Genomic DNA, 57671 nt, shown 5'->3' with positions numbered 1-57671 from the left:
TGCCACCGTATAGGTATTGGTCTGGCTCCCGATTGCCCCCAGTTCCTCTGCCGACTTCCCACCTGCGGGCTCCTCCAGTTCCATATAGGTCAGGACGGCCTGCAGGGTAGCCGCATGGAGCGTGCTTCTCTTTTGCGGCTGGGTACAGTATTTGGATGCGATATTCTTAAACACGGCGTCATCCGTATAGTCCTTAAAAGGTTCTGGGAGCGTGCGCTGGAAGGTCCAGCTCTCCACTAATTTTCCACTTGCCATCGTTACTTTTCCTCCTTATGCCCAGGTGATCTCTACTGCGTTTTCCGTCTCTGCCGCTTCCAGTTCATCATCAGCAAACACCTGCAGGAGTGCAGGCCAGTAGGCTTTCGGCGGGAAATGCTCCAGCTTGCCTTTTACTTCCGGCTCCTTCCCATTGAGGATATAAACGTCCCCCTGTTCTCCGATGAACAGCTTCTGGTGTCCTTTTGCCTGTAAATTCCCGATCATTTCCACAAGGAATGGTTTCCCAATCAGGGAGTACCAGGACGCAGGATCAACCTTTGGCGTATCCGGGGATGCGGATTTGTCGCCTTTCCGTTTCAACGCAGAGACAGTCAGCATCTGAAGATGCAGGTTTCCGTACTCATCCATAGACACTTCCGCAAAGTTATGATTACCGGTGTTCCTGGTAGATAAGCGGATCGCATCGCCATCCAGCAGGTGGGAAAGACGCAGGGGTTCTGCAAACTCCCAGGTAGCTTCCGGAAAAGCAGACTGAAGTGTGTCTGTGATCTGGTAGCTGATCTGCCGGATCAGGATGGTTTCCAGATCCGAGTTCCCGTTTCCTGTATCCATTGCCCTCCCAGCCGGAATCCGCAATTTCCGGAGTCCGGAAGCAAGCGGAGGGATGATAAGGATTGCCAGGGAAACAAGGACTCCTGCAGCAGCGATGCCAGTCATCAGATAGGACTGGCTTCCCTTTGGGAGCAGAAATGCCGCCGCAAACAGGCACAATACGGTGATCTGTAACGTCTTTTTGATCGTTCTGGCTTTCTTTGCTTTCATGTAAATTCTTCCTTTCTTCTTAAAACTGCTGTGCCGCACCCAGGAGAGCCGATGATCGGCGCTCTCCTGGATCCTGTGCGGACACAAAAAAAAGAACTGCCTGTACGGAGTAGTCTCCGGGTGCAATTCTCTACATGGATCGTTCCTTATGAAATTTTTTGTGCGTCAGCATCAAGCGACAAAGGGAAGTGTCTCTGCCTGCTGTTCTGTAACCTGGGTAAATCCATCTCCCGGATAGCCGCCCTGTGTTCCCGGAGCTGCCCCGTTTCCAGGAGCATAGCCGCCGGAAGGCTGCTGGTTCGGATTGCCCTGTGCGTAATTCGGTGCGCTTCCAGGATTCGGAGCATAGCCGTTCTGGGGCTGTCTGTAACCGTTCTGCGGTACGTTCCCCTGTGGAGCATTTGTTCTTCCCTGTCCTCCCCGTGCATAGCCATTCTGGTTCTGTGGTGCGGCGCCTGTAGGTGCATAATTGCCGGCAGGAGCATCGGATGCCTGTGGATAGCCTCCCTGTGCGGGTGTCGGGTATCCGCCCTGCTGATTGGGAACAGGAGCTCCTCCGGGCTGTCCGTAGCCGTTCTGAGGAACGCCTCCGGGTACACCGGGATTAGCCCCATTTACATCGTCATAAGTCAAGGGCGCAAACTGCCAGTCTTTGACAACCACGCTGGGGCCGGAGTTCGGTTTTCCCTGGTTTTTCCCCTTCTGATGAACGAAGGGATGCAGCTCCAGATCTCCAATGATAATCAGTCCGGTGCCTTTTTTAACACCTGCTTTCATCAGGCGGTCTGCCAGAAATGAATTGAAATAGCAGGAATAGAATACAGTCTCTTTGTTTCCGTCTGCTCCCCTCTGGGGGCAGGAGATGTCCAGAGTCGTGTAGGTTGTGTTGCTGTTCTTTGCCTGCATGATCTGAGGATCCGTTGTTGGCCTCCCTGGTAAAAAGATGATTGCTGACATAGAAATTCTCCTTTCTGCCACTTTGGGCGTTAAAATAAATAATAGTGAAAATAAAAAAAGTGCCATTACAGTGCCGTAAAAAACGACATTATAATGACACGATTTTCCAACTTAAACAGCATGTGTCCTGGGTGAATGGCCCAGACTCCCATTTCGGGATGACACAAAAACTCAAATACAAGATTATAGTAGCACAAGATATAGTGGGTGTCAAATGCAATCAAACAATATATGCAATCAAACATCAAACAATATATGCACTCAAACAATATATTGCTGAATTGAAACGGATAGTATTTTTGCAGAAAATATCGGGAAGGGCTAAAGAAGTGATTGCTGGGACCTTGAAAAAAATAGTCAACGTATTAGAATGGAATTGACTGAAATAGTCAAAGGAGGTCTGAAAATTGTCTGCGGAGAAGTTTGAGGAATTACCGTCCGAAAAGAAAATGCGGATTATAAACGCAGGACTGGAATGTTTCGGGCAATACGGATATAAAAAGGCAAACACTGATTTGATTGTTGAAAAAGCAGGAATATCTAAAGGACTGTTATTTTACTACTTCAAAAATAAAGAAACGTTTTATCTTTACCTGTGCGATTTTTGCAGCAAAGTTTCTTTGGAAGCAGTAGATGTAGCGGAAATGAGTGCCATAACTGATTTTTTCGATATGTTGGACTTCGGGATAAGAACCAAATTGAAAATATGGTCTGACTATCCTTATATGTATGATTTTTCGCTGCGGATGGTTCTTTTTCAAGACGAAAAAGTTTCGGCTTCGGTTAATGATTATCTCGCTGAAAATTTTGATACCACATTCGATGAATACTTCAAGAACATTGACTTTTCGCGATTCAAAGAGGACATTGATCCGAAGTACATTTACAAAATGTTTTTGTGGTTATCCGAGGGGTATCTGTCCGAAAAGCATCGAACTAATCAACCGATTGTGTTTGAGGAAGCTATTGCGGAATTTGAAAAATGGAAAGCAATGATTAAACAGATTAGTTATAAAGAGGAATACTTATGAAGATGATTGAAGTACACAATTTGACAAAAGACTATGGAAACTATAGAGGAATTTTTGATTTAAGTTTTACTGTTGACCAAGGAGAGGTTGTTGGATTTCTGGGATCAAACGGTGCGGGCAAAACAACGACCATAAGACATTTGATGGGATTTATCCATCCCCAGCAGGGTATATCTAAAATTTTTGATATGGATACGTTCTCTGCGGCAAAGCAAATACAATCAAAAGTTGGTTATTTACCGGGAGAAATATCATTCTTGAATGACCGAATGACTGGCAATGAGTTCATCCGATTTATGATGGAAACAAAAGAGAATGTTTCCACAGAACAGGTTCGTCACCTCGTAGATTATTTTGAATTAGATACTCGTATCAAGATCAAAAAAATGTCAAAGGGGACAAAACAGAAATTAGGGTTAGTCGTTGCATTTATGCACAATCCGTCTGTGTTAATCTTAGATGAACCGACCAGCGGATTAGACCCTATTATGCAAAATAAGTTTGTCGAGCTTATAAAATCAGAAAAAGACAAAGGGAAAACGATATTTATGTCGTCCCACATTTTTGAAGAAGTCGAAAACACTTGTGATAGAGTGCTGATGGTTAAAGACGGACACTTGATTGCCGATAAAGGTATCCAGAGTATTCGAGGTACGAACAAAAAGCACTACACGATTACCTTTGCAACCCCTGAACTTGCAAAGGCATTTACACGGGTTCATGCTGACAGTACATTTGATGGAAATTATAAGGTATCTTTTCTACTGGATAGCTCTGTCAATGATCTTGTGCATGAATTAGTACATTACGATGTGCAAGATATAGCAGTAAGAAACCAAACAATCGAAGAAGTATTTATGCAGCATTATGGAGGAACTAAAGCATGATCCGCTCATTGATGAAACAAGAAGTAAAAGCGAACTATAAATTATATGTTATTTTTTTAAGTATCATTGCAATGTATGCTGTCACACTGGTGGCAATGTATGATCCATCACTAAAGGACAGTCTGGAATCATTAGAGGAAAGTATGCCGGTTGTTCTTGCTGCATTCGGTATGCAGGATATGGGGACGACCTTGCTGGATTTCATCATTACATACCTGTATAAATTTGTTTTGATTGTTACACCGTTCATTTACAGTATCGTAATGTGCTATCGCCTACTTGCAAAGTATGTGGAAAATGGATCACTTGCCTATCTGCTAAATTCAAAGCATGGCAGAACGAAAATTGTTATAACACAATGGGTCAATCTGTTTTTGGGGGTGGTTGTGATGATCGCATTCAATACAGGATTGATGATTGTATGCTGTTCCATGATGTTCAAAGGCGCATTGGATATACCCCGGTTTTTATTACTAAATTTAGGCTTGCTCGCCCTGCAATTATTCATTGCGGCGTTTTGCTTTATGTTTGCTTGTCTATTCAATGATGTTAAATATTCAATCGGCTGTGGGGCCGGGGGAATTTCGTTGTTCATCATTATGCAGATGTTTTTTTCTGTATATGATAATGCCAAAATTCTTCTTTACTGCAATCCATTGAGTTTGTTCAATCCAAGGCAGCTTGTCAATGGAAATATTGTTTCGGTTATTAGCCTTGTGGTTTTGTTGGGATTAACTGCTATTTTTCTGACAATTGGATTGTTGGGATTTAGACGAAAGGATTTGCCACTTTAAGAAAATATAGCTATTTCCTGTCGGGCGACGGCAAAAGAAAAACTGTCGTGTAGCAGTCCTTTTGGATTTTTTAGGTTTTCTGGTCTCTACTTTAAAAGGTATTTTGAGGTTTATATAGCAACAGGGGGAACAGATGCTTTGCGATTACTGGAACATCAAAAAGTCGATGCAATCTGTTCTGATTACAATATGCAGAATGGCACAGGACTGGATTTACTCGTAGAAATTCGTCAAAAAGGAATCCCTGTCCCTTTCCTGCTTATGTCTGGCGATGATGATTGCCTGTTTAAAAAACAGACAAAATTTTATGGTGGCGTTTTCTGTTGCAAAACCGATTATGATTTGATCGGAAAAATAAAAGCTTTGATTAACACTGAAACGAAATAATGTCTTTCGACTTTTAAACAGGTGATGCGTAATGGAACAGATCGAAATCATCCTTCGCTCCACGGATCCAGCTGGAAAGGTGACAGAACAGCTTCTGGCTAAATTCGATACAGAGAAACCAGCGACAGAGCATGATAAGGTGCTTCAGTATTCCGGTCTTTGCATTGATCCAGTCAAGCACCAGATTTCTTATCAGGGGAAGGTGCTTCCTCTTACGGAAACGTATGAATTTCAGACGTTTGTTTATCTTGCCAGTCAGCCGGGCAGAGTTTTTACGAAAGGGCAGATCTATCAGGCAGTCTGGAAGGAGGAACCTGTGGATGTGAGCAGTGCGGTGTTCTGTATCATCGGGAATATTCGCCAGAAGCTGCGGGAGGTAACAACAAAAGAATATATCCAGACTGTGTGGGGAGTCGGATACAAATTTGTAGATGTCCCAGGGGAGTAATCTCCAGGGATTTTTCCGTAGAAAATAGAAAACTATGAAAAGTTTAAAATCCGTATGAAAAATCGGGGAACTCCACCAAAACTCCATCTTTGTATGATACACTGTTGTCCAAATAGCGGAGGTGCTGTTATGGCAAAGACAATTTTGATTATAGAAGATGAAGCATCCATCCAGAACATTGTCCGGGCGTTCCTGGAGGGTGCAGGATATACAGTATATGCCGCCGGTGATGGTTTGGAAGGGATTGAGATATTCCGAAGATGCAATCCGGACCTGGTGCTGCTGGATCTGATGCTGCCGAAGATTGACGGGTTTGCAGTCTGCGAGATCCTGCGGAAAGAAAGCCTGACGCCGATCATCATGCTGACGGCACGGGACGATGACGCCAGCCAGATGAAGGGCTTTGATGTCCTGGCAGATGACTATATTATCAAGCCCTTTTCCATGCCTCTTGTCCTGCGCCGGATTGAAGCGGTGCTGCGACGGACGGAACAGGGAATTGAGGAGGACCCCTCTGTGATCCGGTATAAAGAGATTACATTGGACACGGAAAATTATGAGGTGCTGGTAGGAACGGATGAGGTATCTCTCACCAGCCGGGAGTTTGAGATCCTGAAGCTGCTTTTGGAAAATCCGGGAAAAGTGTTTTCCAGGGAGAGTCTTCTGGACAGCGTATGGGGATATGAGTATTATGGCGATCAGAAGATCGTGAATACGCATATCAAGAATATCCGTAAGAAACTGGGTGTGGATTATATCGAGACAATCAGAGGAGTGGGATATAGAATTGAAAAAGAAAATCAGTGAAAGTGTCCAGGCGAAGACCTTTCTGAGTATGCTGGCATTGCTGCTGGCCTGCTGTATCATCATATATGCTGTGGTAATGGTCTTCCTGCCGAAAAATTACCAGACGGAACTGGAAAGCCAGGCGACTTCCGACTTTTACAGGCTGATGGAGACACTGGAAAGAAGCGGATGGGAGGAAGGCTCAGAGGAAATACTGGCATTTTCCATGAAAAATAATGCTACGGTGCGGATCACCGACACGGATGGAAGCGATGTGTTCTCTGTAAATTATGCAGATCCGGAGAATTGGGAAGAGACAGACAGAACCATGAGCTGTTCTGCTACCTTTCAGGAAGGATGGCAGACGTACCAGGTTTCTGCGGATATTTCCCTGGTTGCGGTATCCCAGTCCTATGAAATCCTTTTAAAGCTCATCCCGCTGATTGCGGTGGTGATCCTGCTGATCTCTGTTCTTGCGGCGCTGGTCTGCTCCAGATATTTCTCCAGGCCGCTGATCCATATTTGCAGTGTGGCAAAGCGGATGACCAGCCTGGATATGACTTGGAAATGTGAGGTAAAGCAAAGGGATGAGATCGGCGTTCTTGCGGACAGCTTAAATGAGATGTCGGAGCGCCTGAACAATGCACTTGTCAGCCTTCAGGACGCAAACGAGCAGCTGCAGAAAGATATTGAACGGGAACGGGAACAGGAAAAACAGAGGATTGATTTCTTTACCGCTGTTTCCCATGAGCTGAAGACGCCCATAGCCATTATCAAGGGTGAACTGGAGGGAATGATCTACCAGGTTGGGGAATACAAAGACCGGGATGCCTATCTGCGTCACTGTATGAAAACCGTCAATGACATGGAGCGGATCGTTAAAGACATCCTATCCGCAGCCAGGATGGGCGGCAGCGATTTCAAGTTGGAACGCACGGACCTGGATATCAGCCGGATGCTGCAGAAAGCCTGTCGCAAAGTCATGGGACGGATAGAGGATAAGGAAATGGAGCTGCGCCAGGATATCCAGCCGGACTTTCATTATGAAGGCGACGGGCGGCTGATTGAAAAAGTCTTCTCCAATGTCATCAGCAATGCGGCGGCGTATTCCCCGGTAGGTGCTGTGATAACTGTGTCATTACAAAATGGCGTGTTTTCTGTGGAAAACTCAGGCGTCCACATAGCGGAGGAAGATTTAAAACAAATCTTTACTCCCTTTTATCGGGTAGATAAATCCCGCAATCGGAACAGTGGCGGCAGCGGTTTGGGACTGTATATCACAAAAACGATACTCGACCATCACGGTATCCCTCATAAAATGGAGAATACAGAAAATGGTGTGCGGTTTACTGCTATCTTCTCAGAGGCAGCAATACAAGAGCAGTCTTCTGATTGTATGCCATCTGGTGGTATGAAGATTTTAACCTCAGATTGATTGAAAAGTTTGACCGAAAATTGACTTTTTCATGTTATATAGGATGTATAATCTATCAAAAATGGAAGGATACAGAATGGAACAAAACTACAAACTTTTGATTGTAGATGATGAGCAATCTATATTAGATATGTTGAAGCTCCAACTTGAGTTTGAAAATTATACCGTTTATACTGCGGCTAATGCAAAAGACGCTTTAGAAAATCTTTCTCATTCCCCGGATATTATCTTACTTGATATTAACATGGCGGGAATGAATGGGCTTGACTTGTGTGCGTCTATCCGAGAATTTGTAACAGTCCCTATTATCTTTCTTACTGCGAGAGTTTCTGAACAAGACAAAGTAAATGGTCTTATGGTTGGCGGGGACGATTATATTACTAAGCCTTTTTCCATGAATGAGCTGTTAGCAAGACTATCTGCTCATTTGCGTAGAGAACAGAGAAGTCGTGTGCGGACAAAAACGAAATTCTCAGAAGAACTCGTAATTGATTATTCAGATAGAAGCCTTTTTATAAAGGGCAATCGGATAGAACTATCTAACAAAGAATTTGAGATTATTCAGTTATTATCAATGAACGCAGGACAAGTATTTGACCGTGAAAAGATATATGAAATAATTTGGGGCATTGATGGAGTTGGAGACAATGTGGTGATTAAAGAACATATACGGAGAATACGGTTAAAATTTGCTGAATACACAGAGAAATCCTACATTACAACTGTATGGGGAGTGGGATACAAATGGGAAAAATAAGAGAAGCATTTCAAAATATGACCTTAAAAAAAGCCTTGATAACATTGGCTGTCATGTGTCTTGGAGTTGTCTGTATATTAACAGTTATTACTATTTTAAAGTTTTCAGACATCAGACAAGAAATATTGGACAGCCGACCTATTTATGTTTCTGAATATACAGTCGAAGATTATGCCTCAGATAATAGTGTAACGCTGGTTAATCCGAAAGAATTTCGCTTTGAACCGTTATCAGGAGAAAATTTAGTTTACTATTGGATCATTACAGTTTTTATGGTTGCCTTACCTGTGATATATGTCATTGCCGGTTCTATTGTTATGGCTAAATTGTACTATAAGTTAAAAATACAGAAACCTCTGATGAGTTTAAATAATGGTGTTGAACATATCTCGGAGCAGGATTTGGACTTTAAAATAGAATATACTTCTAATGATGAACTGGGGAAATTATGTAATGCATTTGAATGTATGAAAAAGGAAATCTATACAAGCAACCGTAAAATGTGGAATATGCTGCAGGAAAGAAAGGCTCTTACTGCTTCCGTATCGCACGATTTGCGGACACCTATTACCGTAATCAATGGCTATCTTGATTATCTTGATAAGGTAAATCATAAACAAATAATCACAGAGGAAGCTCTGCGCTCTACGCTAAAACAAATGAAAGGGGCTGTGCAGCGTTTAGAAAGATATGTAGAGTGTGTGAAAGATATACAGAAAATCGAAGATGTAGAAATTAAAAAGGAATACTTTAACTTGAAAGAGTATATCACGAACACTGTAAATGACTTTTCTCTTTTGGCGAAAAAATATGGTCGAGTATTGGAGTATCAAAACCAGATAAAAACAGAAAGCATATGTAGCGATAAAGATATGTTATCAAAAATTCTTGAAAATATTTTTGATAATGCTTTGCGCTTTTCAGAGAAAGTAATTTACTTTTCTATAACAGAAAAGAATAATTGTATCTGCTTTACAGTTTATGATGACGGAAAAGGGTTTTCAAAGGATGAATTAAAATATGCCACTACATTTTTTTATAGTTCTCCGACAAATAAGGGCAACTTTGGTATTGGGCTGTCCATCTGCAAAATCCTTTGCGAAAGACTCGATTGTGTCTTATCATTGGAAAACATAGCCGATCATGGAGCCAGTATTACAGTTCAAGTAAAAAAATAATGAGTTTTTCTAAAAATTGACTTTTCTATGAAATAATCTCCTTACAGATAATGAAAGGAGATTTTTTTTATGGAAATTAAGATTGAACATTTAAACAAAAGTTATGGAAAACGAACAGTTCTTAATGATATTTGCCTTCATATTCCTGTTGGTATGTATGGGTTGTTAGGAGAAAACGGTGCAGGAAAAACGACTTTAATGCGTATTCTTTCAACAATGTTAGAACCAACAAGCGGGGATATAAAAATGAATGGCGTGGATATAAAAGATAAAAAGAATATACGAAAGATCATAGGTTATCTCCCGCAGGAGTTTTCTGTATATCCTAATATGAGCGTTTATTCTGCTTTGGATTATTTGGGGATTTTAGCAGAGCTTCCTAAAAAAATGCGCAAAGAACGCATCGATTACTTATTAAAACAAGTTAATTTGGAGCAGGAAAAAAATAAGCGTTTTAAAAATCTTTCCGGTGGTATGAAGCGACGCTTTGGAATAGCTCAAGCATTATTGAACAATCCTAAAGTTTTGATTATTGATGAACCGACGGTGGGTCTTGACCCAGAAGAAAGGTTACGCTTTTACAATCTTCTTTCTGAATTAGCGGTAAATAGAATTATTTTACTATCAACACATATTGCTGCGGATATTGAAGCAACTTGTTCAAATGTTGCTGTATTATGTGCAGGTAAAGTTGTTTTTGAGGGCGATACGGAAGCTTTATTAAAGATAGGCAATGGGAAAATATATACCGTTTCATTCCCGCAAGATGAACTTGAAGATTTTAAAAATCACTACAATATTATCAGTATTCATCAAAACGGTAAGGATATTTCATGTAGATTATTTTCTGATGAAAAACAAAACAAATCATGGAGTGTATGCGAAACAACGATTGAGGACAGTTACATGTATCTGCTTTCAGAACATAGAGCGGGGGAGGGAAAATAAATGCTGTTTATTAAGGAATTAAAAAAAATATGTTTTAGTATTGTATATATACTTTTCATTGGATTACTTCTGCTTAGCTGGCATGAAAATTTTTATGGAGTAACAAGTAAAGAAATACAAGCGTCCAATGGAGCCGAAGCGTCTATTACTTCACAGATAACGGGAGGATCTATTTTAGCCAAACCAGAACAAGGGGCAGATAATTATGGTTTGATAAAAAAAGAAGTACCAGATAAAATTATGTGCGGCGGAACAGATATGTTAATTATTGAGTATTTGAACAATTCTTATGCCACATATCCTTTTAATTATTATAAGGAAGTAATTTTAAGTACAGAAGAACAAAAAGAAATTTTATCCATTATTGAAGAAATCACAGGTTTATCCGAAGAACAGATAAAAAATCTTCCAGATGATTACTTTCCGTCCGTTAATGGAAATATTATCCATATGGGAGGAGATGCTGCACAAAATCAAGATGGTAGTTTTAGTTTTTCGACGGAGAATAGCGATACTTTACAAGAGGAAGAAGATTATACAAAGCATTTTGTAGCACAGGTTTCATATGAAAGATTTAAAGAACTTATGTCACAAGCAGAGGAAATAATCGGAGATGGTTCTTACTATTCTATGGATATGCTATTGGAATACTACGGACAAGCAGAAATGACCTATGATGAAGCTATCAATGAGTATAATAAAACGATTTATGATGATAAGGTTAGCATCGCTTTTGCAAGGCTGTTTTGTGATTACATGACAAGAGTTTTAGGGTTATATCCTATTTTTATCGTTGTTGTTTTCTGGTTAAAAGACAGAAGGAATAAAATGAATGAATTAATAAACAGCAAACAAATAGAAACGGTAAAACTCATTACTGTTCGAACTTTGGCTATTTTAACAGCGGTAATACTTCCAGTTATTATTTTGAGCTTTGAGTCGCTGATACCACTTATGGAATACTCTGCCGAAACAGGTATTGCAATAGACGCATTTGCATTTATTAAATACATTTTATGGTGGTTACTTCCTACTGTAATAGTTGTCACTGGTTTGGGAACATTTTTGACAATTTTAACAACTACGCCTATTGCGATATTGGTGCAGTTCATCTGGTGGTTTATTGACTCTGCTATCACGGGGCTTTCTGGGGATACCCGATTATACACTTTAATGATACGTCATAATTCGCTGAATGGAGCAGAACTTATCCAACGAGATTTTAACATCATTTGGCTTAATAGAGGGTTAATGATGTTTGTATCGATTGTTCTGATCTATTTGTCAATAGTAATTTATAACAAGAAACGAGGTGGAAAACTGGATTATGCTTATTTCATACAAAAGCATTTTGGAATTTTTAAAGAGAGACTTCGGACTCGTTTTCAGAAATAGTTTATTGCTGACTGCAATTTACTTTCTACTCATTCCTGCTATTAGAGGTATATCAAATTTAAATCACATACAATCGGCACAATGTTTTTCACAATCAGTTGCCTTGATGGGGATAATTATACTTGTTCCTATTACTCAATATGAATTAGATATGAGTATAAAAGAAATTGTTTGCACAAAAACATGGTCGTATTTAAAAAGTGTAATTATTCGTTTGTTCTGTGGATTTGCAATTATATCTGTCGCAATTATTGGGTTTGCATTGATTATGCAAAGTCGGAACTGTATGTTTCCATTTTGGACATATGTAATCTCCACGATACTTTATGCGGGATTTATGGGAACTGCAGGAATTTTGTTTTCACAAATAGGAAGCAATATAGGAGCCGGTTATCTAACAGCTTTAGGATATTGGTCACTCTGTCAGCTTCAAATTATATCAGAGAATAATGTGGTTTCTTTATTCCCCATTGTAGCTGGTAATTTTGAAATACAAAAACTGATTATTCTAATAGGGGTTCTTGTAATTATGATTTTGGGAACTGTTTTATCAATAATAAAAATTAATCATTAGTTAAGGCTTGCTGTTAGTAGATAATACGTGAGAAAGTTATTTTACAAAACCGAGAGGTTATCTATATGGAAGCCTCTCGGTTTTTGGCCCTTTTCTAACTCCACCAAAAGAACATCTCAACTCCACCTAAACTCCACCTTTCTTATGTATCCTTAGAATGTTCACTTACACATGGACAATAGAACAACATAAGAAATGAGGTGACAGAAAAATGAATTTGTGTAAACGGGCTTTCCTATATTCCACACGGAAGAAAGGAAAGACTCTTACGCTGCTTGCGTTCCTACTGGTCATGGCAACACTGATGCTGACCTGTTTTTCCATCCAGTCTGCCACAGAAACGGCTAATTCCAACATCAAAAAGGCTCTTCTGGGATACTTCACAATCAATGGAAAACAGCTGGAGGGCGGGATCACAGAGGAGGTACGGGAGCAGATCCTGGGGATTGACGGACTGAGCGGCAGGTACACGCTCCGCTCTTACTCCTACGCGGAATATTGTGATGCACAGGGGAACCCACTTGCGATCAACACGGAGGAGGCTGCCCAGATACCGGAAGGCTATGAACACGCTGGAAAGATTGTGGCAAATTCAAACTCCCAGGATGACAGCTACTTTACGGAAGGCGGGTTTGAACTGACACAGGGCGAACCGATTACCACGGAGGGCGGAAACCAGGTGTTGATCCATGAGAAATTTGCACAGAGAAACGGGCTGAGTGTAGGGGATACGATGCTGCTGAAGGATGTGGAGGGGAAGAATCGTACCATTCTAGTAACGGTGGCCGGGATCTTTACCAATACCAAAGAACAGGACTCTATCGGCATTGCACCGTCCTATGATCTCTACGACAATATTGTATTTACAGACCTGTCCACAGCCGCCAGCCTGCTCTATGGAACAGAAGACGGAGCAAGTGTACAGTATGGGGATTTTTATGTGGATAATCCGGATGAGCTTGAGCGCATCATGGATGAGGTAAAGGATATTCCGGGTGTAGCATGGGAGGACTGTACGCTCACACGCTATGACAACGACTACCAGAACGCAAAGGAGTCCTTGGAAGGCCTGCAGAATATCGTGTTTATTGCCATTGCGGTGGTATCTGTGATCTGCTTCCTGGTGCTGGCACTATTCCTGACGCTGCGGCTGAGGGGACGCATCCATGAAACCGGTATCTATCTGGCGATGGGAATCTCAAAAGGCTCGGTTTTGTTGCAGTATCTGCTGGAGGTGGTTCTTGTGGCGGCCATCGCCCTTGTAATCTCCTTTGGCACCAGCACCGTCATTTCCCATCAGATCGGGAGCAGCCTGCTCTCTCAGGTAACAAGCGAAACCTATGAAACGGTGGACTTGACAGGGGAAAACGAAGCTGCGGAAGAATCTACCAAGGATTTGAACCTTGCCGAGATTGAGGTGGCTGTTTCAGGGGAAGATTACGCTATGGTGTGGGCTTTTGGCATGTCGCTTTGTGTGGCCTCTACTGCACTGGCGGCCTATCCCATTATGAAGATGAAACCTAAGAGTATCTTGTCGCAGATGAGTTAAGGAGGTGCAGGCGATATGAATTTAGGACTACGGGCAATTTTATATACCGTGCGGAAATGGAAAAAGACCTTGCTGGTGTTCTTCCTGCTTCTGGCCATTACTACTCTGGTGCTGTCCGGGCTGGCGATTGCCGACGCCCAGAAGGAACAGGCCGAGAAGGTTCGAGGAACCACCGGAGCCAGCTTTACCGTGGAACGTAATTTATCTACGGGTGGTTGGTCAAATGGTAGCGGCGGTTCATATAGCACTCAGGAATTTATATCTGAGGATGTGATTAAGGAAATTGCGTCTGTGGATGGAATCGCTGGCTATGATGCTTCTCTTATTGTACATGAAGATTTCTTTAATGAAGATGGCGAGGCATTGAAAACAGAAAGATACGGTTTTTATTCTTATGGTTCTTATAATTCCGAGTACAACGCTATGTTCTTATCGGGAAGATTTGAACTGGTAGAGGGTTCTCATATAACCGAAGATATGAAAAACGGACTTATCATCAGCCGGGACCTTGCTGATTGGAATGGGTTAGAAATTGGAGATACCTTGACAGGGATTTATTATTCTGAAAGCAACACTCCGGCTGTGGATATGGAAATTGTGGGTATTTTTGATATTGTCGCTGACAAAGACGATGCGGTGAATCTGTATGATAATGCCTCCTATTTCGACTATTCAAACTACACCTTTTGCAGTATGGAAGCAGCGGAAGGGTTGCTTGAGGGTTGGGGCGACGAAAACGAAGGTATTTCCGAAGCCTATTTCTATGTCTCTGACGCTGCTCAGTTAGATAGCGTGATTGAAGAAGTGCAAAAGATTTCCTCTATCAACTGGAACAACTTTAACATCACTACCAATGATGAGGTATATCAGAATATTTCCAGCGCCCTCTCTGATACCGAAACCCTGATTACCACCCTCATTGTTGTTATTACCGCTGTGAGCATGGTGCTTATTACCCTGATTCTCTCCATGTCCATTCGCAGTCGGAAACGGGAAACAGGCATTTTGCTGGCGGTGGGTATCGCCAAGCCTGCGGTCATTCTCCAATATGTGCTGGAAACCCTACTGATCGCGGCGGTGGCCTTTCCGCTGGCCTACCTATCCAGCAAGCAGGTTGCCGGTGCCCTGGGTACGCTGTTCGGCAAGGCGGCGGAGAATGTCATCGTCACACCGGAGCATTTCATGCTGGTGGCTATCGTGGGCGGTATCCTGCTGGTGGCGGCGGTGCTGGTGTCCAGTATTTCAGCCTTGCGGTTAAAGCCCAGGCAGATTTTGGCGCAGATGGAGTAAAGGAGGGAGAAATGATATGAATTTAGGACTACGGGCAATTTTATATACGGTCCGTAAATGGAAAAAGACGCTGCTGGTATTCTGTCTTATTTTATCGATCAGCACCCTGGTACTGTCAGGGCTTGCTATTGCAGATGCACAGGAGGAGCAGACGGAGGAAGTCAGGGGAACCACTGGAGCCAGCTTCACCGTTCAGAGGGACATATCCACAGGCGGCTGGTCAAGCGGAAGCGGCGGTTCATACAGCACCCAGGAATTTATGACAGAGGATATGATCCGGGAGATTGCCTCGGTGGACGGCATCCAGGGGTATGACGCTTCCCTGATTACTCTTCCTAACATATTCGACGATCAGGGAAAAGAATTGACTCATGAAAATTATAGCTTTTATAACTATGGATCCTATAACTCCCAGTACCATGAGTTGTTTTTGTCTGGTCGGTTTGAGCTGGTGGAAGGAACCCATATCACTGACGATATGACTAACAGTATTATTATCAGCCGGGAACTTGCAGAGTGGAACCATTTGAAACTTGGAGATACACTAACTGGGATTTATTATCCAGAGAATAATACCCCAGCAGTGGATATGGAAATCGTAGGCATCTTTGATGTGGTGGCAGATAAAGAGGATCAACTCAATATGTATGATGACTCCTCTTATTACGATTATTCCAGCTTTGTATTTTGCAGTATGGACGCAGCGGAAGGATTGATAAAGGGCTGGGGAGAGGACGGTGATGGGATTTCCGAAGCCTATTTCTATGTTACGGATGCCGCCCAGTTAGATAATGTAATTAAAGAAGTGCAGGACATCTCATCAATTAACTGGAACAACTATAAGATTACTTCTAATGATGAGGTATACCAGAATATCTCCAGCGCACTTTCTGATACAGGCACCTTAATCACCACGCTGATCGTCGTGATTACAGTTGTAAGTATGGTATTGATCACGCTTATCCTTTTCATGTCTGTCAGAAGCCGTAAAAGAGAGACTGGAATTTTATTGGCAGTGGGAATTGCAAAGCCGGCAGTCGTTCTGCAGTACCTGCTGGAAACATTGCTGATTGCTGTACCAGCCTTCCCTCTGGCTTATGTATGCAGTCGGCAGGTTGCGGGTGCCCTGGGAACACTGTTTGGGAAAACAGCAGAAAACGTGATTGTCACGCCAGAGCATTTTATGTTGGTGACTATTGCAGGGTGTATCCTGCTGATCATGGCAGTGCTGCTGTCTGGGATTCCGGCGATGCGTTTGAAACCGAGACAGATCTTATCCCAGATGGAATAAAGGAGACGAAATATGAAGCACAAAACGAATTTAGGAATACGGGCATTTTTATATACAGCTCGGAAATGGAAGAAGTCACTACTTTTGTTCTGCTTACTGCTGTCCATTACGACACTTGTATTATCTGGGCTGGCGATTGCAGACGCGCAGGAAGAACAAACGGAAGAACTGCGGGGGGTGACAGGGGCCAGCTTCACCGTGGAACGAAATCTATCCACGGGTGGTTGGGCCAGCGGCAATGGTGGTTCTTATAGCACACAGGAATTTATCACGGACGAAATGCTTCAGGAAATTTCTTTTGTAGATGGGGTTGCAGGATATGATGCGGCGCTTGTCGCTATGCCGGGTTATTATAATGAAGCTGGCGAAGCACTTGTTAATGGAAATGTTATCAATAGTTATTATACCTATGGTTCAATAAATACTGAATACAATCAACTTTTTTCATCCGGAAGATTTGAGCTAGTAGAAGGTTCGCATATTACAGAAAATGTAAAAAACGGTCTTATCATTAGTAAAGAAAACGCTGAACGGAATGGTTTAAAAATAGGCGATAAAATTAGAGGAATCAATGATCCGAATAATAACGATCCAGAAGTTGACATGGAGATCGTAGGATTTTTTGATGTCGTTGCCGATAAAGAGGATGAGGCTGATATGTATGATGCTGCTACGCTATGGGATTATGCTGATTATGCTTTTTGCAGCTTTAATGCGATGAAAGAAATGGCCGTTAATTATGAAGATGGGAATAAACTTACAGAGGCGCATTTCTTCGTGGAAGACGCAGCACAGTTGGATAACGTGATAGCCGAGGTACAGAACATATCCTCGATTAACTGGGATCACTTTATCATTTCTGCCAATGACGAGGTGTACCAGAATATTTCCAGCGCACTCTCTGATACCAATACTTTGGTAACAACGCTTATTGTAGTCATTACGGTAGTGAGTATGGTACTGATCACGCTGATTCTCTCCATGTCCATCCACAGCCGAAAGAGAGAAACCGGCATCCTGCTGGCAGTAGGTATTGCTAAATCTGCGGTGATTCTCCAATATGTGCTGGAAACGCTTCTGATCGCAGTGGTTGCCTTTCCGCTGGCCTACCTCTCCAGCAAGCAGGTGGCTGGCACCCTGGGTACGCTGTTTGGCAAGGCATCAGAAAGTGTAATCGTTCTGCCAGAGCATATTTTGTTGGTGACTATTGCAGGGTGTATCCTGCTGATCATGGCAGTGCTGCTGTCTGGGATTCCGGCGATGCGGCTGAAGCCGAGACAGATCTTATCCCAGATGGAATAAAGGAGACGAGATATGAACCACAAAACAAATTTAGGAATACGAGCGGTTTTACATACCGCCAGAAAGTGGAAAAAGACGCTATTACTATTTTTCCTGCTTGTTTTTATCGTAACTTTGGTGTTGTCAGGGATGGCGATTGCAGATGCACAAGAAGAACAGTCGGAAGAACTGCGGGGCGTGACAGGTGCCAGTTTTACCGTCAATGCCAACAATGGCTATACCTTACAGCCTGTCACAGATGAGATGATTGAGGAGATTGCTGCGATTTACGGTGTGGAAGCCTATAACACTTCTCATTGGACAATCGTAAATCTCTATAATCAAGATACTTTGATGAAAGGGACAGATGAACGGGAATATGTAGCAGACCTCTTTTATGGAACAGGCTGCTTTGATTCGGAGTATTCTCCACTGTTTCTTAGTGGAGCCTTGCGTTTAACAGAAGGCCGCCATGTAACGGAGGGTAATAGTGGAATTATTTTGTACGAAGGCTTGGCTGAGAAATATGGACTGTCTATTGGTGATACCCTGGAAGTAAAAAATGGAAATCCGGATGATCCTCTGGTTGAGTGCCAGATTGCGGGCTTGTTTGAGGTCATTGCGGATGATAATGACGAACAGGCAACGATGGCAAGGCCCTCGACCTTTTATGATTATGAGGAATATGTCTTTGTAGATATGGATACCATGTCCGCTATCTCTGCACCCTATACGGCAAGCGAAGGGAATGGGATTACTTCCGTAGATTTCTTCGTTTCTGACGCGGCGAAGTTGGAGAGCATTGTTCAGGAAGTCCAGAACAACACCTCCATCGACTGGAACTCCTACTACATCACGGTAAACAACGAAGTATATGAGCGTATTTCCAGCTCTCTCTCGGATACCACCACTTTAGTTACAACACTGATTGTAATGATTACCGTGGTAAGCATGGTACTGATCATCCTGATCCTTTCCATGTCTATCCGAAGCCGGAAACGGGAAATCGGTATTCTGCTGGCAGTGGGAATTGAAAAGTACGCAGTCCTATTGCAGCAAATGCTGGAGATCTGCCTGGTGGCTATCGTGGCATTTCCTCTGGCATATCTGGCAAGCCGGGAAATGGCGGGGACTCTAGGCACACTGTTTGGAAAGGCGGCTGAGAACGTCATTGTTACGCCCCATCATTTTGTTCTGGTCACAGCTGCCGGAGCGGGCTTGCTTATCATAGCGGTACTGGTGTCGTGTATCCCGGTCATGCGGATGAAACCGAAGGCTATTTTGTCACAGATGGAGTAAAGAAATAGAAATGAAACGAGGTAAACAGTATGAGCATCATGGAAGTAAAAAACGTAGGTTATACCTATGACAACCGAAGAAAAGTATTGCGTGGTATAAATGTCCAGATGGAGCAGGGAAAGCTCTATGCAATCCTTGGCCCGTCCGGCTGTGGGAAGACTACGCTTTTGTCCCTAATCGGCGGCCTGGATAGCCCGACCAGCGGGCAGATCTTATTCGAGGACCAGGATATTGCGAAGACAGGGCTTTCCGACCACCGGAAGAATCATGTGTCTTTCATTTTCCAGGCATACAACCTGATCGACTATCTGAATCCAAAGGAAAATGTAGCCCTCACCTCCAAGCTGCCGCCGCTTCCCATCCTGGAGCGGCTGGGGCTGACAAAAGAAGAGGCAAAGCGCAACGTATTGAAACTCTCCGGCGGACAGCAGCAGCGTGTGGCTATCGCACGGGCTCTGGCCAGTGAGGCGCCGGTCATTCTTGCCGATGAGCCTACCGGAAATCTGGATGAGGATACTGCACGGGATATTACGGAGATCCTCAAAGAAAGCGCCCACAAGATGAATAAGTGTGTGGTCGTAGTTACACACTCGAATGAGCTGGCGAAGCAGGCAGATGTGATATGCAGGCTGAAACGGGGAGAACTCCAGGTTCTGGACCGGATATCGGACACACCGAAGGCACGGAATGGAAGGAGGGGAAGGTAATGAGACGGATTTCATCCCCTGGATCCATCCATAAGGGAAAAATGCTTTCTGCAGTGTTTTACATCCTCGCACTGATCCTGCTAGTTACAGCGGTAACGGCATTGGCCGCCTGCCACAAGAATATTTCCCTGCAGTTGGAGCAGGGCGTTCCCGTAGCCGGAAATGAACTGGCAATCGTGAATCTTTATTTATCCAGTTGTGTGCAGTATTTTGCGCTTTCAGCAATCCTGATCTTTTGCGGATATGTGCTTCCGAGAGTTGCTGCGCAAAAGCTGGATTTACAGCCGGAAGCATCGTCTCCCATGCTTAACGGGCCAATAGAGGCTGTGTCTGAAGAAGTAGACGGCTCCAGGCAGGAAACGGAAGATACTGATTTTGAGGAATGGGGATTTAAAGAAAGGGAGCCGGAATGATCCATGCAGGCAGGAGGAGGGGATAAACAATGAAGACTGAGAAAGATGACAGGAAAGTAGAGAAAAGTTATCTGATCGAAAACTGGCTTACATTAAATAAGACGCCTTTTTCCCAGTGGAAAACAGAGACGCAGCATAAGAATCTCCTGTTGATGTGCCTGGAGATCTTTGAGGAAATGGAAACGGAGCTTCGCAAAGAAAAGATTCCCGTAAAAATGGATTTTCGGGAAATCGCAGAGGATAAAGAGATTTTGTGTACCTGCCAGGTACAGGCAGCTGTCTGTGCGCTTTTCTATGTATTGGTATGCGAAATACATCCGGTACAGGTCCTTTTCTCAGGAAAAGACCAAACACTGTCCTTCACAGCAACAGGCGGTACAGGAGAAACGGAAAGAAAGGCAGACAGTGAAAGGCTGGGAACAAGCAGATGGCTGGCGCTTCAGTATCTGCAATTCGTGGGATATGACGTGAAGATTTCCAGAAGCGGGAAAAAGGAGCTGATATCCGTAACATTTCAGACGGCGGGGAAGGCGGTACGAAACAGGTATGATTGAGCTGGTACTTCGCACGACAGAAAGTTCCGGTCTGGTGAAGGAACAGATCCTGGCAAGACTGGATGGAGGTCAGGCATTGCCGGAGGCAGATTCGGTTCTTGAGTATTCCGGACTCTGTATTGACTCACTCCGCCACCAGGCATCTTATCAGGGGCAAGGAATTTCTCTGACAGAGAATTACGAATTTCACACCCTGGCGTACCTTGCCAGTCAGCCAGGGAGAGTCTTCACGAAAGAGCAAATCTACCAGGCAGTCTGGAAGGAGGAACCTGTGGATGTAAGCAGTGCGGTGTTCTGCATCATCGGAAATATTCGCCAGAAGTTGCGGAAGGTTACAAAGAAAGAATATATCCAGACGGTGTGGGGAGTTGGATACAAATTTGTGGATGTCCCAGGGGAGTGAGCCCCTGAAAAGCGCGACTGTATAACCAAGTGCCCCGGTCTGTCTCATGGAATGAGAAGATCGGGGCACTGATTTTAAAGCTGTTCTTTCCAATTCCGGCGGTTATACAAAATCCGTCGAACTTCCATAATGTTTCCAATCACCACATAGAAAACGGTGAAGTTCCGCACCTGGATGCGATAATATGGATATTGACGTTCTCGTGCCGAGTGAAAAGGCTCGAAGGATTCTGCACAGGGAAGCCTTTCTAAAATGGCTGTTTCCACATCGTCCACCAGTCGTTCTGCTGCAGCGGGATTTCTCAGCCGATAGGTAATGTAGTCTACGATTTCATTGAGGTCATCTTCAAATAGAGGGAGAAACCGCAGGTCATAATGCTTTTCGTTCACGGATGCGCCTCCTCACCCGACCAAAAACCTCGTCGGCAGAATAGCGTGTGTCAGAGAGGTCAGCGGCGCGGTCCGCTTCATCCAACGCCAGCTCCACATCATTCGTCAGTTCTTCGTATTGCTCCAGACTGAGCAGAACCATAGAACCGTAACCGTTTTTGGTAAGAAAAACCGGTTCACCTTTGGACAGGACATCCTCTTCAACTTCAGAAAAGCGATTGCGCAGATCTGAAACAGGACGAATATTGAGCATAGTATCGCCTCCTTTATGGCGTTATTTTATCATAATTTTATCACAAAAGCAAGAAACTTATTCGTTGACTGCGATTCCTTTATCTTAAAGTGTAGCAGGAAGAATACTTATTTGGTATATTTGAGGTATCAATAGATTAACATTTGTAGTAATAATGGAAATGTTAATTTGTGTTGCTTGTGGCAACGGTGCTTTTGATATTTAATAGTTGTATCAAAACAAAGGAGGCACAGGTTATGCTGAATGAAAATATTAAAAATCTCCGAAAGGCAAAAGGATTATCGCAAGAAGAACTTGCCGTAAAACTGAATGTAGTAAGGCAGACGGTATCGAAATGGGAAAAAGGGATTTCCCAAAGTTAAAGAGACCATATACATACTCACGCTTACATTACTTCCAATACAAAAAACCAAAGATTTATTGGAGGTACTATTATGGCTCAAAACTTAACTTACACCCAATGCAGTGATTTCTATATTCCTGACATCAGATTGGCACACACAGGAACTAAGCCACTTGGCAAATATGCCAGGATGCGCAGAACATTCTTAGAACAGAACAAACCGATGCTTTTTAACGACATGGCTTTAACAGAAACATTGTTCCCGCATCTGTGGGAAGTACAAAAGACCTGTGAGAAGCGAATGGAGTTGCTGATGGGAGAATTGTTGGCGAAGAATCCAGCGCCGGATAAGGCAACACAGCAGCTTGCATGGGTAGCGCACATGAATAGCCTGAAAGTACAGGCGGAAGAAATCGTCCTCCGGGAACTGGTTTACGAGGAGGACATCGTATGAAAATCCTTGAAGAATAAAAACGATAAACTATTTGATGCCACCCGTGGGAGAAATCCTTCGGGTGGCATTTTGTCGTGGAAAGACAATTACTGAATTGTCTTTTGGAAAGTTCTTGAATTGTGCTTTTGACAATTCAAGAGTTGTCAAAAGCACAATGTAATAATACTGATATAAATAATACTGATTATAGTGATACTGATCTTTTCCTATCCGATGGGAATGGAATTGAAGCGAAATGACCATTTATATCTAAAATCCTAAAAAAAAATCGGTTATCGCACATAATTGCGAATGTGTCTTGAAAGTTGCGACAAACTTTGCTATTATTATACACAGTAAGCGTGTAAAGAAGAAACAGGAGGTAGAAGCATGGCTATTTCATATAACCGAATGTGGAAACTGCTTGTCGATAAGAAAATGAGTAAAGCAGATTTACGAAAAGCGGCAGATATTGCTCCGAATACAATGACGAAACTTCGCAGAGATGAACCAGTCAATCTTGCGATTCTTGGCAGGATTTGCGATGTGTTGAAATGTGATTATGGCGATTTAATGCAATATGTGCCGGAGGAGAATACAAATGACGAATAAACAGTTGAAAAACTTAAAAGATACATTGTGGACGACTGCCGATCAGCTGCGTGCAAATTCCGGCTTGAAGTCCACCGAATATGCCGAGCCTATTCTTGGCCTGATTTTCCTGCGATTTGCAGATGTAAAATATAGCAAATATGAACCGGCTATCCAGGCAGAGTTTGCTTCCATCAAGGGAACCCGAATGGAGCGTCCGATTCACGAAATCGCTATTGAAAAATGTGGATTTTATCTGCCTGAAGAAGCCAGATATGATTGGCTGTTGAATCTGCCGGAAAGTGAAGACCTTGCCAAAAAGGTTAAGGAAGCCATGGAAGCGGTGGAGAAATACACTGCCGAACTGGAAGATACGCTTCCGAAAGATATTTATTACAGCGTTAACAGCGAGGATGACCCCCTCGTATTGGCAAAGCTTCTGAAGAATTTTAAAGATATTCCTGCGGATGTGGAACTGGACATCTTCGGTGAAATTTACGAATACTTTCTGGGTGAATTTGCGCTGGCTGAAGGTCAGGGCGGCGGTGAATTCTTCACCCCTGCATCTGTTGTCCGTTACATGGTTGAAGTTCTTGCACCTACTGAGGGTAAGGTTCTCGACCCTGCTTGTGGTAGCGGAGGTATGTTTGTTCAGACTGCCCATTATATCGAAAAGCACAAAGCTCAGGGCAAGCAGATGAACCTGCGTGCATACGGCGTAGAAAAGACCGGTGCAACTGTTCGACTGGCAAAGATGAACCTTGTCCTGAACAATGTTCGTGGCACCATTACCCACGCAAACTCCTATTACCGTGATCCATACGACAGCTTCGGTAATTTCGACTATGTTATGGCAAATCCCCCTTTTAATGTAGATGGTGTAGAACTGGATCAGGTAAAAGATCAGCCCCGCTTCAACACATACGGTGTACCTCAGAACAAAACCAAGAACAAAAAGAAAGATGCCAAGGAAACAGTTCCTAACGGTAACTATCTCTGGATAAATCAGTTTGCGACTGCGTTGAACGATACCGGTCGTGCGGCTCTGGTTATGGCAAACTCCGCATCCGACGCAGGCAACAGCGAGAAGGATATTCGTGTAAAACTGATTGAAAGTGGTATTATCAGTCAGATGGTAACGCTGCCATCTAATATGTTTACTTCGGTAACGCTGCCTGCCACCCTGTGGTTTTTCGATAAGGCGAAGGTGAAGAAGGATGAAATCCTGTTTATTGATGCCAGAAATATTTTCACTCAGATCGACCGTGCGCACCGCAAATTCTCCGATGAGCAGATCCGCAACCTCGGTATCATTAGCAGATTGTACGAAGGTAAGACGGAGGACTTTGACGCTCTGCTGGCTGATTACCGCACAAAAATGGCTGAAGCTCCGGAAGTGTCTGATGATGAAGATATTATGCCTAAGAGCTACTGGCAGTCCAATATTGACTGGCTGACAGAACGCTTCCCGGAAGGAAAATACAGAGATGTGGTTGGTCTGTGTAAGGTCGCAAAAATCGGCAAGATTTATGATGACAAGGGAAAGCTCATGGGCTATGAGGATGACAGTATCGGCGATCAGGATTTCTCTCTGAATCCCGGTCGTTATGTCGGTGTTGTGATCGAGGATGATGGTTTAACGCAGGATGAGTTTAAGCAGCGTATGATGGCATATTATGCTGCCCTCTCCAAACTGAACGAAGAAGCGCATGGCTTAGAAAGCAAAATTGCAACCAATTTACAGGAGTTATTTCAATGAGCCAAATAAAACGGAAACATATTCGGTCTAAAACAATCTGGCAGATATTTTTGATGTTTCTTGAGATTTCCGTTATAGTCGGCGGACTTACTTGGGTTAGCGGCCTTTTATGGGATTTTGAGTCAGGGCTGGATGTTCTGGAACGAGTCGGTTTGTTCTACGGCTTCTATCAGATTCTTACCTACATCATTTTGTCGAATCTGAATGATATAAAAGCGGATGAATTTCTTGCACTGAAGAATACTGCATCTATTGCGCTGAAAGCTTGCGAATATAACGATGAGATTTGGAAAGGCATTGCCAAAGACCAAATTGATAAGCAGTTAGATAGTGGTGTTTTCAACGACATGCTTGTGCGTCAAAATTATGGTGTACTGAAACAGTGTATAGACGAGAATGCAGTAAAAAACATAGAATATATGATTATCTGGGCAGAGCATTGCGCTGAGGAAAGCCAGCTGCTTTGGCGATTTTCGTTCTTGCTTAGATTTGTTAAATAACGGAAAGGAGGCGGAGATAAATGAGTAAATGGGAAGAAAAAAGATTAGAAGATATTATTGATGTAAATCCGCCTGTAAAACTAAAAAAGGGAGAATCTTACCCTTTTATTGATATTGATAAAGTTTCACCCACTCGCCGTTCAGTGACGAACGAAGAAGTAAAGGTTTATGATGGGCAAAGCAGCAGCAAGTTTTGTGATGGTGACACCGTTTTTTCTCGTATTACGCCTTGCTTGGAAAATAGAAAGATTGCCAAAGTAGCCATTAATGGTGATGCTGCGTTTGGTTCAACGGAGTTCTATGTTTTCAGGGCAAAAAAGAAAAAGGCTGATGCACGATTCACCTATTATCTTACTTCCAGTGATGCAGTTGTATTGCCCGCAATCAACAGTATGACCGGTGCAAGTGGCAGACAGCGTGCGGATAAGAGATTTGTCCAACGCTTGAAGCTCAACTTGCCGGATCTCCCTACACAGGAACGTATCGCAGATATTCTGTCTGCTTATGATGATTTGATTGAAGCAAACAATCGCAGAATTAAACTGTTGGAACAGGCCGCACAGGAACTGTACAAGGAATGGTTTGTCCGTTTCCGCTTTCCTGGGCATGAAAATACCAAGTTTGAAGACGGATTCCCAAAAGGCTGGACAATTAAGCGACTGTCTGATTATGGCCGAGTAGAAACGGGCAAAACCCCCTCTACAGAGATTGCCGAAAACTATGGTGGAGAAATAATGTTTGTCAAGACTCCTGATATGCATGGCAACATGTTTATTATTCAGACCGAAGACAAGCTTTCTGAACGAGGACATAATACGCAACCTAAAAAATTGCTTCCTACCAATTCCATTATGGTTAGCTGTATTGGCACCGCTGGCGTTGTATCCATCAATGCAGAACCGGCTCATACAAATCAGCAGATCAATTCGATTGTTTTAAATAATCTGAACGAGCTGGAATGGCTATACCACACTTGCAAATCCCTAAAGGAAACTATTGAATTGTTTGGTGCTACTGGAGCAACAATGACTAATCTTAGTAAAGGTAAGTTTGAAAAGCTGAAAGTAGTCGATCCCGGCGAAAATTTGATTCTGGCATACCATGATAAGGTAAAGCCACTATTCGATGAGATTAAATCTTTTATGTACCAAAACCAAAATCTGGAAACACAGCGTGACATGTTGCTTCCTCGCTTGATGAGCGGCAAACTGGAGGTGTAAGTATGAGCGAAAAGACTTTTGAAATTGGCATTCCAGTTGATGAGGATGGGTTCTTGGAAATGGAGTGTGATTTTTGTAAGAATCGTTTTATGCTCCATGCAGACACATTTCAAGATGAAAGCTATTTACATTTTTTCTGCCCAGTATGTGGGCTTCCTAACAGAACCAATACATTTTATTGCACGGAAGTTCTGGAAAAAATGGAACAGGTTGCATTGAACTATATGTATTCGGAGTTGGAAAGGACGTTGGGCAAATCCATTAAGAAATTTAACAAGAATGGCTTTGTAAAAATGTCGATGGATATTCCAAAGAAGGAACCAGAAAAAGAATTGTATCAGTCTGTTAATGAATATGAAACAGTTGAACTGAAGTGCTGTGATTCTTCGGTAAAAGTACAGTATTTTGATAGAGAGATTGGCATTTACTGCCCTTTGTGTGGAGGAGCTAAGCTGTGACAAAGAAAGAATTAAGAAAAATTTCATTGCAGTATAGAACCCTATCTTCCCAGATGCTGAAGATAGATTCCCAAGAAGAAATCAATTGCGTAAAGATTTTCTTCGATTATATTACGAATATTCCGTTCATTATGGCGTATATTTCCGACTGTCACAAAGAGGATTACGACTTCGCAGAAATATACAAAAATAAATCTTGGAACGATATGCTGACATTGCCTGATACTCAGGAAGCGATCGTCGATTACGGTTATCAGTTATTGCAATACATATTAGATGGTCCGAAACAATTGCACGCATTGGCATTCGGCTATACGAGTAGCAGAAAATTCAAAGATATGATTGCTGCTTTTATGCGTAAGGCCATCGAGCCGTTTGTAATTGCAGTAAAAAGCTATCTGGAACTTTCTTTGATTGATTGTCCTGAAGGTGTTCCAGTGGCATCTACTGAAGAGCAGGAGAAAACTTTGTTTTTATCCTACTGCCAGAAAGACTCCGATATCGCAAATCTTATTGAAACTGGGCTTGCTCCGCATATTAATGGAAAGGCCAAAATTTCTCGAGATATTCGTGATGTTGAATACCATGAGAGCTTCAAAAAGTTCATGCAGACCATTGAAACCCATGATTTCGTTATTATGATCGTTAGCGATCATTACTTGAAGTCAAGAAACTGTATGTTTGAGGTACTGGAAGTAATCAAGGATTCTCAGTTCCAGAAGAAGCTTGCATTTATTATTCTTTCAGATGGTGATATTCAATACTACCAAGATCAGAACATGCCTTCTATTGGTGCAAAGGTATACTCGCTTGAAGGACAAACGGCATACAGTTTGTATTGGACAAAGATAGAAAAAGAATTGCAAGAGCAGATTGAAGCATTGGGTGATCCTACTCGCGCAATTCATCAGATCAAAGAAAAACGTATTGTTCAGAGAATTCTACTGGATCTACCTGAATTTATGGAGTTCATTAAGGATGCCAAAGGTATCCCTCTTTCTGAACATGTTGATTCTGGATTTAAGGATATAATAAAATTCTTGGGCTTTTGATTAGCGGACGAGACCACATACAAAATAACAAATGAGACAAGCCGGGGTGATAGCAAATGGCAGAAAGCAAGCATTATTATGATTTTACAAATGAATTATCTGCTGATGAAATCTATGAAGGTTTGCTCGCTCACGGTCTTTTTACCGAAAAGCTTCCTCCAGTGTTTACAACAAAAGCATTTTTCGACTATTGCGAATCTCAATCGCCTGCTTTTCCTAAAAATCCGGCGGAGTATATTTATCACGAGAGCATGAGGAATATCAACACTCCACGCCCCTTGGGTATTCCTAATCCCGCGGCATATCAGCGTTTGTGCAAATACATATCAGAGATATGGCCGCAGCTTCAGCAGTATTTTGAGGAAGAGACTAAAAATCAGGAACATATAATCAGCAGAACTCATATTCGTAAAATGAAGGATTCTGATTCGCTGTTTTCCATGAACTACAGAAACTGGAAAGATGATGGTACACCTGAACCGGATTTATTGCTCGGGGCAAGATATTTGGTTCATGCTGATGTATCCAACTGTTTTCCAAGTATATATACCCATGCCCTTTCATGGGCATTAGTTGGAAAAGATGTGGCGAAGCAAAATCAGAAAGATAGTTCACAGTGGTATAACGAGCTTGATTTCCGTACAAGAAATGTAAAGCACGGAGAAACGCATGGATTGTTGATCGGTCCCCATGCTTCGAATTTACTGTCCGAGATCATTTTAGTTAAGATTGATAAAATCTTGTATGATAAAGGATGGCGTTATATCAGAAACATTGACGATTATACTTGTTATGTTTCTACCAATGAGGATGGGCAGTTATTTCTTACCGAATTGTCTGAGCAGTTAAGAGCGTATGATCTGGCTCTCAACCATAAGAAAACTTCCATAGATGAACTCCCAACGGCATCCGTTGAGCAGTGGGTGCGAAAAATTAACACCTTCACTGCGTTTGATACAAAAGAAAAGATGAATTTTAAGGAAGTTCGTGCATATCTGGATATGGCAATCGAATTGATGCAGGAAAACCATGACAATGCTGCCATTTTGAATTATGCCATGAAGGTATTAGCTAAGAAACAGCTTACAGAAAATGCAAAATCGTATTATGTGAAAACAATTTTTCACTTGACCGTAATTTACCCATATTTGGTATCGTTATTGGAAGAATATGTATTCATGCCGTTTGGCGTTGAAACAACAATGATTTCAAAAATATCTGCACTACTTTATGAAGAAGGCGTAAAACTCAAGAATTATGAAGCGGTGTGTTATGCACTGTATTATGCCAATAAATATGAGTTCGAAATCAGAGAACTCGATTTTGATGTAGCAAAAAGCAGCAATAACTGCCTGTTCTTGTTGTTTAGCTACCTATACTATGAGAAAAAGAAAGATAAAGCAGCAGTAAAAATGTGCAAAGATTATGCTCGATCACTGTTGGCAACAGAAATGGATAATTTCTGGTTATTTATATACGAAGCATTGCCGCAAAGTGATTTGCGGGATTATTGGAAAGCAATGAAGAAAAGCAAGGTTTCATTCCTTGTGGAAATTTAGGAGGTGATTCTATGCCGAAAATCATAACAGAAGATATGATTGAGCAAGCAGCTATCAAGGCTTTGCATGAGCGGCATAACTATATTGTTCTGAACTGTATGACAGAAGAACCGGACACACTTCCTGACGGAACCGGACGCAAGGATAAGAAGCAGGTTGTTCTGCCGGATGTGATGTTCGAAAGCCTGTGCAGGATCAATCCAGATATTCCGGAAGCAACTGTACGCACTGTGGTGGACGAGCTGTGCCGCACGCCAGCTTCCGGTGATCTAATGCTGACCAACTACCAGAACTATCAGAAGATCCGCAACGGTATCATTGTAGAATACAACAAGAACGGCAAGAAGACCTCCAACATTCTTCGTTTGCTGTCCTATAATGATGCTTTGAGCAATACATTTACGGTTGCTTCTCAGATGTGGATCAAGGGCGAAACTCATTGGCGCAGACCAGATTTGATCATTTTCATCAATGGTTTCCCAATGGTTTTCATTGAACTGAAAAACAGCAATATTCCGGTAAAGAACGCCTATGATATCAACCTGAAGAACTATCTGAAAGACATTCCATATCTGTTCAACTACAACCAGATTTGTGTTCTGTCTAATGGTATGGAAACTCGCCTGGGCAGCTTTGCCGCAGGTTATGAGTTCTTCTTTGAATGGCTGAAGGTGGAGAACGAAAAAGAAAACCCGGACAGAAAAGCCATCCGAGAAAATTGCACCAGCTTGGAGTATTTTATTGCCGGTCTTTGTGAACCGAAGAATCTGTTGGATTACATAGAGAACTTCATTCTTTACGACCGCCGCAGAATAAAAATCATTGCAAAGAACCACCAGTTCTTTGGTGTAAACAACGCCTATGATGCTTTCCTGCGCCGTGAGGAATTGAAAGGTAAGCTGGGTGTGTTCTGGCATACTCAGGGAAGCGGTAAGAGTTATTCCATGGTAATGCTCGCTCGTAAGATCAAGCATAAATGTACGGGCAACTTTACATTCCTTATCGTTACTGACCGTGAAGATCTGGATACGCAGATTTATAAGAACTTTCTACGTACAGAGTTTATTACCGATAAGGATAAGGTGCAGCCTGCGAACAGCAAGCAGTTGCGTGAGGAATTAAAAACTAACAAGTCAATCCTGTTTACACTGATTCATAAGTTCAGATATGACAAGGGAAAGAAATATCCTGTCCTGTCTGAACGTGATGACATCATCGTTATCGTTGATGAAGCTCACCGCACACAGTACAAGGATTTGGCAGAGAATATGCGCACTGGTTTACCGAATGCACAGTTCCTGGCATTTACAGGTACACCGTTACTTGGCGCAAAACGACTGACCAATGCGTGGTTCGGTGATTATGTCAGCGAATACAATTTTGCAGAATCCATCAAAGACAATGCTACCGTACCACTCTACTATGTGAAGCGTGTACCGGAGGTAGAGTTGCAGAACGATTTCCTTGATTCTGATTTTGCAGAAATTCTGGAAGAAGAAAACCTAACTGATGCAGAGCAGCGTCGATTGGAAAACCACTACGCAAAGGAACTGGAAGTCATCAAGCGTGATGACCGTCTGGATGCCATTGCTCAGCATATTGTTTACCATTTCCCTCGTCGTGGTTTCCGAGGAAAGGGCATGGTTATTTCCGTAGACAAGTTTACTGCCGTGAAGATGTACGATAAAGTAAGCTACTACTGGAAAGAAGAAATTAAAAAGTTAAATGCGCAGATCACTAAAACCAAAGATGCGGCTGAAAAGCTCCGTCTGAAAGATATGGTTGACTATATGCGCAAAGTGGAAATGGCTGTTGTCATCAGCGAAGATACCGATGAAGAAGCTAAATTTGCAGCGGAAGGATTGTCGATAAAACCGCATCGTGAACGCATGAATAAGGTTGATGAAAATGGTTTTGATATTGAGGATAACTTCAAAGACCCAAACAATCCGTTGCAGTTGGTTTTCGTCTGTGCTATGTGGCTGACGGGATTTGATGCGCCGTCTGTTTCCACCTTGTATTTGGACAAGCCTATGAAGGGTCATACTCTGATGCAGACTATTGCCCGTGCAAACCGTGTCTATAACGGCAAGGAATGTGGTCTAATTATCGACTATTTGGATGTGTTCAAATATTTGAAACGAGCATTGGCGGATTATGCGTCTGATGATGGCGGTTTAATGCCGGTGAAGGATGTGGAAAAGCTGCTGGGACAGTTGCACGAAGCAATTGATCTTACTAAAGCATTCTGTCTGAGTCATAATGTGGATCTCAGCAAAGTGGTTGAAGACGGAGATACCTTCAAGAATCTATCGTTCTTCGAGGATTACGCCAATATCATTGTGGGCAACGATGATGTGAAGAATGAGTTTTCTGTGATGGCTAATACCGTTGATGGTCTGTATGAGTCGCTTAGACCTGATATTTTCAAAATGGATTTTGAACCAGCTTACAAAGATGCAATTCTATATCTGAAAGGTGTCATTGACGGAAAAATTCGCCCCGAAAAGATTGAAGCTGCGCAGGCCAGAATCAATGAACTGTTGGATCAGAGTGTTATCACTGCTGCAGATGCAAGAAAATACACCATCACAGAAGCAGGCAAAGAGCTTGACTTATCCAAACTGGATATTGATGAACTCAGATCTCAATTCAAAAAGCTGAAGAACAAAAATCTTGAAATTGCTAATTTGCGTAAGCATATTGAGGAAAAGCTTCAGAAAATGCTAAGACGCAACATAACCCGCACAAAATTTGCAGAGCGCTTCAGAAATATAATTGATGAGTACAATGCCGGTGGCTCTCAAAATGATGATTTTTATGAGAAACTTCTGAAGTTAATGGAAGAACTCCGGGCGGAGGAAGAACGTCATATTAAGGAAGAATTGTCGGAAGCTGAATTGGAACTGTTTGACCTTCTTAGAAAAGAACATCTTACCGCTGATGAAGAAAAGCGTGTAAAACTGGCAGCGAAAGAACTGTATAATACGCTTACCGAAAAGCGCAATGAATTGTTTATTGTTGGATGGCAAAACGATCCTCAGCCGAAGGAACGAGTAAGGGGTGAGATTGTCTATATCCTGAATAAGTTTTTGCCAGAGAGCTACGACAGAGAAATATTCTTGAGAAAGAGTACGCTGGTATTTGATCATATCGTTGATCAGGCGATGACCGGTTATAACTGGGTGGCGTAATATAGTAATTATACGAAAGGACTTCGTCTCAATTTGGGACGAAGTCCTTTCCTGTAAGGATGCCGTGTAACTTTGGATCAATTTGGTCTGAAGTCGCATCGCAACTTCCTGATAATTCGTAGGGAATAAATCAACTTCTGCTCAACTTGCGCAGAAGTTAAATCTGGTAAATCTCTTGGTTGACTTTATGCAAAAATTACACGAAATAACTTCTCGCCAATTTGGCGAGAAGTGCGGTATCTGGTATTTCACTTGTTCTCAATTTGGGAATAAGTTCTGCTATGAATGTTTTAAAAATAACTTATACCCAAGGTGGTCACAAGTTCAAAAATCAAAAATAGAAGTTCGACTTGTGGACGAATTGGCCACAAGTAATACAGTGAAATTATTCCCAAGTTGAAAATAATTTATGGCTGTATTTTGCCCTTTCACAAATTGGCAAGCAGTGTAAACCTGTACAGGTTCACAAATTCGCAAGCAGTGTAAACAGGACCCAGTTTACTACTTTTGCTCATTCGCTTGTTGGGGCAACATCCCCAATCCCCTTCGAACATCATCGGCGATGATGGCTACTCGTTTATTCTGAACGTTTTTGTAAATGCAACTTCTGGACGAATTGACCAGAGGTGAAATGATAAAAACCAACTTCGCCGCAACTTGCACCGAAGTAAAAATATTTCTTTGGCGCAGTTCTGCATACTTGTTTTTTTTACAATTATCCAGTAGAATAGACACAGAAAATTGAATATCGGTTCAAGATTGTGATTTTATAGTTTTGCGGGATTGCCCGATTTGAAGTCCGACATATTTGTGAGAGGATAAATCCTTCTTCACGTTGGCTGTTACATAGAACCATCAGAAAAGTGCAGGTGTTCTTGTGCTTATTTCTTGATGCTCTGTGTGACAGCTTTTTTATTTTACTTCCATCCGATTGGACGGAAGTTAGCTGACAATGCACAAAGGAGGAAACTGATGAAACACGAATTTGATTTGGAACAGATCGACTATGACAACAGCAATTATGAACTGGATATATGGAGCAGTTGCTTCAATCCGATTTTCAGTCCGCCATCGGAAGTTATCAAAGAATGGAACCTTCAATTTTATGATGACTGGGATGAGCCTGAACCTACACTTGAAAACACTTCTGTTTATTTCACTGAGGATGGTGCGAACTATCTGATTGTTGGTAAAACCATTATCCCTGTCAGTGAACATTTTGCTGAGACCGGAAAGACCGTCAATGAGGTAATTGAAGATGTTATCCGTTATGCAGTAAAGAGTCAGAAAAAGTAACGTCAAGTGTCCAGTCGACAAAATTGAAAACTGCCCTCGCATATAGTACAATACGAGTACGAAGTATTGTAAGCGTGGGTTGTTTCAAAGAAGGAGGATTTGAATGAAGCAACCGTACAATACCGCACTATATTACAGATTAAGCCGTGACGATGAAAACTTCGGAGACAGTGTCAGTATTGAAACCCAAAGAACGATTTTACAGCAGTTTGCCCGTGACAACCAATTCCATGTGATAGACGAGTATATTGATGACGGATGGTCAGGTACGAACTTTGACAGACCGGCATTTCAGCGAATGATGGACGATGTGGATGCAGGCAGAATCAACTGCATCATCACAAAAGATCTTTCCCGTTTTGGTCGTGAACACGTTATGATGGATTACTATTTGGAGTTTGTGTTTCCAGAGAAAAATATCCGTTATATCGCAGTCACAGAAAATGAGGATACAGAAAAAGGTCTCAGTGATTTTGTTCCTTTCAAGAATCTGTTCAACGAATGGTTTGCCAAGGATACCAGCCGTAAAGTAAAGGCTGCGCTTCGTGCAAAACACGCTGCAGGTCAGCGAATCTGTACTTACGCACCTTTAGGTTACAAGAAACATCCAGAAATTAAAAATGCCATAGTTGTGGACGATGAAACTAAGTGGATCGTTGAGAAAATCTTTGAACTTGCCTATCATGGTTCCGGTGCTGCAAGTATTGCACACAGGCTCATCGAAGAAAAAGTTCCTACATCCGGTTGGCTCAACTACACACGATATGGAACATTCGCTCACATCTACGCAGATGCGCCGGAGAGCAAACAATACGATTGGTCAATCGGTCAGGTAAAGGAAATTCTGAAAGATGAAACCTACATTGGCAACAGCATCCACAATAAGCAGACTAACATTTCTTACAAGAACAAAAAGAAAATCCGTAAGCCGAAGGAAGAATGGGTTCGTATCGAAAACACTCATGAAGCCATAATTTCAAAAGATGTTTTCTATCATGTGCAGAATCAGATTGATTCCCGCAGAAGAAAACAGAAAGATGGCACCACCAAGATTTTCTCGGGTCTTGTAAAATGCGCTGATTGTGGTTGGTCTCTTGCCTACGGTGAGAATCGTCAGAACAAAACGCCTTATGGTCATTACCATTGCAGTAATTATGGGCAAGGCACTGGTAAATGCTCCATGCACTATATCCGCTACGATACGCTCTATACCTATGTACTGCTTCGAGTTCAACATTGGACAAAAGCTGTCCGTGAGGACGAAGAGAGGCTCTTGGAAAGCATTCTGAAAGCCGGAGATAAGGAAAGAGCTGTTGCTATGAAGAAACATACGGCAGAGCTTTCTAAGGCGGAGAAGCGCAAGGCAGAGGTTGACAGGTTGTTTGCCAAAATGTACGAGGACAGAGTTTCTGAACGCATAACAGAGTATAACTTCAATATGCTGTCGCAGAAATATCAGCTGGAGCAGATTGAGTTGGATGAAAAAATCCAGAAGCTCAAGGCGGCATTGGCTGAAAGCAAACAGTCCGTGGAAGATGCAAGAAAATGGATTGAGATCGTCAAACAATATTCCGAGCCTACGGAATTGACAGCAGAACTGCTGAACAATATGATTGATAAAATCGTTGTCCATGAAGCAATCAAATACGAAAACGGCTTTCGTGAACAGAAAATAGAGATTTACTATCGCTTTGTCGGTAAAATTGATTGATACAAAAATCTGAGTGTCAGCTTAAACTGGCACTCAGATAAAACAATATCTTTAACTAAGGGAGTCTGGTCTATCGGTTCCTGACTCAAATATGCTCATTTCGTTAGCAGACGAACTGGATACTTCAGTAAGTATACTGTTAGGAGAAACCGTACAGGAGCCATGTGTGAATGAGTTGGATCTCAAAAGTATTTCTGAGAAACTGGAAAAAATTAACCTCCAATTTGCTAAAAGAAGTAAGATGAGGATTCAGACAATCCGCTATCTGCTTTTTGCGTTGTGTGCGGTTATCATAGTCGTATTTGTTGCTTTTGCAGCTATGCAGAGCGAATATTTGAACTGGGATTACAATGATCCGGAGCTTGCAGTTGCAGGGACCATCCTGCATGGCGTTGAATTTTTGTTCGTAAGACTGGCGCCATTCGCCCTTATTGCCTCTATCATCGGGATTATCTTCACCTATAAAAACAGATAGCTTATCACGCTAAAAAGTGTCCTGTACACCTGATTGATCCCAGTTGTACAGGACATTTTTTATTCTTCTGCAGCTACTTCTATCAGTTCTTCGTAACCAATCAGCGCCGGATCGCGAAACGCTTTTCCTGAATTTTCTTCCAGCGTGCGTTCTTTCTTAAAATAGAGCCGATAACTGTGGCCAGCCAGAAGCCGGGTATTTTTTTCCAGGCTGAAGCGGTATTCTTTTCCGTCCGTAGTACGGAACAGCACCTGCTGGTTTCGGGTGAGGGGCGATTTCTCCCGCTTAACACAGGTGGCTTCCAGGATCAGGTAGTCTTCCGTCTTGATGGTACGATATAAAAGAAGGAAGCGGATGATGCAGCACACTCCAAGAAGCAGGCTCATGACCAGCAGGATGGTATCCTTCTGGGACAGGGCATAAACGCCTCCAAACAGGACACAGAAAAGGCCGACTGCACAGATGGCAGCCAGCCGGGTAAATAATGGTTTCGGCATAGGGTTCTCCTTTCGGATCAAATCTTCTGGAACAGGATCTTCTGGTTCAGGTACAGGTTGCTGACCGCCTGCAGGATGGGATACTGGGCGTGGGTGATCTGCACGGTATCCGTAAGGATGCTGCAGGTGTCTTCCGGCGAGGTGTAGAGCTTCTCCAGGATATCCTCTTCCTTCCGGATCAGGATGCCTCGCTCCATACTGAGCAGCAGCTCTGCCGTGGACAGGGGCGCTTTCCCGGCAAGAGCCAGGACTTCCCGCTCCGTGGGCGTACATTTTGTCTTGCGCAGGAGCCGTGGGATGTCTTTCAGCTGTACCTGCCCTTTGGTGTAGAGCAGGAACACACTGGCAAGCCGGGGAAGAAAACGGTCCTCGACGGGCGTGATGGTCAGCGTTCCCAGAAGCCGGTACAGGGCATCCACGGCGCTTACTCCCATCCCTTTTACCAGAAGCCCCCGCAGGAGCAGACGGTTCAGGTAATGGGACAGCGGCAGGGAGATGGACTGGCCGGAGTCTGCACAGTTTTTTTCAAACAGACGCTCCAGTTCCGGATAGGTCAGGATCTGGAAGGCCAGGCAGCTCCACACCAGAAGCTCTTCTTTGGACATCCCGTATTCCTTCTGATTATTGATCACATGGGGGACCGGTTTCCCGTTCACATTTACAAACTGAAGACTGCCGACAGCGGTATAGAGCGTAAGCATAATTGTTCCTCCTTTATCGTTCAGGATAACAGAGCGCACAGCGCTGCATCCTGCTGTAAAAATCTGCGGGCTTTGCTCTGCCAGGCCCGGATGTGGTTGGAAGGCACCTGGTAGTGAGCGGACAGCTCCTTAGCCGAGTAACCCTCAAGCTGGAAGCAGAGGGCCTCAATGCCTTTTTGGATGGTGCTGCACTGGGAGGCTTTGAGTGTCTCCAGATAAGCACCTGCCGCCGTATCTTTCAGTGCCAGGGGCGCTGCATCCGGCATTGCTTCCTGCTCCTGGCCAATCTGCAGGGCCGGCATAGCATCCAGCAGATCTTCCTGCAGTGGGCAGAAAAGATCTTTTCCCCGGATTTCGTGACGCCAGGAGTCATAAATGGCATTGCGGATAGCAGCTGCAGCGTATGGAGTGAAGGGGAACCCTTCCCCGCAGGAGACGGCTGCCCGGCACAAGGCCAGGTATCCGATCTGGCAAAGTTCCTGCCGCTGCTCGCTGGTTAAAGGGCTTCCGTTTGTCATTGAGCGGATGATCTTTGGGACCAGATCCATATGATCTTCCGCCAGCTGCTTCTGGGCGGGTGTCATGGGCTTTACCATCGCATTTCCCTCCCTTCAGCCTGCCGCCTGAAGGCGGGGGCGCTGGTTCGCCAGAAGTTTTTTGGACTCCCGGATTACCTGGTCACACATATAGTTTCCGAACATCCCGATGTGAGCCTGCTCATCGGAGAGGCAGAACTTGTCTGCCAGCCAGTGATAGGCGTCGGGACGGCTTAAGATTCCCCTCAGCCAGATCTGGTCAAAGATCTGGTGTGCCAGCATCCGTTTCTTCCGAAGTTCCTGGTCTGCCAGCGTGCCTTTGGGGATCCGGGTTCCGGGATGGACTCCTACATAGGCGTCGCACCTGGGATAGTTGCTGCATACATAAACCTTGCCGCCATAGGACTTCTCCCCATAGACGAAGGAAGCGTCCCGGAGGATGGCAGTGCCGCCGCAGTATGGGCAGCGGATGGATTTCTTCTGTTTCATAGTCTGTTCACCTCAATTTCATACGTATGGCATAAGTACGGCATACGTTTATCATTCTCTACGTATTGCTTACTTATAGTGTAAGGATAAAGGTGACAGATGCCCATAGGATGAGCGCCGAAACTGGTCCCAGATCCGGACCAAATGGCACGTTTCACCATTTTTACGGCCAGTCAGAGTAAAAAATGGCCTTGATCAGTGGAAACAGGCCGCTGTCCGTGAAGCGCTCAAAGTTGACCGGTGTGAAGATGAATCCGGCGCAGAAGATACGCACCAGAAACAGGATCACCAGAACCTTGCAGACCAGGTACAGCCGCATGGTGCGGGGCGTCCAGGGCTTTGTGGGGCGGAACTTCCGGTACAGGATATACAGCATGGGGAGAAAGATCAGGGTGGTAAATGCCCTGTCGATCCAGCAGATGATCAGAATCAGATAACTCATGTGATGCTCCTCCTTTCGTTTTCTTACTTATCCCATACGTAGAAGCCCTGCAAAACGCAACTTTACCAGTCATAGCAGGCTGCCTCCTGAAGACGCAGCAGTGCTTCCGGAAGACAGGGGGCGTCAAGCAGCCCTTCTTTTTCCAGATAGGGCCGGTACAGGGAGGTAAACTGCTCCATGGTCAATGCGCCGGCGCACTCGGTGGGCTCCGGAAGCCGGGCGAAAAGAAGCCTGGCATCCCTCATGAGGAGGATACAGGGCTTCCCCTCCGGATCCGGATGATACAAAAAGTCCGGCTGCCTGCAGTATCCCGGAGTTTTACAGGAAACGCAGCGCACATATACGCACTGGTGCCAGTTTCCCTCACAGCAGTCCAGAAAATGGCGGATATGTTTGGCATCCGCCGTACAGTGGGTTCGTTCCATATCTGTCACCTTCCATAGAAACAGGCGGCCCAGTAATAGGAACCGCCTGTTAGAGTCAATGTGTGGGTTATTGGTTATCCTTCTGTTTCCGTCTGCGCAGATACAGGACGGTCAGTGTCCCGGCAAGGACAAGAGCGCCTGCCCCGATGCCGAGGTAAAGAAAGATGGGTGCATCATCCCCGGTCTTGACTGGATTAGAAACGGAAGGTGTTTCCGTCGGTTCTTCCGGTACTTCCGGAGGATTTTCGGAGAGATGTACGGTCTGTCCCGCATCGTCAATATCCTTGTGAGAGCAGATCTCCCGCTGTGTCCCGTCTGCATCTACATAGTAGAGGGTTTCAAAGACAACCAGGGATTTTCCTGCAAGGGAGCTGCCGTCTAAGGTAAATACAACCTCTACGGAGCCGCTGCGCTCTTCCGGTGTAAATGCGGTTTCAGCCGTGACCGGATTGCCGTCAAGAAGCAGTTCTTCCCCGGTTTCCTGATCCATCAGCACGCCCTTTAAGAGATAGGATGCCCCGGGAATCAGGTTTTCATAGGAAACCGTATCCTTGATGGTTACCTCGCTGTCGGCCAGGATCTCCTGATCCCCGTCCTCCCCGTCTGTGGCAGAGGTGCCGATCTGCGGGAAGTAGATACTTTGCGGATCGGAAGAAATGTCCCTGTGGGACGCAACCACCTGATCTTTATAAAAGATTTCCTCGAAGACCACCAGTGTTTTTCCGGCCAGTGCCTCTGCGTTAAACGTAAAGGTCAGCTCGGTGGTTCCGGAAGTCTCCTCCGGGGTAAATTCTGCTTCAGCCGTTACGGGCTTGTCATCGATCAGCAGCTCTTCGCCGGTTTCCTGATCCATCAGCGTGCCGCGGATCGTGAAGGTTTCCCCGGCAATAAGGTTCGTATATTCCGCCACATCCGTAATGGATGCTTCCGCCTTTGCAAGCCCGGTCTGGTTTCCAAGCTCCGGATTTGCTGCAGTGGTGCTGACAGAAGGCAGAACCAGTGTCTGCTCCGGTGAACTAAGATCCTGGTGGGAAGCGATTTCTTCCTCCCCATAATACAGGGATTCAAAGACAACCAGTGTCTTGCCTGCCGCTTCCGTGGCGTTGAAAGTGAACTCCACATCCACGGTCCCTTCCGTGCTTTCCGGTGTAAAGGTCAGCTCAGAAGTCACGGTTTCCCCGTCAATCTCCAGTGCTTCCCCGGTTTCCTTATCCATCAGAATGCCTTTGAGTGTCAGTTCCTCTCCCGGCTGGACATTGGAATAGGATACGGTATCAATGAGTGTTACCTCTTCATCTGCGTGAGCCATCTGAAGGCCGGTTTCGGAATCTTTCACCTGAGTACCGATTTCAGGGAAGAAGATGGACTGGTCCTGATCCTCGATATCGGCGTGAACAGCCATTTTCAGGTCATCCTGCCACAGTTCCTCGAAGCAGACCACGGTGGTTCCGCCAAGGCCCGTAGCGTCAAAGGTAAATTCTACTTCCACGCTGCCGGTAGACTTTTTAGCCGTAAAGGTCGTCTCTGCTGTGACCGGTTTTCCATCAACCTCAAAAGGTTCCCCGGTTTCTTTGTTCATGAGCGTGCCGACTACCCGGTATTCCACTCCTTTTTTCAGCCCTTCATACTCAACCGTGTCTATGATCGTTACCTTATCATCCGGTTTTGCCATATGGGAGCCGCCTTCTTTATCCAGTGCAGTGGTGGCAATCTCCACCTTGTCATTAGTCAGCGTCCCCAGGTCGATGGTAACGGAATCCCGGTACACTTCTACATCAAAGGTAAGAAGGTTTCGGCCTTCATTGGCTTCACAGCGCTGCTCTTCAATGGTATAGGTATCATAGATCAGGGCGCCTTTGGAGTCATCCGGCTCGGAGGTGCCGAACCAGATACCGTCTTCCGCAGTCTCGCCCCGGTTGGTATTGGACGTATGTTTATTCCATTCAGCGGATGTGCTGGCGTATCCATTCTGGTCGGTCACGATGGTATGGCTCTCGCCAGTTGTTTTAGAAGTAATAGTAAACGGTACGCCTGCGAGACGGGACAGATCCCCGTCACTGACTTTAACAAGCTCCAGATCCCCACGGATGACCTGGTTTTCAATGGATGAGCCGGTTTCGGTCAGTTCCACGATCTTGCCGTCTTCCGTGATGTCAAATTCCAGGGAGATACGGCCCTCGTTCAGATACCCTTCCGGTGCTTTTGTCTCATCCACCCGGTAATGGCCGTAAGGCAGGGCATCTTTCGCCGTGGAAGCCAGCCCCTTCTCATCCGTCACAAGCGTCAGGACGATTTCCCCGTTTTCGTAGGTTTCCCCGTCCACGATCACCGGATTGGCATTTAAGCTGGTGATGGTAAATTCTGCGCCTTCCAAGGTAGCACCGCCCTGAGCGGCAGCTTTCCCGGTTTCGATGTCACGTTTCTGCACTTTGACACCGCCCCGGATGATCTGGTTTGAGATGGAACTGTCTTCTCCAGTCAGGTCCACCATTTCCCCGTTCTTAGAGATGGTAAACTCAGCGGAGAGGGTGCCTTCCCCTAAATAACCGGTGGGAGGCGTCACTTCATCTACACGGTAACTGCCGTAAGGCAGAGCGTCCGCAGCAGTGGATGCCAGTCCAGAGGCATCGGTCTTGATGGTCAGGACGACTTCATCCTTCTGATAGGTCGTTCCATCGACGACTACCGGGTTCTCATTTAATGAGGTGATGGCAAACTCAGCGCCTTCCAGTGTAGCGCCGCCCTGGGGCGTGGTGCCGCCGGTTTCCAGATCTCGTTTCTGTACTTTGACACCGCCCCGGATGACAGCATCCGGTACATCCGGCGCCTGGTAAGCAGAGACAGTTTCTTCCGTACCGCTGCTGGAAATCGGCAGAACGAACACCGTTTCATTGAGCTGGTAGCCTGCTGGCGCTTTGGTTTCCTGGATGGTCACGGTTCCAAGAGGCACGCACAGCGTTTTGCCGTCGCTTGCGTAGTAGAACGCATCTCCGCTGACCTTGTATTCCTCCGTAAAGGAAATCTCCCCGTCTTCTCCTGTACGGAATACCCAGGTGCGGGCAGGCTCACTGCCGCCTGCAGCCGGATCCGTATCGGAGATGGTGGTGTAGAACTTCACGGTAAACTCCGCATCCTTCAGGCTGGCAGCGCCCTGGGGAATGGCATCCTTTAAGTCTGCATCCAGCTTCTGAAGCACCAGGGAGAGGGGATTATTCTGGGGGATTTCCTTGACCTCTGCTTTTGCTGTTTCATTGGAAGAAACGGTCACATCATAGGCATTGGTATCCAGGGCGTATCCAGGAGACGGAGAAAGCTCTTTGATCGTGTAGCTGCCGACCTCAAGATCTCCGGATTTGGCATAGCCATTCTCATCGGTGGTCAATGTCTCTACCAGGTTGCTGCCCTGATAGATGCCATACTGAGCGCCTTTTAAGCTGTAATTGCCGTTCCCGTCAGAAACGGAGCTGTTTGCCGTGGATTTCCGGATCTCGATCCAGCCGTAGGGCTTTTCGTACCAGCATCCCGCTACGGTCTGGTTGCTGTCAGACGGAATGATAAAGGCACGGAAGGAGTCCGGCGGCGCAGGCAGTCCCTGGATCGCATTGGCGATCTCCACCGCCTTATCAATGTAGCTTTGGGGCGCGCCATAAAAGGCTCCGCTTCCGGCGTCGTAATTGCTGTACACATAGGAAGCCACCAGATGACCGATTACGTAGCGGTCATTTTCAGACCAGCCGCTTAAATAGGTGCCGGCGATGTTCTGCTCTTCATAGCCGTAACCGCCGGGCAGGTAGTAGAGCGCTTTGCGGAGCGCAGAGTCTTTTCCCAGCAGGTCGTACTGATAACTGCCCGCCGCCGGCGTTCTCTTCATGGGCTGGACACAGTAGGCCGTGCCGTTGTTATCCACAGACATCTTTGTGGTGTAGTAATCGCCATAAGAGATTAATTCACCGGTCTGGAAATTAAGGGTTCCATCCGCCGCATGGGCTGTCATGGGGCTTGTGATGGCTGTCCCCGCAAGGACGATGGCTGCCATCAGGAAAGCGAAACAGCGGCGGAGGATGTGGGTTTTGATTCGTTTCATAAGTCTCCTCCTTTTCAAAAGGTACAGGGGAATGAAAAAAGGAAGTGCCTGCCCTGCATCAGACACTCCCCATGGGTTGCTTTGGCATCGTTACCCGGCTGCTTTTTGTCTGTGCCGTTCCAGGATCTCCAGAAGTTCCTGCCGGTCCGTAGTGATCAGCTCTTTTTCCAGGGCGGATGCCTTAAATTCCACAGTAATGTTATTGTTATTCGTGGAGATCAGACCATTGCCCCGCTGGAAGTGCGTAATGTTCATCACCTCCGTTTCCGAGAGATGCAGGATCTGTTTCACCCGCTGCGCCTCTTCGTCTTCCAGGTTCAGGACAAGTTTAGTCTTGCAGTTGTTTATGATTCCCTTTCCGTACTTGCCGTCATCCAGGGCAAAAAAGTCATTTAAATCCTGCGTCGCAAAGACGGCAGAACCGCCGTATCCCCGGATGATCTTGGCGATCTCCAGGACAAATTCTGCAGCCAGGCGGTTGCTGGACGCACCGATGAGCTGCCAGACCTCATCCACGAAGATGGCTTTTTCCTCCGTTCGGTTCTCCTTTGCGATATCCCAGACATAATCCAAGACGGTAAACATGCCCACTGTCAATAGATCCCCGGTCAGCTCGGAGATATCGAGAACCGTATACTTATTGGTCAGATCCACGTTGGTTTCCTGGTTAAAAGAGGAAGCAGAGCCGTGGACCAGCCGGTTTAAGATGTGGGCCATGCGTTTCGTGTCATCGCTTTCCATCAGGATATCGTAGACATCCTCCAGGATCGGCATGGGTTTATACCGGTCCGGATGAGCCGGATCGATCAGGGACTCGTTTTTGTGGGTGATCCCCTTTTCGGCATAGGTCTTGATCAGCGCCTCATCGAGAAGCTGCCGCTCCTCATGGGTCATGTCCGGGATGAGCAGGCTGAAGAAGATATGCAGCTTCTGGATCTTCCCGGCCAGTGCCGAGTTGTCCATGGAAGGACCGTCCAGCAGCTCATTGACGGAGTTATCCGTTTTCCGGATCTCCATGATGTTGATGCAGTTCCGGCTGGCGGGGGAAATCTGGATGAACTCCCCGCCGATATTCTTGCAGGCCCGGTAGAACTCATGCCCTTTCAGCGGCGCTATGATGAAGACTTTGATGTTCTTGCGCCGCATCCGGGTGGCAAAAAGCTGCATGGTAAAGGTTTTCCCTGCACCGGAGCAGCCCAGGATCGCCACGTTGGCATTTTTGTACTGCCTGGAATCAAAGATATCCGCAATGACAAGGCTGTTGTTGTGCTTGTTGACACCAAATAGAATCCCGTTGTCATCACAGATGGAGTAGCTGACAAAAGGATAGCAGCTTGCCGCCCCGCTGGTTAAAACGTTCCGCCTGGAAAGCTGATACAGCTTCTTATCCAGAGATGCCAGGGGCAGCGTGGATAAAAAGCCCTGCTCCTGCAGAAAGTAGCAGGTTCTCAGGTCCATGTCCTGGGAGATCAGGAGCTTTTTCATCTCCTGTACCCGCCACTGCAGTTCCTCTAAAGTAGAGGCTGTGACGGTAATGAGAAGGCTCATGTAATAGAAGTCCTCATTATTCGCCAGCCCCTGTTTTAAGAAATAACCGGAGCGGATGGCGGAATCCAGGTCGTCATAGTCGGTATTGGTATCCGAGGCGTCCTTGATCTTGGAACGGTTGATCCGGATCTGTTGTCCCAGCCGCTGCTGGATCTTATCCTTTGGCTGCCGGTGGAGGTAAAAATCCACGTCAATGCCTTCCCCAGCGTTTACCAAAAGCGACAGCCACCCCGGCACCACCCGGCTTTTGTAGCCGGATGACGGTACGTACAGATAGGAGTGGTAGACCCCGTTGATCAGCACATAGCTGGAGTGCCGGAAATCCAGGGTTTCCGGGGAGAGAAATTCACTGATGCGGATATCCTCATCGGCACGGTTCTCCTTTGCGTACCGTGCCAATACGGAAGCAATGCGCTCCTGCAAGGGATGGGTGGCGCAAAGGGAGCGGTTTAAGAGGGTGTACAAAACATCCGTGGTAAACTCATCCGGATTTTCATGTTCTGTCACCTCATTGCCGCACTGGTACAGAAAGGTCTTGGCTGTCTGCGCCGTCGTCTCCAGGGATTCTAAGATCTCCCGTTCCGTCACCTTCCGGTTGGCGTTAAAAGGTTCATATTCCATAACAAGGAAGAACCGCCGGGAAACGGCCTCCCTGGAACTTAGGTTTCGGACAAACTTCAGGTAATCCTCCTGCAGCTCCCGGCACCGGGGATCCGTTTCATTTTCCAGCTCCTGTCTGGATTTCTCCAGATGCTGGTTGATGTCCGCCCGTTTGGAGATCATCTTGATCTGCAGCTTTACCGGGCTGATCTTCAGGTAGCTGATAAAGCTGTAGATGATCCCCATCTGCTCCCTGGCACTTCGGAGCAGGAAGTTGATGGGCTCGACTTCCAGGATCTTTACATACCGTCCATCCGTTGTGTAAATGACACCGTGGGCAATCTTTTCAATCGGAAGGTAGTCCTCTATGGTCTGAAACTTCCGTTTCTTTTTCCTGGCGGAAGACTGGGATGCTGTCTGACGGGATTTTGAAGCACTTTTTTGTACAGCCTTATCATCCTGCGTCTCCCTTGCCTTTCGGTCCTCTGCCTTGCGGGCCGCTTTCGCCTGCCGTGCAGCAAGGCGGGCGTCCTGCGCAGCCTGTTTCTTTTTGGCACGGAGCTTTTCCTTCTCCGCCCGCTCTTCCCGGCGCTTTGCTATCTTTGCGCATTTCTGCTCATAGGCTAACTGCCGGATATCTTCTCTGGCCTGCCTGCGGATGCCCCGCCGGGTGGAGGTATCGAAGGATTTATGCTCACGAACCTTTGGCTCCCGTTTCTTTTTCCGTTTCGTTTTCCCAGAAGGAGTGGGGGAAGGGGAGCCGGACAGATCCTGCTGGGGCGCCTCTTTCGTGGGAGGTGCATCGTCCTGCTGACCGGCCCCCTCAAAAGGGGGAGAATCCTCCAAAGAGCCCTTTTTCGCCTTTTTCTTCCGGCGTTCCCGTTTGGCGGGTTTTTTGGCTTCTTTCGTGCCAGGCAGCTTCTGCCGTTTCTTCTTTGGCTCCGGCATTGCGTCAGAGCGGTAAATCACCCGCCGGTTCTTCAAAAAACGCAGGGCGTTCATAAGGAAAGCGGTGATGCTTTCCCCGCCGATCCCGATGAGGGATACCATAGCTGCCGGCAGTGCGGTCATGCACAGGATGATGATGCGGGTGGTCAGGGAAAACGGCAGGTGGACCACCGGCACCCCGATCAGCAGGGCGAAAATAATGGCTTCAATGGCATTGCGGATGTCAAAGGTGCCGTTTAAGATCTTGCCCTTTTCGATGAAGTTTGGCGGGATAAAGGAGGTCCGCTGCTCATCCGGATTGCTCATGGCAGCACCTCCTCTCCGTCCTGGGTGTTCTGTGCGGGATCCGCAGCATTTGCGGAAGCTCCGCTTTGCGTAGTTCCCGTTTCTTCTGTCCCGGTATCCGGTGCAGGCTCTTCTGGTGCGGTCACATCCGCATAGCCGCCTTCCTGGCGCTGCTCCACTTCACTGCTGGAGACAGGGGGCAGGGTATCCAGCACCGGTTTTTCATAGGTCTGCCCGGATGTCCCCAGCACTGTCCGATCATCACCAAAAGAAAAAGCACCCGTCATGGTGTCATAGAATACCGGCAGGGTGCTGTCATCGGACAGAAGAAAATGCAGTTCCACCGTGGTAGTATCCGGATAACCGGTCTCGTCCGGCAGATATTCTGCCGAAGTAATTTCTGTCCGCCCGATACTGGTAAGATATACCGGAAACTGCTCCTTTAAGGATGCAGTCTGGGCGGAGGAGAAGAACTGGCTCAGTTCTTCAAAGGATAAAAAGTCCATCTCGGTCAGCTCCTCTGGCTGTGTTGTCTCTTCCTGGGTGGCGGCCTCTCCCTGTGCCTCTGGATCCGGTGTTTCCTTTTGTTCCCGGAGCTTGGAGGGAAGAAAGATGGCGACCAATAGGAGAAAGAGCATCAGGAGGATGGACAGGATCAGTTTTAATCTGCTCATAAGCACTCCTCTATTTCTTCTCGAAAATCCAATACTGCGAGGAAGTCGCATGGATTTCCGTCATCATGTCAAATGCACGGCTCACGTAGTTCTTGGAGTCGCTATCATTGGGATCGTTTACCAGCACCTTCCCGTCTGCGGTCAGGCCACGGAGAACAATAAAATGCCCGCCGCTGGTAAACAGCCCCGGTCTCTGGGAGGAGATCACAGGCTTCCCTTCTAATAACGCCTGCAGCACCGCATTGGCATCTGTGGTCTGGGTGACGCTTCCGCATCCGAAATGAGAAGCCGCCGCCTGGAAATAGGACCAGTAGGTGCCTTCCCCCGCCTTATAATAGGAATTGCCGCACCAGGCGACTGCATCCACCGGAGTAATGGTGCTGCCAGTCAGGTAGCTTGCTACCATGGCAAAGGCAGTAGGCCCGCAGCCGCAGTCCGCAATGGAGCCGGTGCCGTAAGGGATGTTTCCGTATTCCGTCTGGATGTAGAGGGGGATCTGCATCCCGCCTGCCGGGTAAGTGCCGCCGGTATTCAGTACCTGGTAATAGCGCAGGACATGATCCACGTACTCCTTGTCCCCGTAGATGGAATAGTTCCAGCCGGGCCGGGCACACATCATGTCCGAGTAGGCAATGGCGTTTTCCTTTGTATAACCGCCATCCCGTTCCATCGCCCAGTCGATGTAAGCGGAACCGTAATTATAGCCCTGGAGGGCCAGCTTGATCCGGTCCAGGTCCGTCGGCCCGGTGCATCCGGCTTTCTGCAGGACGTCCCGGAGCGCCTGGATGCCGCACTCAATGGAGTATTCCGGATCGGTGATCGTGCCGGGGCCTCTGGGGAACCGGGTATTGTATCCGCTTTCCGATGCCTGCATGGGATCGCTTCCCCGTCCGCCGGATTCCTGCATCATGACGGCGAGGATCAGCTCCACGTAATCGCTCATTCCATACCGGGCGGCAATCTCGGATACCAGTGGCCGGTAGGCAAGCACCTCATCACTTAAGTTGATCGCCATAGCCGTGCCGGAGGCAGCGCCAAAGAAGAGGGTCAGGTTACTGGCGTAGTTTTCCGCCAGTTCCTTTTGTTCCTCGCTCAAGTAAAATACATGGTCAGCAAAATAGGCGTCACCGGCAAAGGAAACGGTATAGGTATAGCGGGTAAATGTTACGGTTTCCGTCTGAGGCGTTTCCCCTTCTGCGGTTTCCGTCTCCACTTCCACAGAAACGGTTTCTTCCGCTACATCATAAGAAAAAAGCCCGTCCTTGTTTTCCCGGATCAGGCTTTGGAGTTTGTCAATATTGATATTTTCATAATCATCCTGGCTCGCACAGAACTGGGAGATTAAAAGATGGGCATTGACCGCTATGGTCGTCTCATAGGGATCTACGATCTGTACGGTGGAGCCCTCCGGAAGCGCTGCAATGGCAGTGTTGATCTCTTCTAAAAGATCCGCATGGCTTTCTTCCAGGACTTCCACAATCGCCTGCCTGGCGTTCTGGATATTCTCATTGATCAGGGCATTGCTGTTTAAAGCCCCAGTGTTTTCTGTCAGAGATCCAAAGATCAGCCCCGGCAGCATCAGGATGAATAGCACGGGAAGCAATAAAAACCCCAGGATAACGGCTCCGGCTTTCAAAAGAGTATGCCGGTTTGCGATGGCAGCACTGATGGCTGCCGTAAAGGGACCGGCTGCCGCACCCGCCACGGTCTTGGACAGATGGGCGGCGGTCTTCATGGCCTGTAAGTGGGAGGCTGCACTGGTGCCTACATCGACAGCTTCCCCAAGGCCGGAGCTTTGCTCCGCCATTTACATCCGATCCTTTCGCTGCGGGGCAGGCGGCAGCTTCTGGACAATGGATTCGTTGTAGGCGACTTTTCCATTGCCAGCGTCATACGGCGTTTTCTCCACCGTATCCTGTGCGTACTGCTTATACCAGGCAGCGCCGTCCACAGATTGGACCGTCTCAAAGCTGCCATGGGTAGGCGCCGCATATTGGTCAGCGCTGTAGAGGGCAAATTCCCGGCTGCCGGCATCCGTTTTTTCCACGCCGGTCATCCGTCCACCGCCAATCTCCATGTTCGAGTAGGTGGCAGCATCCGGAGCAGAGGTGTCGATTCCCATGTAGGAGGCATAGGCTTTTGCCGCATCCTCCCCTTTGATAGAGCCGACCTGCCCGTAATTGCCCTGGGCGATATTGCTGATCACGTGATTGGCAAAGTCTCCGCCTTTCTTGAGCGAGGACTGATAGAGCATATTCCCGACGCTGGGCCCTTCCGAATAGTGGGTAGCAGCATTGACGGCTTCCCGCTGTACCTGGCGTCCCACTGCACCGGCAAGCCCTCCGGAGAGAAAGCTGCCGCCAACGGCTGCGCTTCCGGGAGAGGATGCCCTGCGGTATCCGCCGCCACCACCATGCCCATGGAAGGCTCCGGCAAGGCCCCGGCCTGCAATGAGCAGCTCCGCCATCATGTTCCCGCCGGTGTTTCCTACATTAATCCCCAGGGATGCCATAAAGCTGTCGATCTTCTGGGAAACCTTGAGGAAAGCAATGGCACAGAGGAACCAGATGAACACATTTCCGGTCACGGCTTCCTTTCCCTGTTCTGCTACGGCTTCCTCCACCTGGGCTTCTGTCAGCTCTGCCGCAAAGACCGGCATGGAGCAGAACAAAACCAGGCAGGAAACCAGTACCAGGGCAGTGAGGATTGGTTTTTTGTATTTCATGGACTCCTCCTTTCATCAGAGTGATAACGGGTTTGCGAGGAAAGTGCCGACCATGCTGGTAAACAGCCGCAGGCACCAGGCGTTCATCAATAATAGGAAGAACTGCCCGCCCAGCATCCGGCACCAGGAATGGAAGATGTTCCCGGTGGACTGGGAGGCACCTGTGGCAAAGGCAACCGGCGCCGTATAGACCAGCACTCCCAAAAGGATGTAGCGTTCCGCTGCCTCAAAGAGCAGCTTGATGTAATTCCACGCCAAAATCAAAACTAAAATCAGGGCGATAATCGCCACGGCTCCATTGGCGCATACACCCAGGATGACGGTGATGACTGAATTGAAGCTGGCAAAATCCAGGGAGGGAAGCTCCTCCGTTAAGATCCAGTCATAAGGCGTCCCGGCGATGCCAAGGAGCAGGTTCACGATGTCTTCCGCATAAAAGGCCAGGAAGATAAAAATAAAAGAACGGATGGAAAGTTTCAGGGGATCCTCCGCTTCGATTCCGGCACCCATGAAGTAGTTCTTGAAAAGCTGCCACACCCAGTTTAAGAGGATGAGGCCAAGAGCCAGTGCCAGAAACACATCGTACATGGTTTCAGCTGCAGGAAAATAGCGCAGGAACGTGTCCATGGAGCAGCCGAGGGCGCCCAGGACTGAAGTGGTGATCAGATCCAGGATGTTCATGACCTGTTCTGCGATCCATTCCACGATTCCGTCCAGTATTCCCATGTGGTTTCCTCCTTTCCGGGCTTATCCGCTGTATGTGCCTCCGGCAAAGAACGGGGTAATGTATGCCATAATAAAACCAAGGCCGTTCAGAATCGCCCAGGTAATGATGATCCGCTTCAGCCAGGCACGGCTCTCATCCACGGTCTTGCCGGATTTCGAGAAATTCATCAAAAGCAGCGCCACGGATGCGGTCACTACGGCGGCAATGGTGGATATGAGGACGATCTGGTTGTAGACATCCTTCATGATCTCATTGGCCTTGTCCCACATATTGGAAGCAAGCACCGGCTGGACATTCGCTGCGATAAGCGTAAAGAGCAGGAAGGCTGCGTAGAGGTATTTCCCGTAGCAGACCGTCCGCTTTTTCTCCGGTGAAGAGTTTGCAGGTAACTGTTTCATGTATGACCTCCTTCATTGATCTTGAAAAAACGGACGGGATTGCTTTTCCCGCCCGTGCTTATAATTTCCTGCCTCAAAAAGCAGAAGCAGCCCGGTCAATGCGGAATGCTTCTGCAAAGCCATATGAAGTTGTTGAAGGGAAACCTCCTTTCCCTGCACGAAAAAACGCAGCCAATCCGGGCGGGAGGCTGCCGCCTTTGGATGCGCTGCGTTTTCGCTGCATATAATTTTGACAGTACCTATTGTAACATGGGGAAATTTACGGCACAATCGCAAAACCGTGCCAGTTTTGTGCGAAACCGGGAAGAATGTGTGCCACGGTCAGAACGAAGAGAAAGTGGGAAGATTTGGAGAGAAGAATTATTCCGAACCTGGGAGATGGACATCCCGAAAGAAGGTGTTATAGTCCACCTGAAAGATCTGGGCCAGGCCTGCAAGGACCGAGATGCGGATGCTGTAGGTACCGCCTTCGATCTGAGAGTAGATGCTCCGGGTGATGTCCAGATCCATAAGCTGCAGTTTGGAAACCACCTGGTCCTGTGTCAGCTTCCGCTCCATGCGCAGGGAGCGGATGGTTTCGCCAATCTGAATATCCTGTTTCAGTTTTTGTTCCATGAAAGAAGCCTCCTTTTTCGTGTTTCCGGGAGTATGCCGAAACCGATCTCGTGAATTTGCAATGTATTCATTGCAGTTTCCTTGATTCTACTGGATATTCCGAGTATAATTGCAATGTATTCATTGCAAAACCGCAGGGGGCTTAGGCCCTGCGGTCAGTTCTGTTTCTCTACCAGGGAGGCTTTGGAGAGCAGCTCCTGGATCGTTTCGATGGTTTTGTTATTCAGGGAGCTGGCATATTGGATGAGGTTTAAGGCAGCCGGTGACATCCTGGAATCATGCGCCTGGCATAAAAGCCAGCGATCCATGGACAAGCTGAAGGTTTTGGAAAGGACCATGGCAACTTCCAGAGATGGAAGTTGTTGTCCACGTTCAATCTTGGTATAGTATGAATAGGAAATGCCTGCTTTTTCTGCAGCATATTCCTGGGTGTATCCGAGCTGGAGCCGCCGTTCCTTCAGGATCCTGCCGATCCGACTGATTTCAGATTGTTCCATGTTCTTTACACCCCCTTTCCATGTTTGCCTTTATGGTAAGACATAAATAGTGCCTGAACCACACACTATTTATGCTCATAACAGACACAAATAATGCTTGTTACAGACATAAATAAAGCGGGAGGAAGGACGATGCAGAAGGGAAAGTATTACCGGATGAGGAAAGAACTGGTATGGGGAGCGGGCATCCTGGCTGCCCTGCTTCTTTTTTTCACAGCTTTTGGGAAAATGAAAGATACGGCAGATATGCCGCAACAGGAGGAGTTCACTTCAATGGAGTATAAAGAATTGCCAGCAGTCCAGTCGGAGCTGTCGGATCCGGAGGGCTGTTATCTGTGCGGCACAGCAAAGGAAAGCCTGATGGAATATTTCCGGCAGTTTGATGATCTGGGGATTATCAGTGTAAACCAGTGGTATGTGCTGGATTTCGGCATCCTGCCTCATGAGGAGGACGGAGCAGATACCAGTGGCACCAGGACTGCCATGACAGGCACCGGGGAAGGCGGAGACTTCTTTTCCAGCACACAGACGCCCTCCCGTGGGATTTCCACGGTGGAAGTCAGTTATGGGGAAGACAGTATCCTGAATGTGGAGAAGGCAAAAACCATTCTTTGCCAGGACTGTCTGGATAAGGTGCTTTCGGTTATGGAAACTTATGGCCCGGAAGGGGAAGATCCAAAGCCCAGAGGTTTGTGCCTGGTGGATTTTCAGACGCTGGAGCTGTATTCCCTGCAGGAACAGTATGCCAGCTACTACATCCGGGATTATTATGTGCGGCTGGATCAGACGGATGACGGGATGGAGGTGGAAGCGGTCTATGCACCGGAAAGAAAGTAGCGGGAACCTGCAGATACATTTTGAAAATTCCATGTCTTTATGGCTTCGCATATTTTTTTCTGATATTTTTTGAAGTGAAGCAAAGAAATGAAAGTGTGGATATGATGATTCTGAAACAATCTGCCTCTGCAAAACTTCAAAGGGCAGACGGGGAATATGCTGCATCAGAACAGTCAAAGAAATGTTTCAAAGCCAATCACGAAAAGCTATTTCATTCTGATTAATAATGCGGGGCGGCGGCACTTTGTGCTGTCCCCCCGTGCTTGCCTATCTGTAAAGGCTAATAAGAATGTCAATGTCAATGCCAATGCGCGTTCATCTTGATCGTTGCCTGGCTCGGCTGCCTTTGCTACTTTTTTTATAAATCCATTTTCTCAATCTTGCGAATACCAATATGGGTAAATAATATTCCCGCACAAATAGAATAAAGGAGAAAAATCATTGTAGAGAGTGCGATTTGTGAGCTGTTTGAAGAAGTTACAACTATGTAATGTAATGGCGAGAGATATTTTATCCCGTCTATATAAGACATTAAATTCATTATGATATAGAGAATCATGTACACGCCTACACATACAAGTGTCTTCAACCTTGTTGCCATTAGCATTACGAGAAAAATCGTTATCAGCCAAAACATACAATTACAAATGATTTGAGCGACTTCCATACTCACATTACTATCATAGAATATGCCGCTTGCAACATTTGGATTGTGAACAAGCACAGCATAATAAAATACGATACTCGTTAGAACTAATAAAATATCTATGAATACCGAAAAAATTAACAGTGCTAATTCTTTGCCTCCATATATCAATTTTCGGATACCGATTTGATTTATGTATAAGCGAATACTCTTATTCTCAATTTCTGATGCCAAACTTCTTCCAATGATTGCAGATAAAATCACATTGAAAATGAACATAGACTGACTCATCTGAAACATTGCGCTGGCAAAGCCTATGGCTGTTATATTTCCTGTAGCCGCAGACAATGTAGATCTTCTCAAGTCCGGAGATATCCCCTAACATGAGAGCTCCTGAAGCAGGTGGAATGTCCTGGTGAGCAGAACAGGATCTGCATCATTGCTGATGCGGACCGTGATGTTCTTCATAGCAACTTCAATCGTATGCGAATTGTCAAGGTACGGGTTCTGCATCTGTGATGCTGTATGCTGCTCCGGAATGTGATCTGGAACAATGTCAATGGGGACCACGTCCTGTTTTGGGCGGGGGACCTCAAGATGACCATAATTCGCTTGTGCGTGGTAAGGTGATTTTACAGCCACAGGGTAAGGAGTTTTTTACATGCCGCGGTAAGAACTTTTTTACATCATGCGGTAAGGAGTTTTTTACATGAGTTGGTAAGAAGTTCTTTACACCGTCCGGTAATCACTTTTTTACATCCCCTGCGGCGAGTTTTATCACAGGAGGAGTCAGCGGTTCATCCGATTTTGTATACTGTAAGCAGTACACAAGAGAGGAGACCTTTATGCTGACAAAAACAAAAATGCAGGAAATACAGGATTTAAAACTACAAGGTTACACAAAAGCTGATATTATCAGGTACTATGAAGCGCAGGGGCGCAAGCCTCCCAGCCGCCCCACGATCAGTAAGTATTATGACATGGATGTAATCCCGGATGATCCAGGCGCTAAGCTTGCAAAACCAAAAACATTTGACGCGGAGCCTTTCCGCAGCACGATCATCAGAATCCTTGAGACGAACAGTGGAAAAAGTTTCTGTATGTCATCTGTTTACGATGTTCTGGAAGAAAAATTCATCGAAAACGGAGAGTATGAAAAACTTCCCGGGAACCAGCAGACGCTCCGCAACTATATCCACTATCTTGAGGATTCCGGACAGATCAATAGGGAACCGGAGCATCGTCGTATCTATGATTATGTTTTTGACACCCCGCCCGGAGAACAGATGCTCATCGACTTCGGTGAGGAGACTCTCTCAAAAACAACGCACATCCATTTCATCTGCCTTTTGTTGCGTTACAGTCGTTTTTTATGCGTCTATGCACAGGATCACAAGTATAACTCGGAAGAGGCCTGTAAGGCGATCTATCGTAGTTTCTGTAGACTTGGAGGGCGTCCTAAGGAACTGGTCATCGACCAGGACGCAGTGTTTGTCTCCAGTGAAACCTATGGTGAAGTCATCAAGACCAGGACCTTTGAAGATTTCTGTACAGAACAGGATATCCGGCTCTGGGTGTGTAATAAGGCGGACCCGGAAAGCAAGGGACCTATCGAAAACTCTGTTGGGTTCGTGAAGAAAAACTTCTTCAGTGCGCGGAAGGTCACCTGTATCGATGATGTATGGCGTTCCCTGCCCGGATGGCTGGAGCGCAAGAATCAGCGGATCCACCGTTCCACCTTACGAGTCCCAAAAGCAGTCTACGACAATGTTGAACGGTCAGCCATGCGGCCTCTTCTTCCATCCGTGTATGAAACATCTCCGAATACGTTCCGCACCTATGAAATCGCGGCATTGCCTTACGTCCTGTATAAATCATGCAGGTATTCGGTTCCCCGTGATTATGCTTTCAAAACGGTACGGTTCAAAGTTGTCAGTGGGAAGATCCACATTTATGATGACCAGCTGAACTATATCTGTTCCCATAATCTCAGCGAGAGGAAAGGAAGTGTCAATCAACTCCCGGAACACCGGAAACAGGACTCCGGAGACTGGATCGAGATCATGGAACGTCTCCGCGGCAAATGGAACTGCTATGACTTCCAGCACTTCATCAATGGTGTGAAAAAGGAAAATCCGCGGCATATCTCCAAACAGCTTCGGGCAATTGAACAGTTCCTTGATTCTGAGAATCCGGATAAATCCCTGGTAGCGCAGGTGATGAAGGAATGCTGCCAGAAATACCGGTATCAGTTCTCACAGTTTAAAGTTGTTTACAGCCTCGCAAAAGCCGGCCGGGAACTGGCCACAGACGACTGCCGCGCACAGGTTCCATCCGGCAGTGTCAGCTACACGGATCTTTCTGTTTATGCAAAAGCATTTCAGGAACGCACAGAGAGGAAGGAGGCTGCTGCTCGATGAACCGTGAAATCTTAAAAAGTATGGATACCGGCCATATCCCTGTACAGCGGCTCACAGCCCTGCTTGAAACGTTTACCTTAAAGCATGCAGCGCGTATGCTTCCGGATCTTCTGGAAACCGCAGATCTTCAGGACTCCTCCTGCAGGGAATTCCTTCTGGCTGTTCTCGAGACCGAAGTCAAAGGGCGGAATGAACGGCGCCGGAAGCGTAACTATTCCGCAGCGCATTTTCCACCAAATATCCGACCGCTGGAAGAGTTTGATCCGGAAGAGCTGGAGTCAGGTATCACCCAGGCACAGCTCTCCGTTTTGAAAGAATTGTCCTGGCTGGACAACTGCGGAAACCTTGTCTTTGCGGGGCCTCCGGGCCTCGGCAAGACCATGGTTGCCTGTGGCCTTGGCCTACAGGCTGTCAACAGCGGCTATACTGTATGTTTTGAGAAGATGACCAGCCTGATCAAGATCCTTGATACCGCAGAGACAGAGCGTGCAGCCGGATTCCGGCTCAAAAATATCAAGAAAGCACAGCTTGTCATAATTGATGAGATCGGCTACACACCGATCAGCCGCGGACAGGCAAACAGGTTTTTCACATTTATCAGTGATACCTATGAAACCAGTTCCATCATCTTTACCACCAACAAAGAGATCGTTGACTGGGCTGAGATGATGGGGGATCCGGTACTTACCACTGCGATGCTGGACCGGATCCTGCACCATGCCAAGTGTTACTCTTTCCGCGGGGAATCCTATCGGCTGAAGCACCCTGACCTTTACCCACAAGGAGAAACAGAGATGTAAAAACTGCTTACCGGGTAAAGTAAAAAAGTGCTTACCTTACGATGTAAAAATCTGCTTACCAGAGTATGAAAAAAACTCCTTACCATACGATGTAAAAAACATCTTACCTAACAATGTAAAAAAGTGGTTGACATTTGCA

Annotated in this window: 57 protein-coding genes and 1 pseudogene (1 of these 58 running past the window's edge); 37 read left to right on the top strand and 21 right to left on the bottom strand. The window is 45.9% G+C overall.

Features of this window, described 5'->3' with window-relative positions; genetic code table 11:
* From B5F07_RS16310 to B5F07_RS16300, 3 genes are all read right to left on the bottom strand, one after another.
* Positions 1-255 carry the start of an AAA family ATPase gene (locus B5F07_RS16310; protein WP_087162314.1) on the bottom strand. The gene continues 1560 nt to the left of window position 1, outside the view, so only the first 255 of its 1815 coding nucleotides appear in the window; it begins with the start codon at positions 253-255; its stop codon lies beyond the left edge, outside the window.
* Positions 256-270: 15 nt separating this feature from the next.
* A complete protein-coding gene (locus tag B5F07_RS16305) occupies positions 271-1041 on the bottom strand; it encodes a hypothetical protein (RefSeq protein ID WP_235853296.1) in 771 nt (256 codons plus the stop codon).
* Positions 1042-1212: 171 nt separating this feature from the next.
* Positions 1213-1998, bottom strand: a complete 786-nt coding sequence (locus B5F07_RS16300) for a single-stranded DNA-binding protein (RefSeq protein ID WP_087162326.1) — start codon at positions 1996-1998, stop codon at positions 1213-1215.
* Between the two features lie 407 nt (positions 1999-2405).
* Here B5F07_RS16300 and B5F07_RS16290 point away from each other — a divergent pair, with 407 nt between their 5' ends.
* The 21 genes from B5F07_RS16290 (at position 2406) to B5F07_RS16190 (ending at position 21405) form a co-directional block, all read left to right on the top strand.
* Positions 2406-3029, top strand: a complete 624-nt coding sequence (locus tag B5F07_RS16290; protein ID WP_204248859.1) for a TetR/AcrR family transcriptional regulator — start codon at positions 2406-2408, stop codon at positions 3027-3029.
* Positions 3026-3916, top strand: a complete 891-nt coding sequence (locus B5F07_RS16285; protein WP_087162313.1) for an ABC transporter ATP-binding protein — start codon at positions 3026-3028, stop codon at positions 3914-3916. The genes B5F07_RS16290 and B5F07_RS16285 overlap by 4 nt, the downstream gene beginning before the upstream one ends.
* Entirely contained in the window at positions 3913-4710 is a 798-nt protein-coding gene (locus B5F07_RS16280; RefSeq protein ID WP_087162312.1) for an ABC transporter permease subunit, read from the top strand. Before B5F07_RS16285 ends, B5F07_RS16280 begins: the two co-directional genes overlap by 4 nt.
* A gap of 6 nt (positions 4711-4716) precedes the next feature.
* Positions 4717-5097 carry a response regulator gene (locus B5F07_RS16275; protein ID WP_306438884.1) on the top strand — a complete coding sequence of 127 codons (381 nt, stop codon included), beginning with the start codon at positions 4717-4719 and terminating at the stop codon, positions 5095-5097.
* A 31-nt stretch (positions 5098-5128) separates the two neighbouring features.
* Positions 5129-5545 carry a winged helix-turn-helix domain-containing protein gene (locus B5F07_RS16270; RefSeq protein WP_087162310.1) on the top strand — a complete coding sequence of 139 codons (417 nt, stop codon included), beginning with the start codon at positions 5129-5131 and terminating at the stop codon, positions 5543-5545.
* A gap of 129 nt (positions 5546-5674) precedes the next feature.
* Positions 5675-6352, top strand: coding sequence for a response regulator transcription factor (locus B5F07_RS16265; protein WP_087162309.1), 678 nt, complete (start codon positions 5675-5677; stop codon positions 6350-6352).
* Positions 6333-7766, top strand: a complete 1434-nt coding sequence (locus B5F07_RS16260) for a sensor histidine kinase (protein ID WP_204248858.1) — start codon at positions 6333-6335, stop codon at positions 7764-7766. Before B5F07_RS16265 ends, B5F07_RS16260 begins: the two co-directional genes overlap by 20 nt.
* Positions 7767-7842: 76 nt before the next feature.
* A complete protein-coding gene (locus tag B5F07_RS16255) occupies positions 7843-8523 on the top strand; it encodes a response regulator transcription factor (protein ID WP_087162308.1) in 681 nt (226 codons plus the stop codon).
* Positions 8511-9701, top strand: coding sequence for a HAMP domain-containing sensor histidine kinase (locus B5F07_RS16250; protein ID WP_087162307.1), 1191 nt, complete (start codon positions 8511-8513; stop codon positions 9699-9701). The genes B5F07_RS16255 and B5F07_RS16250 overlap by 13 nt, the downstream gene beginning before the upstream one ends.
* A 69-nt stretch (positions 9702-9770) precedes the next feature.
* Entirely contained in the window at positions 9771-10649 is an 879-nt protein-coding gene (locus B5F07_RS16245) for an ABC transporter ATP-binding protein (RefSeq protein ID WP_087162306.1), read from the top strand.
* Entirely contained in the window at positions 10650-12044 is a 1395-nt protein-coding gene (locus B5F07_RS16240) for an ABC transporter permease (RefSeq protein WP_087162305.1), read from the top strand.
* Positions 11977-12618, top strand: coding sequence for a hypothetical protein (locus tag B5F07_RS16235; protein ID WP_087162304.1), 642 nt, complete (start codon positions 11977-11979; stop codon positions 12616-12618). Before B5F07_RS16240 ends, B5F07_RS16235 begins: the two co-directional genes overlap by 68 nt.
* Positions 12619-12829: 211 nt before the next feature.
* On the top strand, positions 12830-14167 hold the full coding sequence (locus B5F07_RS16230) for an ABC transporter permease (protein ID WP_087162303.1): 1338 nt from the start codon (positions 12830-12832) through the stop codon (positions 14165-14167).
* Positions 14168-14182: 15 nt separating this feature from the next.
* Positions 14183-15457, top strand: a complete 1275-nt coding sequence (locus tag B5F07_RS16225) for an ABC transporter permease (RefSeq protein ID WP_087162302.1) — start codon at positions 14183-14185, stop codon at positions 15455-15457.
* A 16-nt stretch (positions 15458-15473) separates the two neighbouring features.
* Positions 15474-16748 (top strand): ABC transporter permease, encoded by a 1275-nt coding sequence (locus tag B5F07_RS16220; protein ID WP_087162301.1) that lies wholly within the window; start codon positions 15474-15476, stop codon positions 16746-16748.
* Positions 16749-16760: 12 nt separating this feature from the next.
* A complete protein-coding gene (locus B5F07_RS16215) occupies positions 16761-18050 on the top strand; it encodes an ABC transporter permease (protein WP_087162300.1) in 1290 nt (429 codons plus the stop codon).
* A 12-nt stretch (positions 18051-18062) separates the two neighbouring features.
* On the top strand, positions 18063-19328 hold the full coding sequence (locus B5F07_RS16210) for an ABC transporter permease (protein ID WP_087162299.1): 1266 nt from the start codon (positions 18063-18065) through the stop codon (positions 19326-19328).
* Positions 19329-19357: 29 nt separating this feature from the next.
* On the top strand, positions 19358-20035 hold the full coding sequence (locus B5F07_RS16205; protein ID WP_087162298.1) for an ABC transporter ATP-binding protein: 678 nt from the start codon (positions 19358-19360) through the stop codon (positions 20033-20035).
* Positions 20035-20448: a hypothetical protein gene (locus B5F07_RS16200; RefSeq protein WP_015573194.1), complete on the top strand. Its 414-nt coding sequence runs from the start codon at positions 20035-20037 to the stop codon at positions 20446-20448. Before B5F07_RS16205 ends, B5F07_RS16200 begins: the two co-directional genes overlap by 1 nt.
* 29 nt (positions 20449-20477) lie before the next feature.
* On the top strand, positions 20478-21002 hold the full coding sequence (locus tag B5F07_RS16195; RefSeq protein ID WP_087162297.1) for a hypothetical protein: 525 nt from the start codon (positions 20478-20480) through the stop codon (positions 21000-21002).
* A complete protein-coding gene (locus B5F07_RS16190) occupies positions 20995-21405 on the top strand; it encodes a winged helix-turn-helix domain-containing protein (RefSeq protein ID WP_087162296.1) in 411 nt (136 codons plus the stop codon). The genes B5F07_RS16195 and B5F07_RS16190 overlap by 8 nt, the downstream gene beginning before the upstream one ends.
* Positions 21406-21479: 74 nt before the next feature.
* Here B5F07_RS16190 and B5F07_RS16185 read toward each other — a convergent pair whose 3' ends face one another.
* Together B5F07_RS16185 and B5F07_RS16180 are read right to left on the bottom strand one after the other, a co-directional pair.
* The gene (locus tag B5F07_RS16185) at positions 21480-21794 is read right to left on the bottom strand and encodes a type II toxin-antitoxin system RelE/ParE family toxin (RefSeq protein WP_087162295.1); all 315 of its coding nucleotides are present in this window, start codon (positions 21792-21794) and stop codon (positions 21480-21482) included.
* Complete coding sequence (locus B5F07_RS16180; RefSeq protein ID WP_015573205.1) at positions 21775-22047, bottom strand: type II toxin-antitoxin system Phd/YefM family antitoxin; 273 nt, start codon at positions 22045-22047, stop codon at positions 21775-21777. The genes B5F07_RS16185 and B5F07_RS16180 overlap by 20 nt, the downstream gene beginning before the upstream one ends.
* A 236-nt stretch (positions 22048-22283) precedes the next feature.
* On the opposite strand from B5F07_RS16180, the pseudogene B5F07_RS16175 reads away from it, so the two are divergent.
* The 13 genes and pseudogenes from B5F07_RS16175 to B5F07_RS23165 form a co-directional block, all read left to right on the top strand.
* Positions 22284-22400: pseudogene (locus tag B5F07_RS16175) on the top strand (helix-turn-helix transcriptional regulator); the annotation flags it as partial.
* An 81-nt stretch (positions 22401-22481) separates the two neighbouring features.
* Entirely contained in the window at positions 22482-22844 is a 363-nt protein-coding gene (locus tag B5F07_RS16170; RefSeq protein WP_087162293.1) for a TnpV protein, read from the top strand.
* A 369-nt stretch (positions 22845-23213) separates the two neighbouring features.
* The gene (locus tag B5F07_RS16165) at positions 23214-23435 is read left to right on the top strand and encodes a helix-turn-helix domain-containing protein (protein ID WP_087162292.1); all 222 of its coding nucleotides are present in this window, start codon (positions 23214-23216) and stop codon (positions 23433-23435) included.
* Positions 23425-25173: a type I restriction-modification system subunit M gene (locus B5F07_RS16160; RefSeq protein WP_087162291.1), complete on the top strand. Its 1749-nt coding sequence runs from the start codon at positions 23425-23427 to the stop codon at positions 25171-25173. The genes B5F07_RS16165 and B5F07_RS16160 overlap by 11 nt, the downstream gene beginning before the upstream one ends.
* Positions 25170-25673: a hypothetical protein gene (locus tag B5F07_RS16155; RefSeq protein ID WP_087162290.1), complete on the top strand. Its 504-nt coding sequence runs from the start codon at positions 25170-25172 to the stop codon at positions 25671-25673. Before B5F07_RS16160 ends, B5F07_RS16155 begins: the two co-directional genes overlap by 4 nt.
* A gap of 20 nt (positions 25674-25693) precedes the next feature.
* Positions 25694-26893, top strand: a complete 1200-nt coding sequence (locus tag B5F07_RS16150; protein WP_087162289.1) for a restriction endonuclease subunit S — start codon at positions 25694-25696, stop codon at positions 26891-26893.
* A 2-nt stretch (positions 26894-26895) separates the two neighbouring features.
* A complete protein-coding gene (locus tag B5F07_RS16145; protein WP_087162288.1) occupies positions 26896-27351 on the top strand; it encodes a hypothetical protein in 456 nt (151 codons plus the stop codon).
* The gene (locus tag B5F07_RS16140) at positions 27348-28403 is read left to right on the top strand and encodes a toll/interleukin-1 receptor domain-containing protein (protein WP_087162287.1); all 1056 of its coding nucleotides are present in this window, start codon (positions 27348-27350) and stop codon (positions 28401-28403) included. The genes B5F07_RS16145 and B5F07_RS16140 overlap by 4 nt, the downstream gene beginning before the upstream one ends.
* A 56-nt stretch (positions 28404-28459) precedes the next feature.
* Positions 28460-29962 (top strand): RNA-directed DNA polymerase, encoded by a 1503-nt coding sequence (locus tag B5F07_RS16135; protein WP_087162286.1) that lies wholly within the window; start codon positions 28460-28462, stop codon positions 29960-29962.
* Positions 29963-29973: 11 nt separating this feature from the next.
* On the top strand, positions 29974-33156 hold the full coding sequence (locus B5F07_RS16130) for a type I restriction endonuclease subunit R (protein ID WP_087162285.1): 3183 nt from the start codon (positions 29974-29976) through the stop codon (positions 33154-33156).
* Positions 33157-34128: 972 nt separating this feature from the next.
* On the top strand, positions 34129-34452 hold the full coding sequence (locus B5F07_RS16125; RefSeq protein WP_087162284.1) for a hypothetical protein: 324 nt from the start codon (positions 34129-34131) through the stop codon (positions 34450-34452).
* A 103-nt stretch (positions 34453-34555) separates the two neighbouring features.
* Positions 34556-36163 (top strand): recombinase family protein, encoded by a 1608-nt coding sequence (locus tag B5F07_RS16120; protein ID WP_087162283.1) that lies wholly within the window; start codon positions 34556-34558, stop codon positions 36161-36163.
* A gap of 241 nt (positions 36164-36404) precedes the next feature.
* Entirely contained in the window at positions 36405-36638 is a 234-nt protein-coding gene (locus tag B5F07_RS23165; RefSeq protein WP_242972564.1) for a hypothetical protein, read from the top strand.
* A gap of 59 nt (positions 36639-36697) precedes the next feature.
* On the opposite strand, the gene B5F07_RS16110 is transcribed toward B5F07_RS23165, so the two are convergent.
* The 15 genes from B5F07_RS16110 to B5F07_RS16035 form a co-directional block, all read right to left on the bottom strand.
* The gene (locus B5F07_RS16110; protein WP_087162281.1) at positions 36698-37135 is read right to left on the bottom strand and encodes a hypothetical protein; all 438 of its coding nucleotides are present in this window, start codon (positions 37133-37135) and stop codon (positions 36698-36700) included.
* 17 nt (positions 37136-37152) lie between these two features.
* Positions 37153-37836, bottom strand: coding sequence for a hypothetical protein (locus B5F07_RS16105; RefSeq protein ID WP_087162280.1), 684 nt, complete (start codon positions 37834-37836; stop codon positions 37153-37155).
* A 20-nt stretch (positions 37837-37856) separates the two neighbouring features.
* The gene (locus B5F07_RS16100) at positions 37857-38432 is read right to left on the bottom strand and encodes a sigma-70 family RNA polymerase sigma factor (RefSeq protein ID WP_087162279.1); all 576 of its coding nucleotides are present in this window, start codon (positions 38430-38432) and stop codon (positions 37857-37859) included.
* 15 nt (positions 38433-38447) lie between these two features.
* Positions 38448-38861 carry a DUF3268 family zinc-finger domain-containing protein gene (locus B5F07_RS16095; protein WP_087162278.1) on the bottom strand — a complete coding sequence of 138 codons (414 nt, stop codon included), beginning with the start codon at positions 38859-38861 and terminating at the stop codon, positions 38448-38450.
* Positions 38862-39024: 163 nt separating this feature from the next.
* Positions 39025-39303, bottom strand: coding sequence for a hypothetical protein (locus B5F07_RS16090; RefSeq protein WP_087162277.1), 279 nt, complete (start codon positions 39301-39303; stop codon positions 39025-39027).
* Between the two features lie 62 nt (positions 39304-39365).
* The gene (locus tag B5F07_RS16085; protein WP_087162276.1) at positions 39366-39728 is read right to left on the bottom strand and encodes a hypothetical protein; all 363 of its coding nucleotides are present in this window, start codon (positions 39726-39728) and stop codon (positions 39366-39368) included.
* A 67-nt stretch (positions 39729-39795) separates the two neighbouring features.
* A complete protein-coding gene (locus B5F07_RS16080) occupies positions 39796-43812 on the bottom strand; it encodes a VaFE repeat-containing surface-anchored protein (protein ID WP_087162275.1) in 4017 nt (1338 codons plus the stop codon).
* Between the two features lie 90 nt (positions 43813-43902).
* On the bottom strand, positions 43903-47214 hold the full coding sequence (locus B5F07_RS16075) for a TraG/VirB4 family ATPase (RefSeq protein WP_087162274.1): 3312 nt from the start codon (positions 47212-47214) through the stop codon (positions 43903-43905).
* Positions 47211-47867, bottom strand: coding sequence for a DUF5038 domain-containing protein (locus B5F07_RS16070; protein WP_162613154.1), 657 nt, complete (start codon positions 47865-47867; stop codon positions 47211-47213). The genes B5F07_RS16075 and B5F07_RS16070 overlap by 4 nt, the downstream gene beginning before the upstream one ends.
* Positions 47868-47877: 10 nt before the next feature.
* Positions 47878-49674: a lysozyme family protein gene (locus B5F07_RS16065; protein ID WP_087162272.1), complete on the bottom strand. Its 1797-nt coding sequence runs from the start codon at positions 49672-49674 to the stop codon at positions 47878-47880.
* Entirely contained in the window at positions 49675-50592 is a 918-nt protein-coding gene (locus tag B5F07_RS16060; protein WP_087162271.1) for a hypothetical protein, read from the bottom strand. It lies immediately after the preceding gene.
* Positions 50593-50607: 15 nt separating this feature from the next.
* Positions 50608-51318: a hypothetical protein gene (locus B5F07_RS16055; protein ID WP_087162270.1), complete on the bottom strand. Its 711-nt coding sequence runs from the start codon at positions 51316-51318 to the stop codon at positions 50608-50610.
* 21 nt (positions 51319-51339) lie between these two features.
* Positions 51340-51717, bottom strand: a complete 378-nt coding sequence (locus B5F07_RS16050; protein WP_015574505.1) for a hypothetical protein — start codon at positions 51715-51717, stop codon at positions 51340-51342.
* 360 nt (positions 51718-52077) lie between these two features.
* A complete protein-coding gene (locus tag B5F07_RS16040) occupies positions 52078-52332 on the bottom strand; it encodes a helix-turn-helix domain-containing protein (protein ID WP_054352600.1) in 255 nt (84 codons plus the stop codon).
* A gap of 155 nt (positions 52333-52487) precedes the next feature.
* The gene (locus B5F07_RS16035; protein WP_054352601.1) at positions 52488-52829 is read right to left on the bottom strand and encodes a helix-turn-helix domain-containing protein; all 342 of its coding nucleotides are present in this window, start codon (positions 52827-52829) and stop codon (positions 52488-52490) included.
* Positions 52830-52961: 132 nt separating this feature from the next.
* Between B5F07_RS16035 and B5F07_RS16030 the strand changes: the two genes are divergently transcribed.
* Positions 52962-53666 carry a hypothetical protein gene (locus tag B5F07_RS16030; RefSeq protein WP_087162268.1) on the top strand — a complete coding sequence of 235 codons (705 nt, stop codon included), beginning with the start codon at positions 52962-52964 and terminating at the stop codon, positions 53664-53666.
* Positions 53667-54024: 358 nt separating this feature from the next.
* On the opposite strand, the gene B5F07_RS16020 is transcribed toward B5F07_RS16030, so the two are convergent.
* Complete coding sequence (locus tag B5F07_RS16020) at positions 54025-54675, bottom strand: hypothetical protein (protein ID WP_140398039.1); 651 nt, start codon at positions 54673-54675, stop codon at positions 54025-54027.
* A gap of 482 nt (positions 54676-55157) precedes the next feature.
* Between B5F07_RS16020 and B5F07_RS16010 the strand changes: the two genes are divergently transcribed.
* Positions 55158-56732: a Mu transposase domain-containing protein gene (locus B5F07_RS16010; RefSeq protein WP_087162265.1), complete on the top strand. Its 1575-nt coding sequence runs from the start codon at positions 55158-55160 to the stop codon at positions 56730-56732.
* Positions 56729-57532, top strand: coding sequence for an IS21-like element helper ATPase IstB (istB, locus tag B5F07_RS16005; protein WP_204248857.1), 804 nt, complete (start codon positions 56729-56731; stop codon positions 57530-57532). Before B5F07_RS16010 ends, istB begins: the two co-directional genes overlap by 4 nt.
* Positions 57533-57671: the final 139 nt, after the last annotated feature.

This window comes from Lachnoclostridium sp. An169, assembly GCF_002160525.1.
GTDB classification, from domain to species: Bacteria; Bacillota; Clostridia; order Lachnospirales; family Lachnospiraceae; genus Mediterraneibacter; species Mediterraneibacter cottocaccae.
The sequence above is the reverse complement of the archived record's forward strand: the minus strand, read 5'-3'. Positions and strand labels throughout refer to the sequence as shown.

Bases quoted from the DNA above. Each gene is read 5' to 3' on its own strand.
- B5F07_RS16035 (WP_054352601.1), bottom strand. From the start codon at position 52,829: ATGGAACAATCTGAAATCAGTCGGATCGGCAGGATCCTGAAGGAACGG.
- B5F07_RS16085 (WP_087162276.1), bottom strand. From the start codon at position 39,728: ATGGAACGAACCCACTGTACGGCGGATGCCAAACATATCCGCCATTTT.
- B5F07_RS16305 (WP_235853296.1), bottom strand. From the start codon at position 1,041: ATGAAAGCAAAGAAAGCCAGAACGATCAAAAAGACGTTACAGATCACC.
- B5F07_RS16190 (WP_087162296.1), top strand. From the start codon at position 20,995: ATGATTGAGCTGGTACTTCGCACGACAGAAAGTTCCGGTCTGGTGAAG.
- B5F07_RS16050 (WP_015574505.1), bottom strand. From the start codon at position 51,717: ATGAAACAGTTACCTGCAAACTCTTCACCGGAGAAAAAGCGGACGGTC.
- B5F07_RS16180 (WP_015573205.1), bottom strand. From the start codon at position 22,047: ATGCTCAATATTCGTCCTGTTTCAGATCTGCGCAATCGCTTTTCTGAA.
- B5F07_RS16230 (WP_087162303.1), top strand. From the start codon at position 12,830: ATGAATTTGTGTAAACGGGCTTTCCTATATTCCACACGGAAGAAAGGA.
- B5F07_RS16210 (WP_087162299.1), top strand. From the start codon at position 18,063: ATGAACCACAAAACAAATTTAGGAATACGAGCGGTTTTACATACCGCC.
- B5F07_RS16120 (WP_087162283.1), top strand. From the start codon at position 34,556: ATGAAGCAACCGTACAATACCGCACTATATTACAGATTAAGCCGTGAC.
- B5F07_RS23165 (WP_242972564.1), top strand. From the start codon at position 36,405: ATGAGGATTCAGACAATCCGCTATCTGCTTTTTGCGTTGTGTGCGGTT.
- B5F07_RS16245 (WP_087162306.1), top strand. From the start codon at position 9,771: ATGGAAATTAAGATTGAACATTTAAACAAAAGTTATGGAAAACGAACA.
- B5F07_RS16145 (WP_087162288.1), top strand. From the start codon at position 26,896: ATGAGCGAAAAGACTTTTGAAATTGGCATTCCAGTTGATGAGGATGGG.
- B5F07_RS16100 (WP_087162279.1), bottom strand. From the start codon at position 38,432: ATGGTAAAGCCCATGACACCCGCCCAGAAGCAGCTGGCGGAAGATCAT.
- B5F07_RS16270 (WP_087162310.1), top strand. From the start codon at position 5,129: ATGGAACAGATCGAAATCATCCTTCGCTCCACGGATCCAGCTGGAAAG.
- B5F07_RS16255 (WP_087162308.1), top strand. From the start codon at position 7,843: ATGGAACAAAACTACAAACTTTTGATTGTAGATGATGAGCAATCTATA.
- B5F07_RS16080 (WP_087162275.1), bottom strand. From the start codon at position 43,812: ATGAAACGAATCAAAACCCACATCCTCCGCCGCTGTTTCGCTTTCCTG.
- B5F07_RS16250 (WP_087162307.1), top strand. From the start codon at position 8,511: ATGGGAAAAATAAGAGAAGCATTTCAAAATATGACCTTAAAAAAAGCC.
- B5F07_RS16285 (WP_087162313.1), top strand. From the start codon at position 3,026: ATGAAGATGATTGAAGTACACAATTTGACAAAAGACTATGGAAACTAT.
- B5F07_RS16235 (WP_087162304.1), top strand. From the start codon at position 11,977: ATGCTTATTTCATACAAAAGCATTTTGGAATTTTTAAAGAGAGACTTC.
- B5F07_RS16150 (WP_087162289.1), top strand. From the start codon at position 25,694: ATGAGTAAATGGGAAGAAAAAAGATTAGAAGATATTATTGATGTAAAT.
- B5F07_RS16155 (WP_087162290.1), top strand. From the start codon at position 25,170: ATGAGCCAAATAAAACGGAAACATATTCGGTCTAAAACAATCTGGCAG.
- B5F07_RS16300 (WP_087162326.1), bottom strand. From the start codon at position 1,998: ATGTCAGCAATCATCTTTTTACCAGGGAGGCCAACAACGGATCCTCAG.
- B5F07_RS16055 (WP_087162270.1), bottom strand. From the start codon at position 51,318: ATGGGAATACTGGACGGAATCGTGGAATGGATCGCAGAACAGGTCATG.
- B5F07_RS16105 (WP_087162280.1), bottom strand. From the start codon at position 37,836: ATGCTTACGCTCTATACCGCTGTCGGCAGTCTTCAGTTTGTAAATGTG.
- B5F07_RS16040 (WP_054352600.1), bottom strand. From the start codon at position 52,332: ATGGAACAAAAACTGAAACAGGATATTCAGATTGGCGAAACCATCCGC.
- B5F07_RS16110 (WP_087162281.1), bottom strand. From the start codon at position 37,135: ATGCCGAAACCATTATTTACCCGGCTGGCTGCCATCTGTGCAGTCGGC.
- B5F07_RS16070 (WP_162613154.1), bottom strand. From the start codon at position 47,867: ATGAGCAGATTAAAACTGATCCTGTCCATCCTCCTGATGCTCTTTCTC.
- B5F07_RS16220 (WP_087162301.1), top strand. From the start codon at position 15,474: ATGAATTTAGGACTACGGGCAATTTTATATACGGTCCGTAAATGGAAA.
- istB (WP_204248857.1), top strand. From the start codon at position 56,729: ATGAACCGTGAAATCTTAAAAAGTATGGATACCGGCCATATCCCTGTA.
- B5F07_RS16010 (WP_087162265.1), top strand. From the start codon at position 55,158: ATGCTGACAAAAACAAAAATGCAGGAAATACAGGATTTAAAACTACAA.
- B5F07_RS16030 (WP_087162268.1), top strand. From the start codon at position 52,962: ATGCAGAAGGGAAAGTATTACCGGATGAGGAAAGAACTGGTATGGGGA.
- B5F07_RS16095 (WP_087162278.1), bottom strand. From the start codon at position 38,861: ATGAAACAGAAGAAATCCATCCGCTGCCCATACTGCGGCGGCACTGCC.
- B5F07_RS16205 (WP_087162298.1), top strand. From the start codon at position 19,358: ATGAGCATCATGGAAGTAAAAAACGTAGGTTATACCTATGACAACCGA.
- B5F07_RS16125 (WP_087162284.1), top strand. From the start codon at position 34,129: ATGAAACACGAATTTGATTTGGAACAGATCGACTATGACAACAGCAAT.
- B5F07_RS16265 (WP_087162309.1), top strand. From the start codon at position 5,675: ATGGCAAAGACAATTTTGATTATAGAAGATGAAGCATCCATCCAGAAC.
- B5F07_RS16160 (WP_087162291.1), top strand. From the start codon at position 23,425: ATGACGAATAAACAGTTGAAAAACTTAAAAGATACATTGTGGACGACT.
- B5F07_RS16170 (WP_087162293.1), top strand. From the start codon at position 22,482: ATGGCTCAAAACTTAACTTACACCCAATGCAGTGATTTCTATATTCCT.
- B5F07_RS16165 (WP_087162292.1), top strand. From the start codon at position 23,214: ATGGCTATTTCATATAACCGAATGTGGAAACTGCTTGTCGATAAGAAA.
- B5F07_RS16075 (WP_087162274.1), bottom strand. From the start codon at position 47,214: ATGAGCAATCCGGATGAGCAGCGGACCTCCTTTATCCCGCCAAACTTC.
- B5F07_RS16135 (WP_087162286.1), top strand. From the start codon at position 28,460: ATGGCAGAAAGCAAGCATTATTATGATTTTACAAATGAATTATCTGCT.
- B5F07_RS16130 (WP_087162285.1), top strand. From the start codon at position 29,974: ATGCCGAAAATCATAACAGAAGATATGATTGAGCAAGCAGCTATCAAG.
- B5F07_RS16195 (WP_087162297.1), top strand. From the start codon at position 20,478: ATGAAGACTGAGAAAGATGACAGGAAAGTAGAGAAAAGTTATCTGATC.
- B5F07_RS16225 (WP_087162302.1), top strand. From the start codon at position 14,183: ATGAATTTAGGACTACGGGCAATTTTATATACCGTGCGGAAATGGAAA.
- B5F07_RS16280 (WP_087162312.1), top strand. From the start codon at position 3,913: ATGATCCGCTCATTGATGAAACAAGAAGTAAAAGCGAACTATAAATTA.
- B5F07_RS16200 (WP_015573194.1), top strand. From the start codon at position 20,035: ATGAGACGGATTTCATCCCCTGGATCCATCCATAAGGGAAAAATGCTT.
- B5F07_RS16215 (WP_087162300.1), top strand. From the start codon at position 16,761: ATGAAGCACAAAACGAATTTAGGAATACGGGCATTTTTATATACAGCT.
- B5F07_RS16065 (WP_087162272.1), bottom strand. From the start codon at position 49,674: ATGGCGGAGCAAAGCTCCGGCCTTGGGGAAGCTGTCGATGTAGGCACC.
- B5F07_RS16090 (WP_087162277.1), bottom strand. From the start codon at position 39,303: ATGAGTTATCTGATTCTGATCATCTGCTGGATCGACAGGGCATTTACC.
- B5F07_RS16060 (WP_087162271.1), bottom strand. From the start codon at position 50,592: ATGAAATACAAAAAACCAATCCTCACTGCCCTGGTACTGGTTTCCTGC.
- B5F07_RS16240 (WP_087162305.1), top strand. From the start codon at position 10,650: ATGCTGTTTATTAAGGAATTAAAAAAAATATGTTTTAGTATTGTATAT.